General features: G+C 58.5%; 60 protein-coding genes, 1 tRNA gene and 4 pseudogenes (1 of these 65 cut by a window edge). 22 read left to right on the top strand and 43 right to left on the bottom strand.

The window, feature by feature from the left end:
- The 4 genes from J1N02_RS21680 to J1N02_RS21665 all read left to right on the top strand — a co-directional run.
- A protein-coding gene (locus J1N02_RS21680; protein ID WP_421147731.1) for a 5-guanidino-2-oxopentanoate decarboxylase crosses the window boundary here: on the top strand, positions 1-902 show its 3' portion. Its footprint begins 724 nt before the window's first position; only the last 902 of its 1,626 coding nucleotides appear in the window; its start codon lies beyond the left edge, outside the window; it ends in the stop codon at positions 900-902.
- Positions 899-2,341: an aldehyde dehydrogenase family protein gene (locus J1N02_RS21675; RefSeq protein ID WP_421147730.1), complete on the top strand. Its 1,443-nt coding sequence runs from the start codon at positions 899-901 to the stop codon at positions 2,339-2,341. Before J1N02_RS21680 ends, J1N02_RS21675 begins: the two co-directional genes overlap by 4 nt.
- Before the next feature lie 212 nt (positions 2,342-2,553).
- Positions 2,554-3,741, top strand: coding sequence for a cyanate transporter (locus J1N02_RS21670; RefSeq protein ID WP_421147729.1), 1,188 nt, complete (start codon positions 2,554-2,556; stop codon positions 3,739-3,741).
- Positions 3,742-3,878: 137 nt separating this feature from the next.
- On the top strand, positions 3,879-4,814 hold the full coding sequence (locus J1N02_RS21665) for a LysR family transcriptional regulator (protein ID WP_027604292.1): 936 nt from the start codon (positions 3,879-3,881) through the stop codon (positions 4,812-4,814).
- A gap of 15 nt (positions 4,815-4,829) precedes the next feature.
- On the opposite strand, the pseudogene J1N02_RS21660 reads toward J1N02_RS21665, so the two are convergent.
- Positions 4,830-5,191, bottom strand: a pseudogene (locus J1N02_RS21660) (5-carboxymethyl-2-hydroxymuconate Delta-isomerase).
- A gap of 55 nt (positions 5,192-5,246) precedes the next feature.
- Complete coding sequence (locus J1N02_RS21655; protein ID WP_092356590.1) at positions 5,247-6,170, bottom strand: LysR substrate-binding domain-containing protein; 924 nt, start codon at positions 6,168-6,170, stop codon at positions 5,247-5,249.
- A 127-nt stretch (positions 6,171-6,297) separates the two neighbouring features.
- Between J1N02_RS21655 and J1N02_RS21650 the strand changes: the two genes are divergently transcribed.
- Together J1N02_RS21650 and J1N02_RS21645 are read left to right on the top strand one after the other, a co-directional pair.
- Positions 6,298-6,477: a hypothetical protein gene (locus tag J1N02_RS21650; RefSeq protein ID WP_027604295.1), complete on the top strand. Its 180-nt coding sequence runs from the start codon at positions 6,298-6,300 to the stop codon at positions 6,475-6,477.
- 84 nt (positions 6,478-6,561) lie between these two features.
- Entirely contained in the window at positions 6,562-7,059 is a 498-nt protein-coding gene (locus J1N02_RS21645; RefSeq protein WP_051429319.1) for a hypothetical protein, read from the top strand.
- Here the strand turns inward: J1N02_RS21645 and J1N02_RS21640 are convergent, their stop codons facing one another.
- Positions 7,060-7,203 carry a hypothetical protein gene (locus tag J1N02_RS21640; RefSeq protein ID WP_162844254.1) on the bottom strand — a complete coding sequence of 48 codons (144 nt, stop codon included), beginning with the start codon at positions 7,201-7,203 and terminating at the stop codon, positions 7,060-7,062.
- 196 nt (positions 7,204-7,399) lie between these two features.
- On the opposite strand from J1N02_RS21640, the gene J1N02_RS21635 reads away from it, so the two are divergent.
- Positions 7,400-8,704 (top strand): MFS transporter, encoded by a 1,305-nt coding sequence (locus J1N02_RS21635; protein WP_108573995.1) that lies wholly within the window; start codon positions 7,400-7,402, stop codon positions 8,702-8,704.
- Complete coding sequence (locus J1N02_RS21630; RefSeq protein WP_421147728.1) at positions 8,704-9,462, top strand: substrate-binding domain-containing protein; 759 nt, start codon at positions 8,704-8,706, stop codon at positions 9,460-9,462. Before J1N02_RS21635 ends, J1N02_RS21630 begins: the two co-directional genes overlap by 1 nt.
- On the opposite strand, the pseudogene J1N02_RS21625 reads toward J1N02_RS21630, so the two are convergent.
- Positions 9,460-9,654, bottom strand: a pseudogene (locus J1N02_RS21625) (LysR family transcriptional regulator); the annotation flags it as partial. The gene J1N02_RS21630 and the pseudogene J1N02_RS21625 sit on opposite strands and share 3 nt — an antisense overlap.
- A 120-nt stretch (positions 9,655-9,774) precedes the next feature.
- Between J1N02_RS21625 and J1N02_RS21620 the strand changes: the two are divergent.
- From J1N02_RS21620 to J1N02_RS21585, 8 genes are all read left to right on the top strand, one after another.
- Positions 9,775-10,626: an STAS domain-containing protein gene (locus J1N02_RS21620; RefSeq protein ID WP_027604298.1), complete on the top strand. Its 852-nt coding sequence runs from the start codon at positions 9,775-9,777 to the stop codon at positions 10,624-10,626.
- Between the two features lie 2 nt (positions 10,627-10,628).
- Entirely contained in the window at positions 10,629-10,991 is a 363-nt protein-coding gene (locus tag J1N02_RS21615) for an STAS domain-containing protein (RefSeq protein WP_065938902.1), read from the top strand.
- Positions 10,988-11,392, top strand: a complete 405-nt coding sequence (locus J1N02_RS21610; protein WP_027604300.1) for an ATP-binding protein — start codon at positions 10,988-10,990, stop codon at positions 11,390-11,392. Before J1N02_RS21615 ends, J1N02_RS21610 begins: the two co-directional genes overlap by 4 nt.
- On the top strand, positions 11,383-12,390 hold the full coding sequence (locus tag J1N02_RS21605; protein ID WP_081744396.1) for an ATP-binding protein: 1,008 nt from the start codon (positions 11,383-11,385) through the stop codon (positions 12,388-12,390). The genes J1N02_RS21610 and J1N02_RS21605 overlap by 10 nt, the downstream gene beginning before the upstream one ends.
- Positions 12,383-13,246 carry a sensor histidine kinase gene (locus J1N02_RS21600; protein ID WP_027604302.1) on the top strand — a complete coding sequence of 288 codons (864 nt, stop codon included), beginning with the start codon at positions 12,383-12,385 and terminating at the stop codon, positions 13,244-13,246. Before J1N02_RS21605 ends, J1N02_RS21600 begins: the two co-directional genes overlap by 8 nt.
- Positions 13,236-15,170 carry a response regulator gene (locus tag J1N02_RS21595; protein WP_027604303.1) on the top strand — a complete coding sequence of 645 codons (1,935 nt, stop codon included), beginning with the start codon at positions 13,236-13,238 and terminating at the stop codon, positions 15,168-15,170. The genes J1N02_RS21600 and J1N02_RS21595 overlap by 11 nt, the downstream gene beginning before the upstream one ends.
- A 248-nt stretch (positions 15,171-15,418) precedes the next feature.
- Complete coding sequence (locus J1N02_RS21590; RefSeq protein WP_027604304.1) at positions 15,419-15,631, top strand: cold-shock protein; 213 nt, start codon at positions 15,419-15,421, stop codon at positions 15,629-15,631.
- Positions 15,632-15,698: 67 nt separating this feature from the next.
- Positions 15,699-15,911 (top strand): cold-shock protein, encoded by a 213-nt coding sequence (locus tag J1N02_RS21585; RefSeq protein WP_027604305.1) that lies wholly within the window; start codon positions 15,699-15,701, stop codon positions 15,909-15,911.
- Between the two features lie 13 nt (positions 15,912-15,924).
- Here the strand turns inward: J1N02_RS21585 and J1N02_RS21580 are convergent, their stop codons facing one another.
- Both J1N02_RS21580 and J1N02_RS21575 read right to left on the bottom strand, forming a co-directional pair.
- Positions 15,925-16,734 (bottom strand): methyl-accepting chemotaxis protein, encoded by an 810-nt coding sequence (locus J1N02_RS21580; protein ID WP_371914500.1) that lies wholly within the window; start codon positions 16,732-16,734, stop codon positions 15,925-15,927.
- 48 nt (positions 16,735-16,782) lie between these two features.
- A pseudogene (locus J1N02_RS21575) lies at positions 16,783-17,550 on the bottom strand (MCP four helix bundle domain-containing protein); the annotation flags it as partial.
- A 568-nt stretch (positions 17,551-18,118) separates the two neighbouring features.
- Here J1N02_RS21575 and J1N02_RS21570 point away from each other — a divergent pair.
- Positions 18,119-18,421, top strand: coding sequence for a type II toxin-antitoxin system HigB family toxin (locus J1N02_RS21570; protein WP_027604307.1), 303 nt, complete (start codon positions 18,119-18,121; stop codon positions 18,419-18,421).
- Positions 18,422-18,424: 3 nt separating this feature from the next.
- Complete coding sequence (locus tag J1N02_RS21565) at positions 18,425-18,796, top strand: helix-turn-helix domain-containing protein (RefSeq protein ID WP_027604308.1); 372 nt, start codon at positions 18,425-18,427, stop codon at positions 18,794-18,796.
- 354 nt (positions 18,797-19,150) lie between these two features.
- Here the strand turns inward: J1N02_RS21565 and J1N02_RS21560 are convergent, their stop codons facing one another.
- Positions 19,151-19,375 (bottom strand): hypothetical protein, encoded by a 225-nt coding sequence (locus J1N02_RS21560; protein ID WP_421147727.1) that lies wholly within the window; start codon positions 19,373-19,375, stop codon positions 19,151-19,153.
- Positions 19,376-19,516: 141 nt separating this feature from the next.
- On the opposite strand from J1N02_RS21560, the gene J1N02_RS21555 reads away from it, so the two are divergent.
- A tRNA-OTHER gene (locus J1N02_RS21555) sits at positions 19,517-19,613 on the top strand.
- A gap of 357 nt (positions 19,614-19,970) precedes the next feature.
- Here the strand turns inward: J1N02_RS21555 and J1N02_RS21550 are convergent.
- Both J1N02_RS21550 and J1N02_RS21545 read right to left on the bottom strand, forming a co-directional pair.
- Positions 19,971-20,810 (bottom strand): methyl-accepting chemotaxis protein, encoded by an 840-nt coding sequence (locus J1N02_RS21550; protein ID WP_421147768.1) that lies wholly within the window; start codon positions 20,808-20,810, stop codon positions 19,971-19,973.
- Positions 20,811-20,828: 18 nt separating this feature from the next.
- Positions 20,829-21,953 (bottom strand): annotated as a pseudogene (locus J1N02_RS21545) (cache domain-containing protein); the annotation flags it as partial.
- 474 nt (positions 21,954-22,427) lie between these two features.
- Between J1N02_RS21545 and J1N02_RS21540 the strand changes: the two are divergent.
- Positions 22,428-22,634 (top strand): DUF6555 family protein, encoded by a 207-nt coding sequence (locus J1N02_RS21540; RefSeq protein WP_421147726.1) that lies wholly within the window; start codon positions 22,428-22,430, stop codon positions 22,632-22,634.
- Here J1N02_RS21540 and J1N02_RS21535 read toward each other — a convergent pair.
- Positions 22,621-23,601: a helix-turn-helix transcriptional regulator gene (locus J1N02_RS21535; protein ID WP_421147725.1), complete on the bottom strand. Its 981-nt coding sequence runs from the start codon at positions 23,599-23,601 to the stop codon at positions 22,621-22,623. The two genes, J1N02_RS21540 and J1N02_RS21535, sit on opposite strands and share 14 nt — an antisense overlap.
- A 220-nt stretch (positions 23,602-23,821) precedes the next feature.
- Here J1N02_RS21535 and J1N02_RS21530 point away from each other — a divergent pair, with 220 nt between their 5' ends.
- Positions 23,822-24,259: a hypothetical protein gene (locus J1N02_RS21530; protein ID WP_421147724.1), complete on the top strand. Its 438-nt coding sequence runs from the start codon at positions 23,822-23,824 to the stop codon at positions 24,257-24,259.
- 12 nt (positions 24,260-24,271) lie between these two features.
- On the opposite strand, the gene J1N02_RS21525 is transcribed toward J1N02_RS21530, so the two are convergent.
- The 3 genes from J1N02_RS21525 to J1N02_RS21515 all read right to left on the bottom strand — a co-directional run bounded on the left by J1N02_RS21525 (position 24,272) and on the right by J1N02_RS21515 (position 26,580).
- Positions 24,272-24,715 (bottom strand): hypothetical protein, encoded by a 444-nt coding sequence (locus J1N02_RS21525; RefSeq protein ID WP_421147723.1) that lies wholly within the window; start codon positions 24,713-24,715, stop codon positions 24,272-24,274.
- Positions 24,716-24,875: 160 nt separating this feature from the next.
- Entirely contained in the window at positions 24,876-26,162 is a 1,287-nt protein-coding gene (locus J1N02_RS21520) for a Y-family DNA polymerase (RefSeq protein ID WP_421147722.1), read from the bottom strand.
- Complete coding sequence (locus J1N02_RS21515) at positions 26,143-26,580, bottom strand: LexA family protein (RefSeq protein WP_421147721.1); 438 nt, start codon at positions 26,578-26,580, stop codon at positions 26,143-26,145. Before J1N02_RS21515 ends, J1N02_RS21520 begins: the two co-directional genes overlap by 20 nt.
- A gap of 99 nt (positions 26,581-26,679) precedes the next feature.
- On the opposite strand from J1N02_RS21515, the gene J1N02_RS21510 reads away from it, so the two are divergent.
- Positions 26,680-27,399 carry an SOS response-associated peptidase gene (locus tag J1N02_RS21510; protein WP_421147720.1) on the top strand — a complete coding sequence of 240 codons (720 nt, stop codon included), beginning with the start codon at positions 26,680-26,682 and terminating at the stop codon, positions 27,397-27,399.
- Between the two features lie 158 nt (positions 27,400-27,557).
- Here the strand turns inward: J1N02_RS21510 and J1N02_RS21505 are convergent, their stop codons facing one another.
- The 30 genes from J1N02_RS21505 to J1N02_RS21360 all read right to left on the bottom strand — a co-directional run bounded on the left by J1N02_RS21505 (position 27,558) and on the right by J1N02_RS21360 (position 54,435).
- Positions 27,558-28,352, bottom strand: a complete 795-nt coding sequence (locus J1N02_RS21505) for a DNA adenine methylase (protein WP_421147719.1) — start codon at positions 28,350-28,352, stop codon at positions 27,558-27,560.
- Positions 28,353-28,499: 147 nt separating this feature from the next.
- Positions 28,500-29,012 (bottom strand): lysis protein, encoded by a 513-nt coding sequence (locus tag J1N02_RS21500; protein ID WP_421147767.1) that lies wholly within the window; start codon positions 29,010-29,012, stop codon positions 28,500-28,502.
- A gap of 2 nt (positions 29,013-29,014) precedes the next feature.
- The gene (locus tag J1N02_RS21495; protein ID WP_421147718.1) at positions 29,015-29,323 is read right to left on the bottom strand and encodes a DUF6527 family protein; all 309 of its coding nucleotides are present in this window, start codon (positions 29,321-29,323) and stop codon (positions 29,015-29,017) included.
- Complete coding sequence (locus tag J1N02_RS21490) at positions 29,320-29,829, bottom strand: glycoside hydrolase family 104 protein (RefSeq protein WP_421147717.1); 510 nt, start codon at positions 29,827-29,829, stop codon at positions 29,320-29,322. The genes J1N02_RS21495 and J1N02_RS21490 overlap by 4 nt, the downstream gene beginning before the upstream one ends.
- A gap of 62 nt (positions 29,830-29,891) precedes the next feature.
- Entirely contained in the window at positions 29,892-30,731 is an 840-nt protein-coding gene (locus J1N02_RS21485; protein ID WP_146476241.1) for a hypothetical protein, read from the bottom strand.
- Positions 30,731-32,602, bottom strand: coding sequence for a hypothetical protein (locus J1N02_RS21480; protein WP_421147716.1), 1,872 nt, complete (start codon positions 32,600-32,602; stop codon positions 30,731-30,733). Before J1N02_RS21480 ends, J1N02_RS21485 begins: the two co-directional genes overlap by 1 nt.
- Positions 32,603-32,614: 12 nt before the next feature.
- Complete coding sequence (locus J1N02_RS21475; protein WP_421147715.1) at positions 32,615-35,125, bottom strand: phage tail protein; 2,511 nt, start codon at positions 35,123-35,125, stop codon at positions 32,615-32,617.
- A complete protein-coding gene (locus tag J1N02_RS21470; protein ID WP_421147714.1) occupies positions 35,109-35,567 on the bottom strand; it encodes a hypothetical protein in 459 nt (152 codons plus the stop codon). The genes J1N02_RS21475 and J1N02_RS21470 overlap by 17 nt, the downstream gene beginning before the upstream one ends.
- Complete coding sequence (locus J1N02_RS21465; protein ID WP_421147713.1) at positions 35,564-36,424, bottom strand: DUF2163 domain-containing protein; 861 nt, start codon at positions 36,422-36,424, stop codon at positions 35,564-35,566. The genes J1N02_RS21470 and J1N02_RS21465 overlap by 4 nt, the downstream gene beginning before the upstream one ends.
- Entirely contained in the window at positions 36,421-37,071 is a 651-nt protein-coding gene (locus J1N02_RS21460) for a DUF2460 domain-containing protein (RefSeq protein ID WP_421147712.1), read from the bottom strand. The genes J1N02_RS21465 and J1N02_RS21460 overlap by 4 nt, the downstream gene beginning before the upstream one ends.
- Positions 37,072-37,080: 9 nt before the next feature.
- Positions 37,081-39,852: a hypothetical protein gene (locus J1N02_RS21455; protein ID WP_421147711.1), complete on the bottom strand. Its 2,772-nt coding sequence runs from the start codon at positions 39,850-39,852 to the stop codon at positions 37,081-37,083.
- Positions 39,853-39,885: 33 nt separating this feature from the next.
- Positions 39,886-40,077, bottom strand: coding sequence for a hypothetical protein (locus J1N02_RS21450; RefSeq protein WP_421147710.1), 192 nt, complete (start codon positions 40,075-40,077; stop codon positions 39,886-39,888).
- Positions 40,078-40,142: 65 nt separating this feature from the next.
- Positions 40,143-40,490, bottom strand: coding sequence for a hypothetical protein (locus J1N02_RS21445; protein ID WP_421147709.1), 348 nt, complete (start codon positions 40,488-40,490; stop codon positions 40,143-40,145).
- Positions 40,487-41,242 carry a hypothetical protein gene (locus J1N02_RS21440; protein WP_421147708.1) on the bottom strand — a complete coding sequence of 252 codons (756 nt, stop codon included), beginning with the start codon at positions 41,240-41,242 and terminating at the stop codon, positions 40,487-40,489. The genes J1N02_RS21445 and J1N02_RS21440 overlap by 4 nt, the downstream gene beginning before the upstream one ends.
- Positions 41,243-41,252: 10 nt before the next feature.
- Positions 41,253-41,705 carry a hypothetical protein gene (locus tag J1N02_RS21435; protein ID WP_421147707.1) on the bottom strand — a complete coding sequence of 151 codons (453 nt, stop codon included), beginning with the start codon at positions 41,703-41,705 and terminating at the stop codon, positions 41,253-41,255.
- A 5-nt stretch (positions 41,706-41,710) separates the two neighbouring features.
- Positions 41,711-41,998 (bottom strand): hypothetical protein, encoded by a 288-nt coding sequence (locus J1N02_RS21430; protein ID WP_092484750.1) that lies wholly within the window; start codon positions 41,996-41,998, stop codon positions 41,711-41,713.
- Positions 41,991-42,200: a hypothetical protein gene (locus tag J1N02_RS21425; RefSeq protein WP_421147706.1), complete on the bottom strand. Its 210-nt coding sequence runs from the start codon at positions 42,198-42,200 to the stop codon at positions 41,991-41,993. Before J1N02_RS21425 ends, J1N02_RS21430 begins: the two co-directional genes overlap by 8 nt.
- Complete coding sequence (locus tag J1N02_RS21420) at positions 42,190-42,438, bottom strand: hypothetical protein (protein WP_092484756.1); 249 nt, start codon at positions 42,436-42,438, stop codon at positions 42,190-42,192. The genes J1N02_RS21425 and J1N02_RS21420 overlap by 11 nt, the downstream gene beginning before the upstream one ends.
- Before the next feature lie 35 nt (positions 42,439-42,473).
- A complete protein-coding gene (locus J1N02_RS21415; protein WP_065927361.1) occupies positions 42,474-43,421 on the bottom strand; it encodes a Mu-like prophage major head subunit gpT family protein in 948 nt (315 codons plus the stop codon).
- 63 nt (positions 43,422-43,484) lie between these two features.
- Complete coding sequence (locus J1N02_RS21410) at positions 43,485-43,901, bottom strand: hypothetical protein (protein WP_421147705.1); 417 nt, start codon at positions 43,899-43,901, stop codon at positions 43,485-43,487.
- A 42-nt stretch (positions 43,902-43,943) separates the two neighbouring features.
- Entirely contained in the window at positions 43,944-45,308 is a 1,365-nt protein-coding gene (locus J1N02_RS21405; protein WP_421147704.1) for a S49 family peptidase, read from the bottom strand.
- A gap of 2 nt (positions 45,309-45,310) precedes the next feature.
- Entirely contained in the window at positions 45,311-46,921 is a 1,611-nt protein-coding gene (locus J1N02_RS21400) for a phage portal protein (RefSeq protein WP_421147703.1), read from the bottom strand.
- Positions 46,918-47,139, bottom strand: a complete 222-nt coding sequence (locus J1N02_RS21395) for a DUF6148 family protein (protein ID WP_065899722.1) — start codon at positions 47,137-47,139, stop codon at positions 46,918-46,920. The genes J1N02_RS21400 and J1N02_RS21395 overlap by 4 nt, the downstream gene beginning before the upstream one ends.
- Before the next feature lie 3 nt (positions 47,140-47,142).
- Complete coding sequence (locus J1N02_RS21390; protein WP_421147702.1) at positions 47,143-49,212, bottom strand: phage terminase large subunit family protein; 2,070 nt, start codon at positions 49,210-49,212, stop codon at positions 47,143-47,145.
- The gene (locus tag J1N02_RS21385) at positions 49,187-49,669 is read right to left on the bottom strand and encodes a hypothetical protein (RefSeq protein WP_421147701.1); all 483 of its coding nucleotides are present in this window, start codon (positions 49,667-49,669) and stop codon (positions 49,187-49,189) included. Before J1N02_RS21385 ends, J1N02_RS21390 begins: the two co-directional genes overlap by 26 nt.
- Before the next feature lie 209 nt (positions 49,670-49,878).
- Positions 49,879-50,562 (bottom strand): hypothetical protein, encoded by a 684-nt coding sequence (locus tag J1N02_RS21380; RefSeq protein WP_421147700.1) that lies wholly within the window; start codon positions 50,560-50,562, stop codon positions 49,879-49,881.
- A gap of 67 nt (positions 50,563-50,629) precedes the next feature.
- Complete coding sequence (locus J1N02_RS21375; protein ID WP_065927355.1) at positions 50,630-50,974, bottom strand: phage holin family protein; 345 nt, start codon at positions 50,972-50,974, stop codon at positions 50,630-50,632.
- A 57-nt stretch (positions 50,975-51,031) separates the two neighbouring features.
- Entirely contained in the window at positions 51,032-51,331 is a 300-nt protein-coding gene (locus J1N02_RS21370; RefSeq protein WP_092484772.1) for a hypothetical protein, read from the bottom strand.
- A 525-nt stretch (positions 51,332-51,856) separates the two neighbouring features.
- Positions 51,857-52,216, bottom strand: a complete 360-nt coding sequence (locus J1N02_RS21365; RefSeq protein WP_308583616.1) for a hypothetical protein — start codon at positions 52,214-52,216, stop codon at positions 51,857-51,859.
- Positions 52,213-54,435, bottom strand: coding sequence for a VapE domain-containing protein (locus tag J1N02_RS21360; RefSeq protein WP_421147699.1), 2,223 nt, complete (start codon positions 54,433-54,435; stop codon positions 52,213-52,215). The genes J1N02_RS21365 and J1N02_RS21360 overlap by 4 nt, the downstream gene beginning before the upstream one ends.
- Between the last annotated feature and the right edge of the window lie 161 nt (positions 54,436-54,596).

Raw genomic sequence — 54,596 nt, 5'->3', positions numbered from 1 at the left:
CCGAGCATCCGCTGCTGATCGGCTCCACCCAGTCCCTGGTCGCTACCCGCGCGCTGGTGGCCGAGGCCGATGTGGTGCTGGCCATCGGCACCGAGCTGGCCGAGACCGACTACGACGTGACCTTCGCCGGTGGCTTCGAGATACCCGGCGCGCTGCTGCGCATCGATATCGACCCCGACCAGACCGTGCGCAATTACCCGCCGCACCTCGCACTGGTGGCCGATGCGCAGATCGCCGCCGATGCCTTGCTGACCGACTTGAACCGCACGCCGCTGGGCCCCCGCCACACCGACTGGGGCGCTCAGCGCGTCGCCCGGTTGTGGGCCGAACTGGTCCCCACCTGGGACGCCGCCACCCGCGCGCAAACCCTGTTCCTCAATACGGTGCTGGAAGCACTGCCGGGCGCCGTGCTGGTGGGCGACTCGACCCAACCGGTGTACAGCGGCAACCTGACCCTGAACCTCGACCACCCGCGCCGCTGGTTCAACTCCTCCACCGGCTACGGCACCCTGGGCTACGCCCTGCCGGCCGCCATCGGCGCCTGGTTGGGCCGTGGCGATGGGCAACCGGTGGTGTGTTTGATCGGTGACGGCGGGCTGCAATTCACCCTGCCGGAACTGGCCAGCGCAGTGGAAGCGCGCACGCCGATCATCGTGCTGCTGTGGAATAACCAGGGTTATGAAGAGATCAAGAAATACATGCTCAACCGCGCCATCGAACCGGTCGGCGTAGACATCTACACCCCGGATTTTATCGGCGTGGCCAAGGCCCTCGGCAGTGCTGCCGACAGCGCTCACAGCGTTGCACAGCTGCGCAACGCCTTGCGCGCCGCCGCCGATCGCCCAGGGCCGACGCTGATTGAGATCGACCAGGACCTATGGATGAAGGAGACATCGGTATGAGCGCAGTAGTGAACGGTGTGTATATCGACGGCGCATGGCGGGCCGGCCATGACGTGCTGGAGGTGATCAACCCGGCCACCGAGGCGACCCTGGCCCGCGTCAGCGTCGGCGATGGGCAGGCCGTGACCCAGGCCGTGGATGCAGCCAGCGCGGCCTTTATCGACTGGTCGAAAAGTAGCGGCCGTGATCGCGCCAGCCTGCTGCGCAAAATCGCCCAAGGCGTCAGCGCGCAGCGCGAACAGTTGATGCACCTGCAATCGAGCAACAACGGCAAGCCGCTGTTTGAAGCCGGCATCGATGTGGACGATGTGATCGCCACGTTCGAGTACTACGCCGGTATCGCCGACGACATGGACGCCGGCCAGGACCGCTCGGTGGCGCTGCCCAGCGACGACTTCAGCGCGCGCCTGCGCCGTGAGCCGTGCGGCGTGGTGGGGTTGATCGTGCCGTGGAATTTCCCGATGGTCACCACCGCCTGGAAACTCGCCCCGGCCCTTGCCGCCGGTTGCTGCGTAGTGCTCAAGCCCTCGGAAGTAACGCCATTGGCGGAGTTGCAGTTGGCGCAAATCATCGCTGACGCAGGCTGCCCGGCGGGGGTGTTCAACCTGGTCTGCGGCACCGGCTTGGCCGTTGGCGCACCGTTGGCCGCAGACCGTCGCGTGGCGAAGATTTCCTTCACCGGCAGCAACGCCGTGGGCGTGCAGGTGATGCAACGCGCAGCGGAAACCATCAAGGGCGTAAGCCTGGAATTGGGTGGTAAATCTTCGCTGCTGGTACTGGCGGATGCCGACCTCGACCTGGCGGTGGAACTGGCGTGTGGCGGTGGCTTTTTCAACGCCGGGCAAATGTGTTCCGCCACCAGCCGCGTGCTGGTGGCCGACAGCATGGCGGATGAATTCCTGCAACGCTTGCAGGCACGGGCTGAAGCAATTCGCGTCGCCGACCCATTTGCCGACGACGTGGAAATGGGCGCGCTGATCAACCGCGTGCAGTATCAGCGGGTGCTGGGGCATATCCAACGGGGCGTCGAGGCTGGCGCGCGATTGGTGTGTGGCGGCGAACGCCCGGCGAATCTGGCGAAGGGCTACTTCATTCGCCCGACGGTGTTTACCGACGTGCCACTGGACAGTGCATTGTGGAACGAAGAAATCTTCGGCCCGGTGCTGTGTGTACGAGCTTTTGCCACTGAGGAAGAGGCCATTGCCCTGGCCAACGACAGCGATTTCGGCCTGGTGGCCAGCGTGGTCAGCCGTAGCGTCGAGACCACCGAGCGCGTGGCGAATGCCTTGCAGGCCGGGCTGGTGTGGATCAACTCACCGCAGGTGATCTTCCCGCAGGCCGCATGGGGCGGTTACAAGCAGAGCAGTATCGGCCGTGAGCTGGGCCCGTGGGGGCTGGCGGCGTTTCAGGAGATCAAGCATGTGATCCGGTCTATCTGACGACGCAGAACAAATATGGGAGGGAGCTTGCACCTAATGCCAGTCAGTTAAGGAGGAACACTGTAACTGTGGTGAGCGGGCTTGCCCGCTCTCACACTTTGACTTGCGGTGTTTCAGTTAACCGCAATTTTTAGATAGTCCCTGCGACTTTCTCATTTGCCCCCCTCCCCCCTGCGTGGCCTGATTCACCCTTGTTCACTCAAGGCAGGCCCATGGAAAACGTTCAGGCAAAACCCACCACCGCCGTATGGCTGATGATCAGCGTCGTGCTGGTCGCCCTTAACCTGCGGCCGTCGATGGCCGCCGTGGGGCCGTTGTTGTCGTCGATTCGCGGCGACGTGCCGTTGAGTTTCAGCAGCGCGGCGTTGCTGACCATGTTGCCGGTCATGGCCATGGGCCTGGCGATGTTCTTTGGCATGGGCCTGGCCAAGCGCGTTGGCGAGCACCGCAGCATTGTGCTGTCACTGCTGGTGATTGGCGTGGCGACGTTGTCGCGGCTGTTCCTGGATTCGGCCCTGGAATTGATCGTCAGCGCCATTGCCGCCGGTGTGGGCATCGCCATGATCCAGGCGTTGATGCCGGCCCTGATCAAGTCGCGGTTCAGCGACAACGTTTCGCTGTTCATGGGCCTCTACGTCACCGCCATCATGGGCGGCGCGGCGCTGGCGGCAGCGTTCTCCCCCTTCGTGCAGGTGCAGACCGGCAGTTGGCGCATCGGCCTGGCGATCTGGGGGTTTCTGGCGTTGCTGGCCCTGGTGTTCTGGTACGCCCAGCGCTCGGTGTTGCCACCGTTGCCCCAAGCCACCGCCGGTCCTCAGGAATCGTTTTTCGGCAACGGCCGCGCCTGGTTGCTGGCGATCTTTTTCGGCCTCGGTACGGCGTCCTACACCTGCGTGCTGGCGTGGCTGGCGCCGTACTACGTGGAGCAAGGCTGGAGCGAACAGAATGCCGGGTTGTTGCTGGGATTCCTGACCGCGATGGAGGTGGTGTCCGGCCTGGTGACGCCGGCCATCGCCAACCGCCGCCGGGATAAACGCGGGGTGGTGGCGGTGTTGCTGGGGCTGATCATCCTCGGGTTCTGCGGCCTGATCCTCAGCCCGCAACACCTCAGTCTGCTGTGGCCGTGCCTGCTGGGCCTGGGTATCGGCGGGTTGTTCCCGATGAGCCTGATCCTGTCCCTCGACCACCTCGACAACCCGCGCCGCGCAGGGGGCCTTACCGCATTCGTGCAGGGCATCGGCTACCTGATTGCCGGCCTGTCGCCGCTGATCGCCGGGATGATCCGCGACCAGCTGGGCAGCTTCGAATGGGCCTGGTGGTCGTTGACGGCGGTGGTCGTGGTGATGCTGCTGATCGTCACGCGCTTCAACCCAAGGCATTACGCAGAACACATTCGCTGACGTCGTGTTGTAAACAGTATTTGTCTCACGACAAACATAGAAACGCCCTACAGAGCTTTCTATTGGTACGGCCGTTCCGTTAAGCTTTCGCGCTGTCTTGTACTGACTTCGGTACATGGGGTTTACGGACGAAACCGATGTTAAACAGTAACTTGCTCAGAAAACTCGATATGCAGGACTTGATGGTGTTTATCGCCGTCTATGACCAGAGCAGCGTTACCGACGTGTCAGAAACGCTGTTCGTCAGCCAGTCCACCGTGAGCTACAGCCTGAAGAAACTGCGGACCAGTTTTGAAGACGAACTGTTTATCAACACCCGGGCGGGCATGCGGCCTACGTACAAGGCCACTACCATGTACGCCCATGTGCAGAAGATCCTCGAAAGCATCAACCTGTGCCACGCCGGTGGCCAGGCCTTCGACCCGACCCAGAAGGCCGTGACCTTCAATGTCTGCGCGCCGGAGTACTTCGAACAACTGATCCTGCCGCGCCTGTTGAAGCATTTCGACCGCGCCGACCTGCCGGTGATCGTCAATGTGCAGAAACTGGAAGCCGACATCCCCGCCGACGACCTGCGCGAGGGCCGCCTGGACCTGGTGATCTGCTTCGGACCGCACTTTCACCGCGCCCATAAAGACTTCAAGACCCAGATGCTGCTGGAGGACGATCTGGTGTGCGTCTTCGATAAACGCTCGGCACCGCGCGAGCCGGCATTCAGCCTGCAATCATTCGTCGAGCGGCGCCACGTGTTCCCTACGCCATGGACTTCCGACACCAACATGATCGACGGCTGGCTGGCGCGCCAGGCCCACAAGCGCCAGGTGATCGCCCGCGCCAACAGCTACAGCGCGGCGCTGAAGATGATCACCGGCACCGACTTCATCGTCACCCTGCCGCGCCGCGTGCAGAAACTGCTGGCACCGGCGACGGTGTTCGGCCACTGCGAGGCCCCCAACGGGTTGCCGGGGTTCACCCTGGATATGCAGTGGAATGAAAGCAGTGAACAGGACAGTGCCAATACCTGGTTTCGTGAACAGGTGGTGAAGGTGTGTGCGGATCAGGGATTACTCTGACTTCTGTGGTGAGGGTTAGCCGATCGCGACTTTGCTGTAGGAATCGCGATCCATGTCGACCAGTTGGACATTGTTTAAACCTGCAGATCCGCCGGCCAGTCGCCCAGATCCTGCAACGCTGCCAGCAGGCTTTGCGACAATTGCTGCTTGACCTGCGGCGACCGCCCGCTGAGCAGCGACAGCTTCACCGCGATGAAAGCGCGTGGGTTGAGGGAGGTGCCGACCTGAAAACTCTCGAGCTTCACGGCGCGGCTTTTGATATCGAACTCGGAACCGAACTGCCCGGACGCCATCAGCACATTGTTGAGCCGCAACAGGGTTTTCTCGACGGCCAGGTTTGTCAGGTTGGCGGTGTATTCCAAGTGCAGGTGTGGCATGGATGACTCCGAGTCATTCGTAGGAAAGTCTGTAGATATAGCACGGATAAAAGCCTCAGGCCTTGTTCGCCTGACCTCGATCGCTCATGAACGCTTCCAGCCGCGAACGCACCCAGCGTTCGGCCGGGTCGGTGTCCACATGACTGAGCCAGACCATGGACAAATCCAGGGTCGGCGTCTCGAACGGAAACGGCTCGCAGAACAGGTTGCCCGACACCGCCATGGCCTCGGCGGTGTAGTCCGGCAGGCTGGCGATCAGGTCGGTCCCGGCCAGCAGCGCGGGCAATGCGCTGTATTGCGGCACCGACAACACCACATGGCGCTTGCGGCCGATTTCCGCCAGCCACTCATCGGCAAACCCGGACACGTTGGCGGTGTGGGACACCAGCACATGGGGGCGCGAGCAATATTCATCGAGGGTCAGCGGGGTGTCCGAGGCATCGGCGCGCAGCAGTCGCGGACGAATGTGGCGCAGCAGCTTGCGCTTGGCATTCGCCGGCAGGCCACGGGTCTGGGTGATGCCGACGGTAATATCGCCGGACGCCAGCAGATCGGGAATCCGCCAATAGTCCACGTGCTGCACCACGAACACCACCTGCGGCGCTTCCTGGCGCAAGGCGCGCAACAACGGTGGCAACAGGCCGAACTCGACGTCGTCGGACAGGCCGATGCGAAAGGTCATGGTGCTGATGGATGGGTCGAAATCGTGGGTCAGGCTCAAGGCCGACGACAGTGAGTCCAGGGCGGGCGACAGGTGCTGGATGATTTCCTCGGCGCGCGCGGTAGGTTCCATGCGATGGCCGACGCGAATGAACAGCGGGTCGTTGAACAGGGTGCGCAGACGGTTGAGGGCCGAACTGATGGTCGGCTGGCCGAGAAACAGCTTCTCGGCCACCCGCGTCACATTGCGCTCGAGCATCAGTGCTTCGAAGACCACCATCAGGTTGATGTCGGCCTTGCGTAATTCATTGCGATTCATCGGCGCCTGCCCCTAGCCCAAGACAAGCCGCAGTTTAGAAAGCCGGGCCGGCCGCGTCTATGTGCACACTGTTCATCACGCGGCTTTGGGACTATAAACAGCGCTCGAACGTCGCAGGAACACTACCGTGCTGGTCATTTTTGGCCTGGCCATTCTGGTGGCCGGACTCTGCCTCTGGCTTATCCGCTTTGTCACCCGCCCCACCGCCCGCACCTTGTTGCGGGTGTTCGTCGGCCTGTGCCTGGCAGCAGTGGTGGCGTACCTGGTGCTGGCCTCGGGTTTTCCTGTTTCGTTGCTGGTTTCATAACGCCCCTTCTTTGAACTGGATGCTATTGCCTTGATAAACATCCGCAACATCGCACTACCGCTGTTACTGGCCGGATGTACCGCCATGACGCCCTACAAGGCACCGCTCGAAGGCCCGCGCGCGCAGCTCAAAAGTGAGTTGAGCACCCACGCCAGCTACAACGAATGGCTGTCTGTCAGCGTTTCGACGGATCATGAATGCCTGCAAGGCAGGGTGGGAACGCCGAGTAAGGAAACCGCACTGTTTGCGGTGCACAGCAGCACTTCGCGCCCCGACGGTTACGTGGACATCGCCGCCGACCAACCGCTGCACTTGATCGTGTCGGGCCTGGCGAGCGCCGGCCGGCGCTGTGTGATTGAGTTCAACACCCAGTTCGCCGCCCAGGGACGCTACCTGCTCAAAGGCGGGATTGCCGACGCCGACAGTGGGTGGTGTCGCGTTAAGGTGATCAATGCCGATACCGGCGCCGCGCTGGCGGAATTCGAAACCCCGACCCAGGTAACACCCGACCCCACGGAGAGCCCTTCGTGGAGGCAGTTCATGGCCCGTCAAGGGTGCTTTTTGGCTCCGGCCGAACATTGATCAGGGCTTGAGCGGACGCTCCTGATCCCGCTCGGACAGCTCAGTGCCGTCGTCCGGGTGCTTCCAGGTCTGGGGTTTTTCCTCTTCATGTCGCCGGGGTTGCTCATGCTCCGGCTCATCTTGGCGCTTCGGTTCATTGCCCATAGCCATCTCCCTTCCGTAAGAATGGGTCATACCTTCCAGCATAGAACAGAGCGGGATCTTTGACAGGCACGCAAATTCATAACCAACAGACATTAATCAATCCATATTTTTCACTTTTCATTTCTAAATGTGTCAGCCACTATCCTCGGTCTTACGCGAAACAAGCATTTAAAAAGAACGCTGGAGACACAAACCCATGACTAGCCCTTCCCGGCCCGATTCTGCCCGTTCGAAAGTAGGTGCGGTATTCCGCGTTACTTCGGGCAACTTCCTTGAACAATTCGACTTCTTTCTGTTCGGCTTCTACGCCACCTACATCGCTGCCGCGTTCTTCCCTGCCGCCAATGAATTTGCGTCATTAATGATGACCTTCGCCGTGTTCGGCGCGGGCTTCCTGATGCGCCCACTGGGCGCCATCATCCTCGGCGCTTATATCGATGACGTCGGTCGCCGCAAAGGGTTGATCGTGACCTTGTCGATCATGGCCAGCGGCACGCTGTTGATCGTGCTGGTGCCGGGCTATCACACCATTGGCCTGTGGGCCCCGCTGCTGGTGCTGGTGGGCCGCTTGCTGCAAGGCTTTTCGGCCGGTGCGGAGCTGGGCGGTGTGTCGGTGTACCTGTCTGAAATGGCCACCCCAGGCCGCAAGGGGTTCTACACCAGTTGGCAATCGGGCAGCCAACAGATCTCCATCGTGGTCGCCGCCGCCCTGGGCTATGGCTTGAACGTGTGGATGGAACCGGCGGTGGTTGCCGATTGGGGCTGGCGCATTCCGTTCGCCATCGGTTGCGTGATCATCCCCTTTATCTTTGTGTTGCGTCGCAACCTGCAGGAAACCGAAGAATTCGCCAACCGCAAGCATCGCCCGACCATGCGCGAGGTGCTGGCCACACTGGTGAAAAACTGGACCGTGGTCATCGGCGGCATGCTGATGGTGGCCATGACCACCACCGCGTTCTACCTGATCACCGTGTACGCGCCGACCTTCGGCAAGACCGTGCTGCAACTGAGCACCTCCGACGCCCTGCTGGTGACCTTGCTGGTGGCGGTGTCGAACTTTGTCTGGCTGCCGATCGGCGGCACCCTGAGCGACCGCTTCGGCCGCAAGCCGGTGCTGATCGCCATGACCGCGTTGACGGTGCTCACGGCTTATCCGGCGCTGTCCTACGTGGTGAATGCACCGAGCTTCGCCCATATGCTGGAGACGCTGCTGTGGTTCTCGTTCCTGTACGGCATGTACAACGGCGCGATGATCCCCGCCCTCACGGAAATCATGCCGGTGGAAGTGCGCGTGGCGGGCTTCTCCCTGGCCTACAGCCTGGCGACCGCGATCTTCGGTGGGTTTACCCCGGCGATCTCCACCTGGTTTATTCACATCACTGAAGACAAGGCCTCGCCGGCCTATTGGATGATGTTCGCTGCGGTGTGCGCGCTGTGTTCGACCCTGGCGCTGTATCGTCGCGCCAACGCACGCGGGCAGGTGATGCAGGGGGCGGCGTGATGAGGCCTTTGTTCAAGATCCTGGCGGCCCTGGCCCTCGGTGCCCTGGCGCTGACGGCCCAGGCCGAGGAACTCAAGGTGATGACCTCCGGTGGCTTCACCGCCGCCTATAAACTGCTGGGCCCGCAATACGCCCAGCACAGCGGCGACACCCTCGATACCGTCCTCGGCCCGTCCATGGGCAAGGCGCCGGAAGCGATTCCCAACCGCCTGGCCCGTGGTGAACATGCCGACGTGGTGATCATGGTCGGCTATGCCCTGGATGACTTGATCAAACAAGGCAAGGTCGACCCGGCGTCCCGCGTGGAACTGGCGGATTCGCGCATCGGCCTGGTGGTGAAGGCAGGTGCGACCAAACCCGCGATCGGCACCGATGCCGAACTCAAGGCCGTACTGAGCAAGGCCAAGTCCGTGGCGTATTCGGACAGCGCCAGCGGTGTGTATGTCGAGAAAGAGCTGTTCAAGAAGCTCGGCATGCCCGCCAAAGGCACCATGATCGAACGCCTCCCGGTGGCCGAACAGGTCGCCAAGGGCGATTACGAGGTGGGCTTGCAGCAGGTGGCGGAGTTATTGCCGGTGCCGGGTGTGACGTACGTCGGCAAGATCCCGGAAGACGTGCAATCGGTGACGCGCTTTGCGGCGGGCATTCCGGTCAATGCCGAACACCCTGCACAGGCCAAGGCCTTGTTGCAATTCCTCGCGTCGCCCCAGGCACAACCGGTGGTGCAATCCACCGGCCTGGACTCGGTGGCACACTGACCGAAACGGCATCTCGCGCACCAACCGCTCCAATTCCAGCGCCGCCGGCGGCCAGCTCCGTCCGCGGCGTTTGATCAAGCCCACATTACCCATCACCTGCGGTTCCACCCACCGCACACTCAGCCAAATGGGCTGCTCCGACGCCAGTATCGCGATCGACGGCAGCATGGCCCCCCATCCCGCCTCCACCAGTCTGAAGCGCCCGGTCCACAGGGCTTGAGGCAAATGAACGAAAACCTTCGAAACAATTCAAAGCACTTCAATTTAGTATAAATTGCATGCCACTCAACAAGGCATTCAAGGAGGTTTCCCGTGGCAACTCTGCAAGCTCACACCATCCAGGCACTGCACACCCATCGCCCGACCCTGCTGACCGAATGGGTTGCCAGCCTTGAAGCTTCGGGGGCCACGCGTAACGTCAAGGCCGAAGACACCCGGCAGCAGGCCAACGACTTCCTCAACCTGCTCATCGCGGCGCTGCAGCAAGGCGGTTCCCAGCCGGTCAACCATGAAAACTGGGCAGAAACCCGGGTATTCCTGGAAAAGCTCTCCCACAGCCGCGCCCTGGTCGGCCAGGACTCGCAACAGACCGCCAGCTTTATCTTTGCCCTCAAGGGCCCGCTGTTCGCCCTGCTGCAACGGGAGTACGCCGAACAACCGACGCAACTGGCCGAACAACTGTGGGAAATCTCCGAGCTGCTTGACGCGCTGGGCATGCACACCATCCGTACGTTCCAGAAATCCCGTGAGTCGGTGATCAAGCGCCAGCAGGAAGAATTGCTGGAACTGTCCACCCCGGTGGTCAAGCTGTGGGACGGCGTGCTGGCCCTGCCGATGATCGGCACCCTGGATTCGCAACGCACCCAGGTGGTCATGGAGTCCCTGCTGCAGCGCATCGTCGACACCGGCTCGGAAATCGCCATCATCGACATCACCGGCGTACCCACCGTGGACACCCTGGTAGCCCAGCACCTGTTGAAAACCGTTACGGCCATCCGCCTCATGGGGGCCGACTGCATCATCAGCGGCGTGCGTCCGCAGATCGCCCAGACCATCGTGCACCTGGGCCTCGACCTGCAAGGCGTGGTGACCAAGGCCAACCTGGCGGATGCCTTGGCGCTGGCCCTGAAACGCCTGGGCGTCACCATCAGCAAGGCTGTTTAAGCATGGAACGTATCCCTATTTTGCAGATGGGCGAATTCCTGCTCGTGACGATCCAGGTCGACATGCATGACCAGCTCGCGCTGACGCTGCAGGACGACCTGTCCGAGCGCATCAGCCGTACATCGGCCCGGGGCGTGCTGATCGACATTTCGGCGCTGGACATGGTCGACTCGTTTATCGGCCGCATGATCGGCACCATTTCCGGCCTGTCGCGCATCATGGATGCCCAGACCGTGCTGGTAGGCATGCAGCCGGCCGTGGCGATCACGCTGGTGGAACTGGGCATGACCCTGCCGGGCGTGGCCACCGCGTTGAACGTCGAGCGCGGCATGCAACTGTTGCGTGACCGGGTAGACCACTCATGACCCAGGCCAGCAGTGGCACTCACCCGGTGCTCATCGAACAGGACGTAGTGCTGGCCCGACAATTGGTGCGCAAGCTGGCCCAGGAATGCGGCATGCGCCTGATCGACCTGACCAAACTGGTCACCGCCGTCAGTGAGCTGGCGCGCAACACCGTGGTGTACGGCGGCGGCGGCCATATGGATTGGGCCGTGGTCGAAAAAGACCACCGCCCAGGCCTGCGCCTGACCTTTCGCGACGAAGGGCCGGGCATCCCCGACCTCAAGTTGGCGATGACCGACGGCTGGACCTCCGGCAGCGGCCTGGGCCTGGGCCTGACCGGCGCCAAGCGGTTGGTGGACGAGTTTGAACTGGACACCGCACCCGGCCAGGGCACCCGCGTGACGATTACCCGATGGGCCTGAATATTCCCAGTGCCCTGACCCAGGTGTTGTTGATCGAGGATGTCAGCCAGATCGGCCATGCCCGACGCACCGCGCAACAGTTGGCCGAACAATCGGGTTTCGACGAGACCGATGCCGGCCGCGTGGCACTGGTGGCCACCGAGCTGGCCAGCAATATCCTCAAGCATGCCGCCCATGGCCAATTGCATCTGCGCCTCACGGGTAACCAGGGCGTGGAGCTGATCGCCGTGGACCGTGGCCAGGGCTTTGACCTGGACAGTTGCCTGGTGGACGGCTTTTCCACCGGCGGCACCCAGGGCATCGGCATGGGCGCCATTTCGCGTGTGGCCCAGGTGTTCGACGTGTACGCCGATCAGCGCGGAACGGCGATGCTGGCGCGCCTGTATCCACGGGCATCGGCCAGCAAAGATATGCGCTACGGCGTCAGCCAGCATTCCCTGCACGACGACCCGGCCTGCGGCGATGCCTGGCACCTGGTGATCGAACCCGGCCGGTTCAGCGTGATGGTAGCCGACGGCCTGGGCCATGGCAGCGAAGCCGAACGCGCGGCGCAGGCCGGCGAAGCGGTGTTTGCCCAAGACGCCTTCTTCGACGCAGGCGAGCTGTTCAACGACCTGCATATCGGCATGAACGGCACCCGCGGCGCAGCCGTGGCCGTGGCGCAGTACGATGCCACGGCAGACAGCCTGCGCTTTACCGGGGTGGGCAATATCGGCGCCAGCCTGATCGGCCCCGGCAAGTCCCGCGGGCTGGCGTCCCATCCGGGGATCGTCGGCGTGCAGTTTCGCAAGGCGCAGCCCTTCGACTACGCTCAAGTGGGTGGCCAGATGCTGATCCTCTACAGCGACGGCCTGCAGTCACGCTGGAACCTGGCGGACTATCCCGGGCTTTCCCATCGCCACCCCGCCCTGATCGCCGCCGTCCTGCACCGTGATTTCTGTCGCGGCCGGGATGACGTTACCGTCTTTGTGATTGCCCTGGAGGCCATCGATGGCTGACACCACCGTTTCGCTTGAGGAGCAAGTGCGAACGCTTCGCCTGGAAGCCGATGCACTGCGCGCCGAACTGGACGAAACCAACCAGGGCGTATTGGCACTCTATGCCGAGCTGGATACCCAGGCCGACCAACTGCGCCAGGCGTCGGACCTGAAAAGCCGTTTCCTGTCGTACATGAGCCATGAATTCCGCACGCCCCTGGGCTCGATCCTGAGCATCACCAGTCTGTTGGCCGACGAACTCGACGGTCCCCTTAGCCCTGAGCAGCACACACAGGTCGGGTTTATCCGCAGCTCGGCACGCGAACTGCGCGAAATGGTCGACGACCTGCTGGACCTGGCCAAGATCGAGGCCGGGCGCATCACGATCTCGCCGGCCTGGTTCGACATGTTCGATCTGTTCTCGGCGTTGCGCGGGATGTTCCGCCCGATCGTCGATGCGACGTCGGTGGACTTGATCTTCGAAGAGCCGATCGGCTTGCCCAAGCTGTACACCGATGACAAGAAGCTCGCGCAGATCCTGCGCAACTTCATTTCCAACGCCCTGAAGTTCACGGTGCAAGGTGAAGTGCGAGTGTCGGCGCAAAGAGTGGGTGATCAGGAAATCCGCTTTGCCGTGCACGACACCGGCCTGGGCATTCCGGCCGAATTGCACAGCAACCTGTTCGAAGACTTTTCCCAGATCGATTCGCCGCTGCAAAAACGCCTGCGCGGCACCGGCCTGGGGCTGTCGCTGTGCAAACGCTTTGCCGAGTTGCTCGGCGGCCGCGTCGGCGTGGAAAGTACCCCAGGCGTGGGCTCGATGTTCTTCGTGATCATTCCTCTCTCTATTCCTGGCGGGCTTGTTGATGAACCGTGACATCCAACTGCTGATCGTCGACGACAACGCGGCGACCCGCTATGCCCTGCGCCGGCGCCTGGAGAACCATGACTACCGCGTGCTCGAGGCCGGCACCGGCCAGGAAGGGCTGGACCTGATCGCCAGCCAAAAGATCGACGGGCTGATCCTCGACGTCAACCTGCCGGACATGAGCGGCTTCGACATCGTACGCGGGCTGCGCGCCGATCCGGTCACGGCCTTGCTGCCGGTGGTGCACGTGTCGGCCGCCTCCATCGAGACCGGCGATATCATCACCGGCCTGGATGCCGGGGCCGATGCCTACCTGATCCACCCCATCGACCCCGATGTGCTGCTGGCGACCCTGCGGACCTTGCTGCGGGTGCGCGACACCGAATATGCGCTGCGCGAGAGCGAGGCACGCTTTCGCGAAATATTCTTCAATATCAGCGCACCGATTGCGGTCATGGATGCGCAGCTCAAGGTCCACGAATGTAACCACGCCTTCGCCCAATTGATTCACGACAACCTCAACCCCGACGCCCTGCTGGAGTGCTTCGCCGCCGATCAACTCGGCGTGCTCCAGGAACTGTGCCAGCGCCTGGCTGCCGGCGAGCGCTGGAAGGGCACCCTGCACATGAAGGTCGACGGTCAGTTGCGCGAGACCGAATGGCAGGTTTCGCCCTACCGCAGCGCCGAATTGAGCCTGGTGTTTGTCGAAGACGTCACCGAGCACCGCCACCGCGAGCGGCACCAACAGGCCGAGCTGGCCAACGCCGCCACCCAGTTGGCACGTACCGAGGCGCAACTGTTGCAGGCGCAGAAGATGGATGCCCTGGGCAAGCTCACCGGCGGCATTGCCCATGACTTCAACAACCTGCTGACCGGGATCATCACCAGCCTGGAGCTGATCAAGAAACGCATCGAGACCCAGCGCACCGACAAGGTCATGGCCTATGCCGATGCAGCGTTGAGCTCGGCCCTCAGCGCCGCCGGCCTGACCAACCGCCTGCTCGCCTTCGCCCGCCAGCAGCCGCTGGACACACGGCCGATCGATATCAACGCGCATATCCGCTCCCTGGAAGAACTGCTGGTACGCACCATCGGTGAACATATCGCGCTGAAGCTGGAGCTGACCCACAACCCTGCCGTGGCGATGGTCGATCCGATCCAGCTGGAAAGTGCGGTGCTGAACCTGGTGATCAACGCCCGCGACGCGCTGCCCAAGGGCGGCACTGTCTGGGTGACGACTTACCCGGCCTACTCCAGTGGCAACCTGAAACTGGAAAACGGCGCCTACATCGCCCTGTCGGTGCGGGACAACGGGGTGGGCATCGAACACAGCGTCATCGACAAAGTCTTCGACCCTTTCTTCACCACCAAGCCGCTGGGCCAGGGCACCGGGCTGGGCCTGTCGACCATCTACGGGTTTGCCCGCCAGTCCGGCGGCGATGCACAGATCCGCAGCGTGACCCGCCAGGGCACCGAAGTGACCATCATGCTTCCCGCCGCCAGCGGGCCTGCCAGCATCGTGACCAAGCCTCTGGCCGCACCCGGCCAGAGCCAGGGCGAACATGTGCTGGTCGTCGAAGACATGCCTTCGGTGCGCAGCTTTGTCGCCGAAATCCTGGCCGACGCCGGCTACCGTTGCAGCCTGGCCGCCAATGGTGACGAAGCGGTGGTCTGCCTGCGCAGCGACCCGAGCATCAACCTGTTGTTGACCGACGTCGGCCTGCCCTTTATGACCGGGCGCGAACTGGCAGACGTGGCACGCGAGATCCGCCACACCTTGCCGATCCTGTTCATGACCGGCTACGCGGAAAATGCCGCGAACCGGCAAAGTTTCCTCGGCGAAGGCATGGATCTGATTTCCAAGCCGTTTCACATCGATGAGTTGCTGGAAAAGATCCGCCGTGGGCTGGATGGGACGGCAGGCGAGCGTTAGAAGGGACAGGGGCACCACGCCAAAAGGCACCTGCCTGGTGCCCGAAGGCGGCGAAAACCGAATGCCCGCGCGGCGCGAAAACCCACGGTAAAACGAAGCAGTATCGCGCAACGGCACAGGCGGCGAACCTGTCAGGAATGACAGTACCGCTGGTCCCGTGGCGCGTTGACGAGCAGCGGCTTCGGGACTTTGCTTATGGTTACCGCGACGAATCTGCAGCGGGGCACACCGGTTCGAGGACAGGAAGAATGAGCGACAGACAGAACGGCACAGTGAAGTGGTTCAACGATGAAAAGGGTTACGGATTCATCACGCCGGAGAGCGGCCCCGACCTGTTCGTCCACTTCAGGGCAATCGAGGGCAACGGGTTCAAAACATTGAAGGAGGGCCAGAAGGTCACCTTTGAAGCCGTACAGGGCCAGAAAGGCATGCAGGCCGATAAAGTCCAAATCGTGTCCTGACCCGCTTGATGCCCGCAGACATACCTGCCCCGACGGGCCACCTATTGCACTGGAAAGGAGAACGGCCATGCCCAGGAAAACTCCACAGACTGCAATCTCCATCAGCAGCAAGACTGCCGCCTACGATGAGCAGGACATTTTCTTTCGCAGTGCCACCACCGCCCAGGGCGGACGGCGGCTGCGCGAGGGGCAGACGGTCACCTACGAATTGGTCAGGGGCCCGGGCGGCGACTGGCAGGCCGTCAATATCGAGATCGTGGACGAGTCGACACTGAACTAGCCCGCGCATGTCACTACAGCTGAAACCTTGCGACGGCTTCGTTCAGGGAAACGGCCAGCTGCGCCAGTTCTCGACTCGATCCATTGATCTGCCCGGCGCCGGAAGAGGATTGCGCAGACAGGTCGCGAATATTGACGATGTTGCGATCGACTTCCTTGGCCACCTGGGCCTGCTCCTCGGCGGCGCTGGCGATGACCAGGTTGCGCTGGTGGATCTGGTCGATGGAGTCGGTGATCTGGCTCAATGCGCCCCCCGCGCCCTCAGCCAAAGCCAGAGTGTCGGTGGCACGCTGGGTACTCGACTGCATCGAGCTCAACGCCTCGTTTGACCCCGTGCGCATCGCGGTCACCATCTGGTCGATTTCCAGGGTCGATTGCTGGGTACGGTGGGCCAGTGCACGGACTTCGTCAGCCACCACCGCAAAGCCACGCCCGGACTCACCGGCCCGCGCCGCCTCGATCGCAGCGTTGAGTGCCAGCAGGTTGGTCTGCTCGGCGATGGAGCGGATCACATCGAGCACCTTGCCGATATCCCGCGATTGCTCGGCGAGGTTCTGCACCAGGGTCGAGGTTTCGCCGATGTTGGTGCTCAGGGCTTGAATGGCGCTGACGGTTTCACCCACACGGTGCTGGCCTTCGCGCGCGGTTTCATTGGAAAGGCGAGTGGACTCGGAGGTGGACACCGCATTGCGCGCTACCTCATCCGCCGCCGAGGTCATCTCGTTGACGGCGGTGGCGGCCTGCTCGATTTCAGCGGTCTGCTTTTGCAGGCTGCGGCTGCTCTGGTCGGTGATGCCGTTGAGGTCGGTGGCCGATGACGCCATCTGCCCGGCCGACTGGCGAATCAGTTGCAAGGTCCCGCGCAGGTTGGCCTGCATGGTCTTGAGTGCCACGAGCAGGCGCGTCACTTCGTCGTCGCCGCTCACGTCCACCGTTTGGGTCAGGTCACCTTCGGCAACGTTCTCGGCAGCCCGTACGGCATGACTGAGCGGGCCGACAATGCTGCGCGTGAGCAACCAGGCCAGCAGCACGGTGCTCAACCCGGCCACGATCACAAAGCCGAACACCATGGTGCGCGAACGGCCGTACTGCGATTCGGCCGCCTGGCCTTGCTGGTTGATCTGGGCGTTGTAGTAGTCGGCCAGGGCATTGAGTTGGGCCCCGGAGCCATCCACCACGGTTTTCATATCCACCAGCAACAACTTGTTGAGCTCGGCGCCCTGCTGCTTGTCGGCAAGGATGAACGACTGCGCCAGCCCTTGCTGGTATTGGCGCAGCGAGACCTGGAACTGGTCATAGAGCGTGCGTACTTCGGGGGTGTCGATCACTGCATCGAGGTCGGCCAGCCGTTTGCTCAGGTCCTGGCTGCGGGTGTCCATCTGGCTACGGTATTGCGGGATGCTCGCCGGGTTCGGGTCCAGGGCCATGCGCAAAGAGATCGTACGAATGCGCAGCATGATTTCACGAATGTCCGCCACCAGCCGCATCTTCGGCACCAGCCCGCTTTCCACCTGCACCGCGCTGGCGCGGATGCTTGCCATGTTCGACAGTGCAAAAAAACCCAGCAGGGCCACGAGCAAAGCAATCAGGGCAAAACCCAGACCCGCACGGCGGGCGATGGACAGGCTGCGAAGGGACATTTAGGGGGACTCTCTTATTGGGGATACGATGTCGTACGAGAGTGTTTCGGCCGTGTGGGTAAAGACTTGAGGGGCGTACACCCAGGAAATGGGAAGTTATAAATATCAGTGAGTTATTTGCAGTATCGACGAGCACGGCGCCCACCAACGACAATACTGGGAACATCAAAGGATTACCCCACCAGCAGGTCTGACATGGAAAAAGCCGTCATTACTCTGGCACTGATTTCTTGCCTATACGGCTGCATCGGCGCACAACTTTCACTTCCTGAACAGAAAAACGTACGCACCACCCCTCAACAGAACCCGCCTGAACGAGCATGGTGCGGCGTGACGCTTTGGGCTGTAGTTCCAATACCCCTGAAGCTCCCCGTGTGCCGCTCACATCCCGCTCCCTCGCCCTTATATGCCTGTGGTCCTTTCATGTTCCTGGGACCGGTCATGCACGGTTACAAGGGGAATGCCTTATGTGGAGAAATGCCTTGAGAGCCCATGACACCCGTCTGGAAAACTGCTTGCTCCCATGTGCCCACTTGCAAAAGTCCCAAGGCGGGACTAGGATTTTCCCATGAGAATAGTCGCACTCAGTCAACTCAAAACCTTTTGGCACAAGCACCCGGATTCGGAGCAACCGTTCCTGGCCTGGATAGACGAAGTAAAAAACGCCGACTGGTCAAACCCGGCTGACATCAAGGAACACTTTCGCAGCGCTAGCATTCTCAAAAGCCGAAGGGTCGTCTTCAACATCAAAGGTAACGACTACAGGCTCGTGGTCGCCGTGGCCTATCGCTATGGCGCTGTCTACATCAAGTTTGTCGGTACACATAAGCAGTACGACGCAATTGACGCCGATACCGTCGAAACGGAGTAACCCATGAACATCCGACCTATCCACACCGAACAGGATTACAAGGACGCGCTCAAGTCTGTCTCTGCACTGTTCGACAACGAACCAGAACCCGGCACCCCGGAAGGTGATTACTTTGACGTAATGATCACGCTGATCGAGGCCTATGAAGCCAAACACTTTCCCATGGACCTGCCCAACCCAATCGATGCCATTCGCTTCAGAATGGAACAGTCTGGCCTGTCGGCGGCTGATCTTATTCCCGCCATTGGCCGCCAGAATCGTGTTTATGAAGTGCTGAATGGAAAACGAGCGCTGACCTTGCCAATGATTTGGAAGCTGCATGAGATGTTTGGAATTCCAGCAGAAAGCCTGATCAAGCCAGTAAGGCATGCTTGAAGATGGAATACGGTTGGTTGTGCCTGCTGGAAACAACCACTGCGGCCCTGTTTGCTGCTCGGAACGAGTAGCTCTGCCCCAAACTCTCAGAAACGAAAAAGCCCCGTAGCTTATTCAGCTACGGGGCTTTTTCTATGTAATGGCGGAGAGATAGGGATTCGAACCCGCTCCAATTACCGCGTAGCCCGCTCAGGGCCATAAAAAACAGGGGGCCGAGGCAACCTTGCCGGGGCCTAGCGGCCTATGGCGGCCCTGAATTTGCCCTATTTTTGCCCTAATCTTGTTGCTGAGATTCATCCATGAAATTGTCTGTCAGACACCCAGCCAATCCCTGAAGCGTCCTGATCCCAAGCTCTAAAGCACGTTCGAATCTCCAGGCTCTAAGATGTACCCCAAACACACGCCTAACTGGTATACCGCACCGGCTGCATAGGTCTTGTTTCCAGCCAGAGCTCGCTCATCTAACAGTTCCGAGGCGGCCAGTTTGCCCAGAAGTTCGACGTCTATCCCCATGGATGCCGCCGTACTAAGCACGGCGATCAAAGCTTCTCTAAGTTCGCTAGCCTGGATGTCATTCATGACAGCATTTCCCGGTTTTCTATAACCATAGCTGTGTATCGCGAGGGAGAATGACGATTCGAAATTGAAACTATAACGATAATCGCGAAACGGAATTGATTATTCCAAATCTCCTGCAGAAGCAAAATCGACTTCTGAATTGCCCAGATTGGCATCTCTTGACCATACGCGGATCCATAGGGGACTTAAAATCCCTCGTCCTTTGGACGTGCCGGTTCGATCCCAGCTCGGGGCACCATTTAAAATCACGGGTTTACGCAGATTTCTGTCGTAGGCTCTTGTTGTTTCTGCTCCGCAATTCAGCGGGTTGCTCCGCAATTCTCCATTTCAACCCTACCTATGATGGACTGGACCTACTCTTCGCTCAGACTTTGATTTACGTGGTCTGCACCAAATGGGTATTCTCCGTACCACTTTCGTACCACCAAACGCGTATCCTTACCCGTCTCTCATGTCGAATCGGCCCGAAGAGAGCCGATGTATGCAATTTCCGAAACCCTAATTTTTTCATTTAAAAAACAGGTAGATACGAAATTTATCTTTCACGATCCGCAGCATTTGCAGTTCCCTGCACACAGAACCCTCCTGCCTTGCTCTAAAGTTTGAACCGACGCACTACCTCAATCAGCTTTCCATTAGAAGCTGCCAACGCTGCAGTGCTACGCTCACTGTCCATGCCGCCCGAGGCCAATTCGGTAACTATCTGCCGCACTGCGATCATATTGCGGTTAATTTCGTCCGCGACAGAGCTCTGCTCTTCGGCCGCTGTAGCAATGTGAGTACTTAGGTCGTTAATCGTCGCTACCGAATCGGCCATATTGTCTAGCCCTTCAGTTACCTTGGATGTTTTGACCACTGTCGCCTGGCAACGTGCTTTAGTGCTTTCCATCGCCAAAACTGCTGCCCCCACACCTTGCTGCAGTCTGGTCAGCATTTCATTTATCTCAGAGGTACTGTCCTGAGTACGTCCTGCGAGAGCTCTTACCTCATCAGCTACTACCGCAAAGCCACGTCCCTGCTCGCCAGCCCTAGCAGCTTCAATGGCAGCATTGAGTGCCAGTAAGTTCGTCTGCCCGGCAATTTTACCAATCACGACAAGAACCGAGTTGATCCTTTGAGCATCTAACTCCATGGCTCTAACTTTGTTCGTGGCCTGCTCTACTTCAACAATCAGATCGCGTACGCTCTCTGAAGCATCCTCTACTACCACTTTTGAAACCCGGGCATTTTCATTGGCGACATGCGTGAGGCTTGCAGTGCGAGCGGCGTTCCGAGCGACATCTTCAGCTGTAGAGCTCATTTCTGTAATAGCTGTGACAGCCTGATCGGTTTCGTTGACGTGTCGACCTAACACATGATTTGTATGGCGAGAATGATCACGGAGCTGCTCTACTCCAGAAGCAATCACTGAAGAAGAATCGGACACCTCAAGCATTAATTTTTGTAAATACGCGACAAATTTATTTACGGAGTGGCCTACAGCATCGACCTCATCGTTTGATTTTATGTCCACTCGCTTTGTCAGATCAGCATCCCCAGCGGAGAGAGTATCAATATTCATTTTAAGGAGGGCGAGGCGGTTCATTAAATGGCGTAGTGCCGCCACGACCAATATCAGCATCAACACCAAAACAGGGATCTGAAGCATTGCCAACGTTGTCAGAACTTTGTGGCTCTGCGCATTCAGCACGCTGGTTGACTGAGCAACCCCAAGAAACCAAGGCGTCCCCTGAATGGGTTGCACATATAAAGCAAACTCTTGACCATCCCTGCCGGTGTAAGTGGTATGAGTGGCATTCTGCTCCCTCAACGCACCCCTTAGCGCACCAGCAAATGGGTACTGGCTGGCCAAATCGTCCAAGTTTTTCAACACAATGTCGCCAGGTATTTCAGGCTGATTGCTGAGTATTTTGCCATCTCGCTCCACAATCATCAGCTCCGCCCTAATTTCTCGCTCTTTACTGGAAACGAGCTCATTGAAGAAGCCTAAAGTCACGTCAATCGTGGCTACCCCGTATGCAGCCCCGTCTTTTTTGATAACCATTGCACAATTAGTCCGAGGCTCCGGGCTGGCCTCATCACGGTACGCGGCCGCCCAATTGCATCTGCCGGGAGGACTTTCCAATCCACCTAAGTACCATGACTGCTCAAAGTAATTTTTTGATTCGGGAGCATTCCAATGAGTATTAACAACCAACTTTCCACTTTGATCACGGTGATAAAAAGTACTGTACTTATCTCGACCTACACCTCGTTTATTCGGCAGCGGCCAAATACCACCACCGAAAATCTTCTGCTCGCCCTGCTGATTCACCATACTAGGCAAGAGCCGGTCAATGTCATCGCTGTCGAGCATAGCCACGACCTCAGTGATGACTCGTTGTTGTGCTTGAACACGAGCTAGTTCAGTTTTTATAGATTCGCCTATTTCGGCGGCATCATTAATTAATTGATGCTCGTCAGTCCTCGTTAAACTGGGCGCCACTAAAAGATCGATACCCACTACAGTGAGCACTGCAATTAGTAAAGCGAACCCACAAAAAGCGGCAGTGTAGCGGGCCCTAATCGTGTTCAGCATATGAATACCCGTAATTCCAAAAGGAAGTTATTTTTACGACCATGTACAAAGCTACTTTCATGACCTATTGACGAATCGCACGTACCAAAAAATCAAACTCCCATATTTAATACAGGACTTTAAAACAAGCATTCCAGCAACTGAACAAGCATACGTCTCAAGGCGGAAAATAATAACCTAACCATAAAAACATACAGCAACCATCACCTGACGAGTGGTTACTCCATGCCGCTATGGTTTTTAGCGCACTGCCCACGCTCGACCTATCTAAACCTCCTCATTAAAGTCACCAAACAAGGAAATCTAGGATTCGCCCACAACCATAAGCTAGCTCTTTAACAACGCCCATGCAAAGGAAATACAATCTAACAGGTATAAAAATTTCGCTTTTAACATATAAAATTGCGTTAAATCACTGGAATTATGTCACGCCCACCAAGCTAAAATAACCCACCATTCCAAACAGTGACCCTCATGCACTTTTCTATCAGCTACAAACTTAATGGCCAACCTAAAGAGTTCAGAATTAGACTTGACCACATGGATGATCAAATAGCACTATTTTGGGCCTGCTGCGACGCAGGAATCGAGAGGATCCCCAAAAGCTTCAGAGTGAAGAGCAGGCCCATAAGCATTCACACAGCTGCGCGCAATGGCCTCACCGAAGTCACGTGGTCATAGCCCCTCCTTTACATCTGTAAACCGTCTTAAACGGGGTTTCATGATAAACTTGCTGATAATATCTCGTAAAAAGTTGCATATCTGAAAAACCCCATTGTGCAGCAACTGTTTGCCATGGAAGCAATACATCGTGAGAGATAAGATCTGATCTTACCCTCGCGAGTCGAATCATGCGCAGATACCTCATCGGCGTAGTTTCTTTATATTTCTTAAATCCTATCTGTAGATTCCTAATACTAGAATGTGCGTTGATAGAAATATCAGCTAAAAGTATAGGTTCCGCAGCATGCGCGTACATATAATCAATAGCCCTTGATATATGCCGAGGAAGATTATTTTTAGTATTACATTCAATTATTGACCCTTGATTACTGGGAACAGTTTCAAGAACCGAAGTGAGTAAAGCCTGTTTGAGATATGAGCCTGAGAGCGGGGAGCAATCTCCACCTATAAAATTAAACCCAGACTTTATCGCACCTGCTATGCAGTTAATATAATTCCACGCCTGAGAGTTTTTTGGCAACACAGGCTCGAAATCAATCCTTTTCAGCACAGGATAACCACGTAGTGCGGAAAACTCTTTGTGAATCAATTTAGCATCAATAACTATCGTATCAGTTGACGTACCTGGATTAAATTGCCCTTGTACTAACCGAGAACTGTCAATAATACACATTTGTTGCAGAGCTTTGACCCTCCCTAACTTATTCATCTCCCAAGCTGAGAGCCCTGCATAGGTGAATGAAATAAAATAAACATCAGTCGCAACCTGCTTTTCGAATCCCCAACCTGAAATGCTACTGGTAGTACATAGCTGCACATCCCCAAGCGAGTAGGTTGTTTTTTTGTAGTCAAACTTTCTAGCGCTTTCGAAAGTTAACGCCGGGGCCAGCCCGCAATTATTATAATAATCTTGAAGACTTTTCTCGTCTTTTATATGAACTGAAGAAATCAAGTTTTTAACCATAAAACCCTCTACCCCACTGCTTTCACTGCCCCCCTTGGCCTCTGTTGTTTAATCCTTTTTAAGATGTGGAGCATAGCCTAAAACCACACTCTCCACGTGCCTATAAGCTATGAAACGCCGAAACACATCACAAAAACGAAAAAAAGATGGACCCCACTTGCACTCACCAAATAAAAAAATACAATCCTGATCAAACTAAACAACCATTGGATAACTATCAATGACTTACAACGCCTACCTTACCAACGTCGACCTTTGCATTCGCGAATTGAAATTGTTATTACACGCGATCAACACGCATTTAGCAGCGCTCGAGAACCATATAAAAAGTCAGGATCAAAAAATTGCTAAAATAATGAAAACCTCCAAAAAAAAGTACAACGGCTCAGCCATACAAAAAATCATCACACGATTCGAAGTGGCAGAGGCAATGGATTTTCACAACCTAAGCGTATTTCATACAAAACAGATGATTTTGAAGATACTCGAGGAAATGCTGCTTTTAATCATTACACTAGAGTCCACCTACCAAGATCACGAAACAAAACTCCTTCTACGTAAAAAATCTAAAAACCACTATCCATCTTCATCACATGAAATATTAAAAATTAAGCGCCTAGTTCGACAAAAAATCATTCAATGTCGATCCATTAAATAACATGCATTTAAACTACTTCTCAACGTTAACGGACACAAAAGAACTTTCAACGTATCTTTGCAGACGTTTTAATTCTAAAACACACCCACTCATCGTAGTGATAAAATAATCTATGCCTGCCTCATCTTGCACCGGTTTGTAGTCTCTAAGCGTTCGCTTACCACTCTCCAGACTATCAACTGCATGTAAAATAAGGATTTGCAAGTTGCGCTTAAGTGCATCGTGCAAATGCCCCACTGCCCCCGTCAAATCGCCAGCATCTCTACGGGCGATTCGTTCGACTAAATTGCTGACATCCTCATGACAACCGCCCCCCTTTCTCATCGCATTTTCAGATATCAAAATCGAACTATCGCTTATTTGAACAGAAGCTCTTACAATCGCATAAACCTCTCTCGTCAAATTCAAAATAGTCTCTTCAAAAACCTTAACAACTTCTAAGTACTCTTCTCTCATCACTCATACCTAATTAAAATTAGCGAACAATTAGGCATCACAATAAACCTGCCAGAAAAATTGTCTATGGAGACTCAAAAAAGGTTTCGCTTTTCACCTAATATTTCGTTTTTTTATGATCAAGATGTTCCCAGAGTCACTACTCACTTTAGGTATCCGCTCAGTTACACTTTACCGTCCAAAGCTGATGAAAATTGGTTGTAAAGCTCTTACTCATCATTTCCCTACGCATTCCCCAATCAGGATCAGAAGGCACGTTCGCGGTGCGAAGTGTGCCACTCCCCCACCTCTGATTGATTTCGTCCAAGACACCCATCACTTTTTCAGCCACTTGTGGCTGGCAGGGTGCAAAAAGGTCATCGGTATACTCGCCAGGCTGCCGCAAATCCATCAGCAGAACTTCGGCCTTGCTGTAGTTGAAGCCAGGTCGGAATATCCGGTTAACTGCCTCAGTGGCTGCTCTCGTCATCAGGCGCACGTCGTTCGTTGGGTAGGGCAACTCAACCAATGCGCCATTGGCATACTTCTCTTCATCGGGGTTGAACATGCCGGTGCGAATGCTGATGCGAATCTTCTTACACAACGAGTTCTGCGCCCGCAGCTTCTCGGCTGCGCGCTGTACATAGGTAGCCACTGCCTCTTTTATAGGCTCGATGGTTGTTAGGCGCTTGCCAAACATCCGGCTGGAGCAGATCTCCTGCTTCGGCGGCTCCTCTTCGCCCAGCTTTAGGCAACTGATTCCGGATAGCTCACGGACGGTCTTCTCAATGACCACACTGAATTTCTTGCCGAGCATGGTAGGGTCGGCCTTGGCCAAGTCCATCGCCGTTAGGATATTCATTGCTTCCAGATGAGCTTTCATCTTGCGGCCGACACCCCAAACATCTGATACGGCCGTGTTGCGCAGCACCCAGTCACGCTTGAACGGGTCACAGATATCCACCACCCCACCTGTATTGGCCTGCAACCGCTTGGCTGTGTGGTTGGCCAGCTTTGCCAAGGTTTTGGTGGGGCCTATGCCTACGCCGACCGGAATGCCAGTTGATTGATGCACCGCAGCACGGATCGTTCGACCAAACGCTGTAAGGTCGCCGGGCATGCCGGAGAGATCAGCAAATGCTTCGTCGATGCTGTACACCTCAACGGCAGGCACCATCGATTCAATGACCGTCATGACCCTTTCACTCATGTCGCCATAAAGCGCGTAGTTGCTGCTGAATGCTTGGACGCCGTGCTGGCGTAGCAGGTCCTTTATCTGAAAATAAGGAGCGCCCATCTTCACGAACGGCTTGGCGTCGTAACTGCGGGCAATGACGCAACCATCATTGTTGCTCAGCACGACAATGGGCGTCTTCGCCAAGTCCGGCCTGAACACCCGCTCGCAGCTTGCGTAAAAGCTGTTGCAGTCGATAAGCGCAAAAACCCGCTTATGCTGGGAGGAGGTCATGATCGCGCACGCTGTTTGTGACGACACCCCAGATGGCCAGCTCGTCGCCTTCCAGTATGTAGCGCGGCGGATAGCTCTTGTTTTCGGACATAAGAATGATGTCGTTACCCGACTTATGCAGCCGCTTGCACACCGGCTCACCGTTCACCGCCGCGACGACAATGTGGCCATGCCTGGCATTTTTTGAGCGGTCCACCACAATCAAGTCGCCACAGAACATCCCCGCACCCTGCATGCTGTCACCCTCAATCCGCGCCAGGTAAACGTGCGGCGCACGGACGTTGCACATCTCGTCCAGCGACAGGTGTTTTTCAATGTGATCCGCAGCCGGAGACGGGAACCCGGCCGGGATTTTGAATGAATAAAGGGGGAGCTTGATGCCGCCCCCCATCAGCGGGCCGAGGATTATGACATTCATGACGCGAGCCTTCGGGTGATTAACTGTATGAATATACAGTTAACGATTTCGTCCACGCGCGGTCAATCTCATATGTAGGACATTTCGACGGGTGACATCATGTGCGGACGCTACTCGATCTACGAACCCATGGGCCACTACCTGAAGGAACTGGGCTCAAAGCAGATCGTAATCAATGGCTACGACGAGTGGCCCCTTGAGCGCTACAACGTCGCGCCGAGCACTCGTGTTGAGGTCATTCGGGGTTTGGAAGAAGGTCTGAGCGTGGACAAGGTCCGCTGGGGATGGTCGCCATTCTGGGCAAAGGGGAAAAGGCCTGACCCGATCAATGCAAGAGTCGAGACAGTAACGACCGGAAAATTCTTCAAACAGCTTTGGCCGAACGGCCGCGTGCTTGTGCCAGCAAATGGATGGTTTGAGTGGGTCAAGGATCCTGACGACCCGAAGAAGAAGCAGCCCTACTTCATCAGGCTCAAAAGCAAAGCACCGATGTTCTACGGCGGACTGGCTCAGGTGACGCCCGGAGTGGAGCCGCGCGAGGGGGATGGCTTTGTGATCATCACTGCCGCCAGCGATCAGGGCATGGTCGACATTCACGACCGGCGACCGCTTGTGCTGACCCCGGAGCATGCCAACGAGTGGCTTGACCCCACCATAACTCCGTCGCGAGCGGAGGAAATTGCAAAGGAGTTGTGCCAACCCACGGAAGAGTTTGAATGGTTTCCCGTAGGTAAGGCAGTGGGAAACGTCAGAAATCAGGGGCCAGAACTGATCGAGCCGGCCCCATCAACTGAGGTACCACATGACAAAGGCGACTGAGGAGATCCACACGAGGGTAAGCAGAAATGAAAGACCTGCGAGTTGCTTATCCATTCGTTACCCAATGTGAGATTGAAAGACTGCAATACAAGCTAAAGGGCAACTTTAGTTCAATGAGGACAACGCGCTACCGCTCAACACGGCGGCACGTGCTCCTATTAGAACAGGCTGCCCAATGCTGCCGGCTCCCAATTCATGATGACCAACTCTCCGCTGACTTCCGCTTTCCCCTGCCGCTGATTGGCGGTGCTATATCGAATATCAATCATCTCGAAGTGAAACCCATCAAAGACGCTCCGGATCTCAGGATGATCGTTGATGCTGACCATCACCTTGCCCTTACAACGGCGCATAAAATCGGCCATCCGCTCGTAGTTCTCAAAGGGAAAGTCCACGCCATAGCCAGCCGTCTGCCAGTAAGGCGGATCCATGTAGTGGAAAGTGTGGTCACGGTCGTAGCGCTCTGCGCACTCTAGCCAACCCAGGTTTTCGACATAGGTGCCGGAAAGGCGCTGCCAAGCTGCAGATAGATTTTCCTCGATCCGCAACAGATTGATGGCCGGGCCTGTTGTCGCAGTACCAAACGTCTGCCCCGTCACTTTGCCAGCAAAGGCATGGTGCTGCAGGTAGAAAAACCGAGCCGCGCGCTGTATGTCAGTGAGGGTTTCAGGGCGGGTCATCTTCTGCCACTCGAACACCTGGCGCGAACTGAGCGCCCACTTGAACTGGCGAACAAATTCTTCCAGGTGGTTCTGCACCACGCGGTACAGCGTCACCAGGTCACCGTTGATGTCGTTGAGGACTTCAACCGGCGCGGCCTGGGGACGCATGAAGTAGAGCGCGGCACCGCCGGCGAAGACTTCAACGTAACATTCGTGGGGTGGGAAGAGCGGGATAAGGCGATCGGCCAGGCGGCGCTTGCCGCCCATCCAAGGGATTATGGGGGTGGACATAAAAGCAAGACCTTTGCTGTATGAATAAACAGTGCTAGGCTCATTTCGCTTTGTGCACAAAGCAGGAGCCTTGGCTGGACTTGCAGGGGAACTCTGCGGGAAAGGTGGCCGTGCTGGATGTTGACGCATCTTACCCGGCCGCTCCTTTTACTTCGATTTAGAAACTTCTTTTGCGTAGGCCTGGCAGGCCTGCAGGGCGATCAATCCTCGGTCGCCGGCATCGGTGATGCCGATAATTCGTTGAGCATGCGCTGGGTCAAGTTGGGCTCGACGGGCTGCATGAACCACGCCGACGGTGCCGGGGGTGGCAGACACGTTGCAACCACTGGCTGGGTCCTTGGCGTCGAGAAGGACTGACAGCCGTACATCAGCAGTAGCAAGACGGTCACGCAATAGAGCCTGATTACGTTTGGCATCGGACAGTTCTCGGGTGCGCAGTTGATCGGAGACGGCGAGTTGTTGCTCTGTGGCCAGGCGCTTGTCCTGCTCGGTCTGCTGCTGGCGCAGTGCGGCCTGAGTCAGATTGTTTAGATCGTCAGCCTGCAGCGCGGCCTGGCTCGCAAGCTTTCCCGTGTAACGCCACGCTTGCACCTGCCAGGCCGCGCCGAACGCAATGATCATCGCGATCAGCAAGACTGCCAGTTTCTGTGGTGTGGTCAGCATTACTCATCCTCCCAATCGGGTAGGTCGACGGTCTGCCCCGCCAGATGGTGAGTGCAGTCCTCAAGAAACTGAATGCGCCCACCGGTCACGAACGAATGGCAAACCCTCGGGCCGTCCGACCAGGTGTATCGGACCAGAATGCTCGGCGTGAACGTCGGCGCCTCTACATTGCCATTCCACCCCCAACGTGGCCCGGGGCCATTTCCATGCGATACACCATGGGCGATGTCACAGCCAGGGCACGAGAAATACAGACGATCCTCCTCGGCTTGGGCCAGGCAGCGGGACACTTTCCGTAATGCCGTCATGACCGCACTCCACCCGCCAAGCGGTATTGCTGGATCAAGTCGTCAAGCCGATGTTCACGCTGGCCATACCCCGCACCAGGCAGGCTTGCCCAAATATTCCGGCACTTTGCGATTGCGGTTTGGACCCGGCCGGCATGCACGTCCGGTAGCGCGCGGCATTCGCGGATGTGCTGCAGAGCTAGCAGGTCCTGGCTGATAGGGCTGAAGTCAGGCAGGGCCAACAGCGTTCGGTAATACGGCCAGTCCTTGAGCATCTGCTGGTAACGGCCCGAGGCATTTGAGGTCAGGCCCTTGCTGTTGATGACCTTCGAGCGGCGTCCCTTTGCGAAGGGGTGATCACTGAAATCCGTGAATATCTCAGGTTTCCTGTCGATGCCCGTCACGATGACGTCATAGCCATCCTGGGTAGTGGCCGGCGATGTGCTGGTCCCCTCGGACCAAGCGAGCATGTCGAGGAAGGCCAACGCATTGCGGCTGCCCGCTTGGATAGCTGTAAGTCGTGCCATTGTCTTTTCTCCAGGCGAAAAAAAGCCCGCATAGCGGCGGGCATGGAGGTGTTCGACTCAATTTATGGAAAGGTCGACGGCGCCGTGAAAGTGTCACCAGCAAACCGGCCACCTGCCGCGAAAGCGGCATCCCATAACGCCTTGTCGAGGGCGTCGACGTCAGCGTAGGTTCGCCCTGACACGGTCAGATCCTCGCAGTAGCCGCGATAGAAAATGTCCGAGGGGCATTGATTGGTCAGCGCGGAACCAGATCCGCCGTTTCCGAAAATAATACTCCCGGCCGCTGCCGCCACCGTATCACCGCTACCAGCGGACGCTCGCATCGAGGAGTACCGATTGGCCACGGCGTTGGCACCGCCGACGACGTTGTAAAGCCCGGAAGCCTTGCCTGTGTTTCCGGCGCCACTCATGTACCCCAGGAAGTTACCGCCGCTACCGATCTCCATGTAACGATGCCCCGTAGAGAGCGCAGCGCGTGTGCGATGAGCCCATACCGAGAAATAGAACAGGTGGGTCTTGTTAGCGATGATGTAGTCGCGAATCGCAGCTGCGACATTGATCTGTGAGCCATGACCGCTCACCGTGTTGTTAACCTGGCTGTAAATGGCGTGCAGGCCCTTCTTGGGCGTCCGCTCGAACAGAGCGTCAGCTGCGACCGCATTACTGCTGAACACCCCCGCCAAGCTGCTCTCAGTACCCGCGCCGAGCACCGCTGCCGCTTCGGCGTAAGCGATGTTGGGAATGGAGGCTCCAGCTGCCGGCACTCCGCTCACACCACCCAAGCTATGCCCCAAGTCGAACAAATACAGCGACCCTGCACTCAGCAACGCATCGGAGCGCAGAATGGGCAACGTCGTATCGGTGAAGGTGATGCCATCCAGTACGGTTTTTTGTCCGGCCATTACCAGGACCTCCGGTTAATTTCGTAGGCGATGCGACGAGCGATATGCCCGTTGCTGATCGTGGTGTTGTGAATGATGTCCAGCCGAAGCGAACGCGGAACCACGCCCTTAGCAACGTCGTCGAGATCGTCGGCGCTGCCGTCGTTGAACTGCATCAACCACTCGCGGATCTTGATCACGCGATCGCCGTACTCGGTGGTGGCCCAATCTTCCAGCGCGACACAGTTGTTGTAGGTAGCGGTACCAATACCCTCCCCCGTCGACGTGCCCGGTGTCGGGTTGCCGCCAAGCGGCGGCGTGATGATCAGGTAGCGCTTTTCAACAGTTTTCTGCATACCGACCATGGCTCGAATGTCGGCCTTGATCTGCTCGATGTTGTCGAGGTTGTTTCGACCCATCCAGATAATCTCTGTGTAGAACCCGTCACCGGGCACGTCGGGTACAAACGGCGACTTGGGCGCGCTGTATCGGGCGTCTCCGGCGGTATCCCGAGCAAACGTGTAAACGTCAGACGAGTCCCCTGTCTCACTGTGCGTGCACGTCAGCGTTCCATGGATGCCGCCCAAGGTACCTGGCAACGTGTAGGTGCCGGAATTGGTCGCGGGCGTGGACAGCAATAAGGTGCTCAACGCCGTGACCGTCACCGAACCCGAGGCCGGGATCTGGTTGTCCGTGACGGTCACTAGTGCGGTACCAGCGCCGAAACGTGCGGCGATCTGGCGAGACGTCTGCCCGCCAATACCGCCATTCACAATGGTCCGCGCACTGATCAGTGGCGCCAGTTGCTCGCGCCAGGTGACCTGACTGCTGTTGGCTGTCAGGGAATCTCCCACACAGAGCAGATCGTGCACCGGCTTGAGGTATTCAATCCCTGTCACATCGGGAATATGAATATCAAAATTACCCACCGTTTTGCCGGCTGTGGTGATGCCCAGCGCAATGCGGCCAACCGCATCAACAACGGCCCAGACATAGCCGGACTCTGGGCTCAGTTGAACGGCAATGAAGCCCGACAGATCGGCCCCCAGCGCTTTGCGAGGTACGGCACCGGTGCCGAGCAAGAATTTCCCGGTAACGGTACCGTCCACTCGAAGAGCCAGACCAATCCGGCCCAAGGTATCGATCACTGCCCACGCGTATCCCGACTGAGGGTCCAACGCCTTGGCGATGAATCCGTCGAGGTCGAGCTTCAGCGTGCTGCGATCGACGGTGCCGTCGCGCAGCATGAACTTACCCACGAGTGAACCATCCACCCGGCACCCCAACGCCATGCGTCCAACCGAGTCGACCAGCGCCCAGGTGTAACCGGACTCTACGGCCAGTCGAACAAACCGTAGCTCCAAGCCGTTAAACGTGCCGCTCTCAACTGCCGAGGTGCGCACGTCTATCTCTGCGATGTAACCCACAGACGGGTCATCGGAGACGTGCCTGGCCTCCGTGGCACTGACCCGCACATACAGACTGCGCGATATATCTGGCGAGGTGGGTTCGACGTAAAAAGACTGGCCGTCGACCGTCGCCAGAAGACCTGCAGCGACAGTGGCATGCACTTTTCCATCGACCATATCGCGGTTGAGACGATCAATTTCCGCATTGATCATATCCACCGGATCACTGGTACCGATGCCCTGCAGCAGCGGCGCTCGGTACCCCGCGTAGCCGATCTGAATATCGATGCGGGCCGCCGTGGTGTAGAAGAACACCCGTGCACTGGCATCGGCATGCATGGGGTTGGCCAGGACAACGGCCGCCGCTGCATCGGAAAACAGCGGCGCCAACGTCTCACTCCCAGAGACAAGCACACTCACCGTTGCTCCAGGCAATAGCACGCCGTCTTCAGCCCTTGCGGCAAAGAATTGAATAGGTTGCATGATGAGTCTCTATCAGGTGTTGAAGGTGATCGCCGGGGCGAAGTTGAGTTGACTGCGTACACTGCTCCAGGTGTCGTACGCTGCAGCGCAGAGGTAATACGTGGTGTCTGGCGTCAGTCCCGTGATCTGCCCGGTGCGTGATACGCCTTGATAGCCGACCGTTCCTGCAGTTGCCGGATCAAAGTCCTCCTCTGTCGAATACACAAACACATAGCCCGCCGTGTCTGCAGCTGCACTGGCCGCGCAACTGACATCCGCGGTGGTGGTGCCAGTGACCGAGGCGGCGGTTCCCGTAACGGGCGCCGGCGCCGTATTGGTGACCAACAACGACACCAACTGTGCCTGGCCTGCAGCGTTGCGCTCGATGACCTCCACCCGATAGCTGCGAATGAGCGCACCATCCACCAGCGCATCTTCACGTTGGTACGTGAATGCCGTGCTGGTGGTCGCCACCTCTCGCAGGAGGGCATTACTGCCCGCGTGACGAACACGTACCAAGCGATCCTCGGCACGAGCTCCGGCCACCCAGCTGACGGTGAAGTACGGCGCCTCGAAGGCACCCACCAGGGCGAGGTTTTGCGCGGTATCAGGCGCTACACGAGCCGGCGACAACGTGACGCTGTAGGCAGTGACATCCGCCAGATCCTCAAGCGCTCGACCAAACACGTTAAATGAGCGGAACTTGACCCAGACAGTCTTGCCGACTTGGTCGGACGTGTAGCTGTACTTCCAGACCGCATCATCCAACCGCACAAAGGGTGAACCGGCCGAGTGACTGGAGATGGCCGTGCTCAGACGTCCGCGTCTCAGATAACTCAGCTCATAGCCTCCGACGCCCGTGAGCACCGCGTCTCGGTAACTCAGCAGCTCACCGGCCACCCAACACAGCGTGGCGCCACTGTCCGCCTCTGCAGTAGTGGCGGCAGCCAGCTCCGTCGCCGCTGCCAGTTGCACTGACAAGGTGTTGACCGTATCGGGGTCGCTTCCAGCGGCCAGAGTCGTTGTCAGTTGCCCCATGCGCGCCCTGCCGTAAATCGTCTCCGCTAACCGGTAGCTGTCACCATCAGCGCTGATCCAGATCTCACAACCTCCCCAGGCTTCACCCACACCGGCAACACCGCCCCAGATCTGCAATGTGCCGGCGGGCAGCAGGCTCTCGGGCGGGTTGAACATGATGGGCGCCAGGACAGGACCAGGCGCGACGTTCTGATTGCCCTGATAACCGTTCTTACTCTGTACTGGATAATTCGGGGCACTGCCGACACCCAGCAACGCATCCTCGGCCACGATCGCCAACTTACCCAGCTCGTCCTCCTCGACCGAAATCAACCGGACCAGGCGTTGATGCAGGTTCAAGCCAGGCTCAGTGATCGTCACCAGGTCCATGGGTTCGAGGAGCACATGCTGCCAGCCGAGGGAGAACTCGTATTCATTGCGCACATACAGCTTGCGCTGCACCAACAACTGCGCCGCATGGGCGCCGATGGCGATATTGCAGATCTCGTACGCTTTGATGGTGTCCATCGGCTTGGAGCCAAACTGCTCAATGGCAGCCTGATCAGGCGCACGCACCACGTCCGTGTTGTACTCATGGTCGCGGTCGAGGATCTCCAGCGACACTTCGTTGTAGCTGTCGGCCTGGCTCTTGATCTTGAGCGAGACCGGAGGCTCACCATCCTCAGAAAGAAAATCGTCATCGGTCAGATCCGCCACTGGCGTGATGTTCGGAAACCACGTCACGCCGTTACCGGTGACGGCCTGGTCGCCGTAGGGGATCACCTTGAGTTGACCAGCAGACCACACCATCTCGCTGTTGGTCAGTTGCAACCAGCGCGCGATCGCTTCATTCGCCGGCGACTGCTCGTCGAGCACTGGGCTCAGCAGTAAGTTTTCCGCCAAGCAATAGTTGCGGTAGTTCGACATATCCGCTACCCATGCCGGGGTAAAACCGATACCGTCCAATGGATCGAGCAAAAGCCCGGGCAGGAAATCGCCCGGGTTGGCATCCGGCAGCCCGGGCACCTGATAACGCCCGTCCACCTCGAAGGTATGATTCTGGACGCCGGCATTATCGTTGAGCAGGTACCTGCTGGAAAACACGTAGGCCGTATCGGAATAGGCAATGGCCTCAGCCGGGTGACGAGTCTGAAGAAAACCCCACACGGTCTGATCATGAGTGCCATTGGCATAGTTCAAGCCAATCTGCGCCAGTGACGAAAACACCTCTTTGTCACGAAATACGCGGTGAATCGCACCCAGCGGCCCACGCCCGACGGCCAAAATGATGGCCGCGTAGTAGGTGTAGGTTGTGTCTTTTTGGGTGGCCCCGCCGCCGCCTTTACCCCCCGACTTTTTCGTCGTGGTTTTTGCGACCGCTTCAAAGTCACTGTAATAAATGAGGTTAGGGCTGATGCGATTGCGGCCGGCGATCCAGGCGATCGGCTTGCCACTCGCACTGCTCTGGATCTGCAGAGCGTTGATGCGCGTTGCACTGTTGGAAATAGTACTACTGCTGCCCCCCATCGCTGACTCCATATCGGTTAAGTGTGTAATAACGCACGGTGTGGCTGGAGAGCCGCTCCTCACGCCTATCTGCAAACTCGACGCCGATGTCCCGATAGGCATGAATGATGCGATGCTCATCGACCACCACCGCGCCGTGGCTGAAGGTCCGGCCGAATTTCCAGACCGCGACATCGCCACGCTGTGGGACGTCGATATGCCGGCCGTACAACTCCAGCCAACCCAGGTAGCGTTCCTCGCTGCGGTGCAGGTGCCAGTCCTGGGCATACGCCCCGGGATCGATCGAGGGAATCAACCCGGCGGCGTGATACACCTCAATCAGCAACCAGGCGCAATCGACGCCGACGCCGAGCAGGTGCTGCCGGTGCTGGTACGGCGTGCGCAACCAGAGCTCAGCCTGCGCGACCACGGCATCACGCTGCAGCACTTCGAACGGGCTCATACCGATGTCTCCGCGACGGGGATGAACGGCATCCCCCGGTACCGCGCTCGGTTGCCAAACTTGTTGGTGCAGGCATCCAGCGTCCGTGGGCAACCCGGGTAAATCAGAAACTGATCACCTGCCACTGGCACGCCTGGCAGCCCCAGGATCATCGTCACGGCGCCATCGGCAGTGAATCGGCGTACGGTTCTTGTCACACCTGCATTGGCACCGTTCACAAAACGAATCACGCCCTGGTCGAACCAGCCCTGGGTGGCGGGCACATTGGAGTTCACACGCAGGGCCGTGCTGCCGCCCTGGACCACACCCACGGTTTCAAATAGGGCACGGTTCACCCCGCAATCGGCGCTGTACACCGTGCGCAGGCACGAGGGCTGATAAACGCCCCGGGGCACCTTGGTATCCAGCAGCTCGATCGGCGACTTTACTGTCACCGTCGCCTGCTCGCGATCGGCAGGATCCACCTCGGCGACACGCCCGATAAAACGTGTGACCGTGCCCACCACGGGCGACCGCCAGTCCGCCATAAACGCTCGGACAAGATTCAAAGTGGCCCCGTCAAAACCGCCGCCGGCAATGAATGGCAGCAGTGGCTCACCGAACACGGTGTCGTCCATGCCGGCGGTAAAGGTCACGTTCAACGTGTCGACCTCAATCCCGCGCACCGCACGTACGCCGGTGCGCTTGATCAGAGGCCCGCTGGCCGAGTAGTTCTGTCCGGCGTAGAAGATCTGCAAACCCGCATCGGTGTAACGCAGCACCTGGCCGCTGGCCAGGGCAATCGTGTACAGATCCGCCATGACGAAACTGCGCGCCGTGGCCAGAAAGGCTTTCAGTTCAGGTGTGGCATCAATCATGGTTTGATACTCGTGAACGCGATGTTTTTGAGCTCCCAGATCGCGCGATAAGGCTGAGCCCCGTCGAGCGAATCGGCCTCGAAAGCACAGCGAAAATAAAACGCCCCACTCCACACCAGCGCCGCGTCAATCGGAGGGGCCACCGTAAAGGTGATGCGCCCCAGCTGATCCACAGTGAAGGCTGAAGTAGGGGCACCACTGACAGTGACGACGTCCACATTGACGACCCCGTACACCGGCTCCACCCAGTGACCGATCTCCCGGGAAAGCTGGAATGTTCGCGTGGTGCCGTCCCCGGTGCCGAAGCGCTGAAGCGTTACCAGGTGATCACTGCGGTCAAAGAACAGAAACTCGCCGAATTGCCCTTTGCGCTGATTAAAGAACTCAATCAGCCTCGACCACTCATCCAACCCAGGGCGCTTGCGCACGGCGTTGTAACTCAGCTGGAAAGACCACAGCGGCGCCGGGTAGTACGCCGTTGTCCGGCGTCGACCACTGGCAGCTTTCTGCACTCCGGTACTCCACTCAGGTGCTTTTTTTGAAAGCAGGGTTTGCCCGGGCAGACGCGGCAGAACTCCTTCCGCCGCCGCGCCCATATCGGGGTAACTGGCGATCCAGCGCGCCGGCCAAAAAGGTCCTAACGACATCTCGCCCCCCTAAGTTTTGATGGCGCCGTTGCGCCGCATTTTTTGCATTTCCTCAGCCAACACCCGGGCACCACGGCGAATATCAGCGGGCGACATCCGGCCGCTGCTGTCGTGGTAGTGATAGCTGTTGCCAGAACCGCCTAACTGCCCTTCCCCATTAGCTGCCTGGCGAATGACATTGGCGTATTGCTTAGGCAGCACCATTTCCTGCTCGTGGAGTTGTGTCATGGGGTTGGTACCGGCAGGGATGTCATAGCCGCCCTCAGCCGAAGCAACGTTTTTCACCAGGCCAAATACGAACGCACCGGCGGCGACTGCCGCCGCCGCGCCCAGGACAGGGCCAATGATCGGAATGGCCGACATGGCTGCAAAGGCACCGGCCATGGCCTGCCAGGCGCTGGCAATGATGTTTTTGATCGTGGCTGCGCCCCAGATCGCTACGGACATGGCCGCACCGCCTGCCTCTGCAGCCGTTCGAGCGCCTACACCCACTACCGTCGCGCCGGTTTTAGCCGTCTCACCGAACATCCAGGCCATCAACGGCTTGGTGACCATGTTCTCAACGAACGCGGTGCCGATGCTGGTGAAGATCCCGCGCAACAGGCCCTGGGTGCTCATGGTGCCGCTGATGATGCCGGTAAGCCCGCTCGACCAACTGGTACGCAAACTGTCGACCATGCCCGTCCAGTTGCTTTGCGACTCGAATGTTTGCTGCCTGCCAATCACCGCCATGCTGTTGCGGTGCGTTTGCTCCAGCGCCAGGATCTGCTGCTGGACCTGCTGCAGCGCGACCGGGTTGCGGTCAGGATCCTGCTCCAGCAGCGCCTTACGCTCGGCCAATGCCTGAGCTTCGATCGCATACCGCTGCTTTTCGAACTCGGCCTGGGCCTGCAGCAACTGGCCTTGGGTGATCAGGTTGGCTTGCAGATCCAGCTGGGCCATCTGCTCGGCATGTGCAACATCGGTAAGCCGCGCCTGCTGATCGGCAGCCAGCTGCTGCTGTTTCATGTTGGTGATTTGCTGCTGCTTTTCGCGCTCGACAGCGACCACCTCTGCCGCAGCCTTGCGGTATTCCTGGCTGTCCTGGCCGTAGAGTTGCCGGCTGCGCTCTAATGTCTGCTGAGCGATCTGCAGACGCGCGTCCATATTGTTGCGGTACTGCTGCGCCTGGGCCTGCAGATCGGCAAAGGCTTGGCCTTCGTCCTGCCGGCGCAACGCATTCAGTGACGCCAGGTAATTGCGCTGAACGCTCAAACGTTCGGCCGCGCTCAAATCCGTGCGCTTGAGAATGCCCTGCCAGTACTGCATTTCCTGCTGCTGGGAGAACTGCAGGAAGGTGCCCTGTTCGGCCTGCTGCTGTGCGTGAGCGACCTTCTGCGCGTCCAATGCTTCTGCCCACTCACTGACCCGTGACGTGGCCTTCGTCGGCGCACTTACCGGGTCATCCGCTTTTTTAGGGGAAGTTGTGGACTCAACTATTTTTTTCCGATGCTCGACGGCTGCAGCGTATGCCTGCTCTAGCTTGGTCAACCGGGCGACTTCAACGCCGTAAGCGGTCGGACTTGTCCTGCCCTGCTGTGGTGCTTTGGTCAGGGCTGTATCGCCGGTCGCGGCCATCTCCGCCACTTTTCGTCGCTGCTCTTCAATGCGAGCGGAACGGGACCGCATACCCGCGTCGACTTCTTCCAGCTTATTGGAAACCAACTGCATGTTTTCCAGCAGCAGGCGCTCTTCGACCAGCGTGGCTTCCAGTTGGGCCTTGCCACCCCCACCGCGCGGTCCGGCAATGACGGTCCCTAACATCGCTTCGTAGCGCGCGACGTTCGCCGCCACCTCATCAACGGTAAGGCCTACACCGGTCATACCTTTCAATAGGTTGTTGAACCAACTGGCGGTTTCAGACAGACGCTTATTCAGGCTGATGAAGACAGGCTCAAGAATGGTACCGATGGTGACCTGCAGCTGGTTACTTTTGGAGTCGAGCTCGGCCTGGCTGCCGGTCAATCCATCGGCCGCTTTGGCGGCGTTGCCGACCTGAGCCTCTGTCTCTTTCATGATGCCGTTGTATTCGGCCGTGATCTTTTGCGAGTCCGACAACTTGTCACGACTGCTGCCGATGCTCTTGGCGTACTCGTCCCACATTTTGGCGACGTTTTTCGTAACACCGGCGTTATCCACCAGCACCGAGTTTTCGTTTTTCAAGCCCTCGGTGGCCGACACCACAGCTTCCGACATGCTGAGATTGGCCTGCCGATTGAACGCTGCAGCGTCTTTTAGACGGTTGATCACCGCCACCGCCTGGTCAACGTTGTAGCCACGGCTGAGCAGGTTTTGCAGTGCTTTGGCTGCGTCACCGACGCTGAGCAAGCCGTCAGAGGCGAGCTTGTTGGCCTCATCCATGGCCCGGCCAATACCGACACCGGCGTGATTGGCAACCGCTTCCAGGCCACGATAAGCAGCCTCCTGTTGGATCGCCGCGTCCTTGCTATCGCTAACGATCTGGCCCAGCTTGAAAGCGCCCAGGCCAAACACACCCGCGATGCCAGCCGCCACACCACCGAGGCCCGAACGCATGATGGTGCTGACGCCGGAGAACGCCTCATTCACCGCCGGACCAAAACGAGCGAGACGGGTTTGACTACCCACCATCTCGGTATTGATCGCCCTCAGCTCGCGACTAAATGTCGTCCGGGCATCACGCATGTTCCGTTCAATGCTTTCAACTGCACGGTCGAACCCCTGGGTTCCGGCCGTGAACTGATATGCGATATTTCTATCCATGGCGGAACCTCAATTGCATAGAATAAAAAACACCTAAGCAGTCCCGACAAATGCATCCAGGCCACTGCGCAAATGCTCTGGTAAATCGTCCCGAAGATCTGCGGCCATCGCTGCCAGATCGCGCGCCAGATCGGGAGCATCAGTGACGTCCTGAGGCGCCTTGTAACCCATATAACCCGCAACTAGGACATGAACAGGCGGATGGTTACGCCAGTAGTCGGTCATATGGCCGACCATGACCATGTCCCAATCACGCCGAAGCGTGACCGGGCTTTGGCCGGTGCTAGCGATCAGGTGAGCGTAGAGTTGGCCCCAGTCGAAGGGGCCAGTGCTTCCCCCGGCGCCGACTCTGTGACCTCCAGGCCCGAGGCACTCATAACAGCATCCAACGCATCACGCATGTTGCGAAGATCCAGCAGCGAGGCCACTTCTGCGCGCTCGATGTCGGGGTAGTTACGACGCAATGCCGCATGCGTGGCATCGATCACCGTTGCGATACTGTCCCGGTCCATGTTGCCGGCCATCACCGCGTTGATCCGCTCCAGCAGTTGCTCCAGATCCCCCAGCGCCAAGGGTGGAATCACGAGTGTTCGACCAGGAAACGGGAACGAAACACCGGGAACATTCACGACCGTCATTCGTTGGCACTCCAGTAGCACACCTCACCGAACTCATCCGCATAGCCGGTGAATTCAAAGTCAGGGATGGTGTAATCGTCCTGCTTGGTAGCGATCCCCAGCTTATTGCTGACAAAGTTCGGCACGCGCACGTACACAGTCTTGCCCTTGTATTTCAGGACAAGCTCGCCCTGGAATACCGGCATGTCACCCATGGGCAGGTTTTTCACCGACAGGCTTTTACCCGTCGTAACGGTGTAGCGGTAATCAATGAACACCGACTTGGCGACGTCTGCAGCGGCAAATGCATATTCCCCCGTTGCAGCATCAAAGGTGTACTGCCCCGCGATCGGCGCGCTCAGTACCCGTACGTAAGGGATCGCACCGGCGCCCCGTACCCCAAGATCACCCGAGAGCGTCCCGCCCGCTGGAGGCTCCACGGTGATGGTGGCCCCTGCCGGCACCACTGTGGGCTCCGTGGAGTGATGAACTAACACCTGACCGGTGGTCAGGGTCTGCCCGAAAACCAATTGATTCCACTGCAGCAGGCTGATCTGGGCGGACTTGGCCTTGCCCGTCAGCTTGCCCTGGCCCCGTGCCGCGTCGACAGCAAACTGCTCGCTGCCGAACAATTCCTTGGAATCAAACGACAGGTCCACCGATGCTTCTTGCATGATGCCCAGCAGGATGGGGGTCGGCGCGGAAATGGCATTGCCATAGGCGTCCATCAGCGGAGTCGCGTAAAACAACCCGCTGCCGAATGCGATTTGCATAATGTGTTCCTCAGTAAAAGGTAGGTCCGGCCGTCAGGTCGCCGGTGTTGCACAGGTAGGTGAAGCGGTAACGCACCATGCAGTTGCCGGCGGTGTTGTCGCCTTCGTCCTCGATCCAGTCGATATAGAAGCGCTGCACCCGATCGGCTTCCTCAAAGGCGTCCTCTGCCATCAGGACCGCATGCACGGCAACCTTGACCACGTCAGCCACCTGATCCCAGGCAGCACCTGTGACCGTGTCCTCTCGGGCGATGATTTCCACCGTCAGCTCGAACTGGTTGCGATCCAATGCAGCGCTTTCGCGCTCACAGGTTTCAAGGTCAGGGCGCAGCACGATCGCCGGCGTCATGTCCCGTCTGATCGCCTCAGTGCGACTCCGATACACCCGGTCTGCCGCCAACGTACCGGCGGCCAGAATCAGCGCCTGCGCCTTTGCGACGATGCGTTCTTGAATCGAGGGCATGAGGGTTAAACCTTGGTGAGGGAGGCCAGGCTAAAGGCGCCGTCATCGATCATCCGGCGGTCACGGACGCGAAAGTTCACGCCGCCGACGGTGATCAGTTTGGGATTGTCGATGCCCAAGCGCTCGGCCTCGGCGGTGATGACCAGGATCTCGTAACCGGTCGACTGGCTGTTGGTGCCGCCCATGCCGTGGATTTCGTCCGGCATATCCCGCGCGGCCAGAAACGGCTGACCATCTACCATCCCGCCAACGTCGAAGTCCTCAAGGAAGCCCCTGAGATCTTCATCAAGCATCAGGGCTCACCTTGACGGGCTTGCGTCCGCCCTCAGCTGCAGCGGAAGGTGCCGGCACAGGCTCGACCACCAGCACTTCCAACTGGTGGCGAAAGCGTTGGGCCACGTCATCAGGCAACTCGATCACGCCCCCTGCCCCGGTCAGTTTGTCATCTGGCCCGCGAAATGAGCCGGATAGCACCGTGTAGGATTTATTCGGCATTACGCTCTCCTGCGACCTTGTCCAGTTTCGTCAACCGCTGCCCCAACGCCTTGTCCGGCTCGCCGGGGATCACAATCACTTCCCCGGCTTTGAACTGAACGGGCGACACGATGGTGTAGCGACCCTTCTTGTTTTCGACCGGCTCCAGGTTATGCGCACGCGCACTGGCCTGGGCCGCATTCAGGATCAGTTCCCCCCCATAAAGGGTGATCGTCTGTTCCACGCGGTATTTCGGCATATCAATGCCCTCAGTGAGGTGTTAGGCCGAAAGGCTTACGCCACCAGTTGGTTAAGAACGGCGTACTGCCAGCGCCCAAAACCCACGTTGCGCCAGGTGTCGACGCCGTATTGATGGGCATCGTTGTCGAACTCAAATTCCGAGCCTTCGGCCTTGGCTTTCATGGCCACGTCGGTTTCCTGCTGACGGATGAACGCTTTCAAACGACCGTCTGTGCGGAAGGTCACGAACTTGTCGACCCAGGCGTTGAGGCGCACGTTACCCACCACGCGGACAACCACGTTGTCCGGCATGACGATCTCGCTGATGTTGGTACCGCGCGGCACGCTGAGCGCAGTCTGCGCAACGCTCAGCAGGTTGAACGGCACCATCACCAGAAACTCACGTGCCAGTTCGTTGATGGGTTCGCCCTGGTCATCCTTGAAGCTGGTCAACTGGGTGACGGATCGAGCAACAGCCTGCTGAAACTCCTCAACGCTCGGCCGACTGGGCGTCCCGTGAAGTGTCGCTGGCAGTTCGGAAATGTCGGTGGTGATCTTGTTGGACTGCACGCCGCTCTGGCCTTCTTCGTGGTCGGTATCGAAGAAGTACTGGCCGTCGTAGCAGGTCTGGCTTTCACCGTTGAGCAGCAGCACCGATAGCAGTCGTGCCCAGTGCGCGTTGGTGCGGTCGGCCAGTTCGCCCAGGCGGATGCGCAACTGTCCGGTTTTATCGCGGCGCAGCTCAGTGACCAGCACTTCGAGGGTGGCCTCAAAGTGCAGGTTTTCGATTTCGAGATCAGCGCTGATAAAGCCCTTGGCGTGGCGACCGCCAATCCACTCACGCAAGGTCGGCACCATGCCGATCCACGGATAGGTTTCTTTGGCCTGGTCGGAGTCGAACAGGTTGGACACGGCGTCGATCCAGTTCGACCCCACATTCTGCTCGAGCAGTTCGTAAAACATGCCGATGATGGCACGGCTGGAAAGTACTTCAGCACCCATGGGTGATTCTCCTGAAGAAGGATACGGTCAAAAAAACAGTCTGAAAACGGGTTGAGTGTTGCGTTAGGCCGCTACGGGGATGGCCTGGGCGGTGAACTTGACGATGCCGATGCCGGTACGCACGAACCGGTGAACATGCCCGATCAGGCTGTTACCGGCGGCGGTGAGCAGAAACGTGCCGCTGTCGCTGGCATACACCGGCTTACCGATGTCGGTGATAGCCAGCGCAGTGACAGGCAATTCAACTTTGCCCTTTTCGCGAAGACGCACGCGCACTGCTGCAGCGGCGCCAGTTCGATTGTCGACGCCGCGATCGGCGAAGCCCACGAACAGGTCCCCTGCCGCCAGGGGACGTGCGAGTCCGTTGGCCGCAACAATGCCAACCGCCGAGCCTTCGAAAATCTGCACGCCGGCCGCAACCGACAAATCGTTAATGTCCCCGATCTCGTAAGCGCGGGGGGTATCGAGTGTAAGAGGCATAGGATTCTCCAAAGCCATGGGTGGAAAGGGGTTACCCGGTACTTACTTTTTCAGGACCTTGACCAGACCTCGCTCCGTGGCCTTGCGATAGCCGTGATAGGCCTCGAAGGTGCCAAACTCGGCGCGCAGCTCCTTGTCGCTGTCCCAAGTCGCCTTGGCACGCTCCTCCAGCGGCGCCTCTGGATCCTCCTTCACAGCCTCAGGGGCTGCCGGTGGCGTCAGTGCATTGGGCACCGGCGCAGGCGCCTGGGCACGAATGTCGGCCAGGGCACCGGCACGTTTGGTTTTTTCGGCGCCGATAACCTGCGCTGCCGCTTCGGCACCGCTGGTTTTGCCGTCGAACTTGAGCGTGGCAATCAGCTCTTCGTGTCCGGGCAGTGCGGCGGCTTCCACCGCCTGGATGCGTTCGCACTCAGCGCGAGCACCGGCAGCGACACCAGCGGCATGCGCGTCATGTTCCAGGCTGGCCAGCAGCTCGGCATGATTCGCCGCCAGGTATTCGCGGTTGATAACGGGTTTTTCTGCAGTTGGAGCGGGTGCGTTACTGTTGCTAGTAGTGGACATAGGTCTTTCTCCAGAAGAACTGCTGTTGAACTCAGCGATGAGTTGTTCAAGGGTGGATTCACGGTCTGCCATGCCCAATGCCACGGCATCGGAGCCAATCCGCATATCGCCCTGGCCGAAGTCGGCCAAAACGGTTTCAACACTGAGGCCACGGTAATTGGCGACGTCCTCGACAAAGATGTCAGTCAGCCGGTCGACATGAGCCTGGGCCACAGCACGTCCTGATTCAGTGCTGAAGTCAGGGCGTTTTTTCGGGCTCTGGCTGCTGACGATCTCAAAACTGCCGTCGTCGTCGCTTTTGCGCACCGTCAGCACCGTGCCGATGGAGCCCACGGCGCCAGTGCGGCTCATGACGATTTCATGGGCTGCTGCAGCCATCCAGTAGCCAGCGCTGGCCGCGTTACCGGACACATACGCAACCACCCGCTTGGGCGAGGCGCGGATCATCTGGCCGAATTCAGCGATGCCACTGGCAATACCACCGGGGGTGTCCATCACCAGAATGATGGTGTCGGTGCGCGGATCGTCGACGGCGGTAGTGAACTCCCTGGCCAGCACATCCAGCGACGTCGCACCGGACAGCGCCGTAAACAAGTTGGCGTAGCGGAACACCGGGCCGGTGACGGGCAGCAATGCCACATTGCCGCGCTGGGTCACCGCGCGGCTGTTCTGCAAGGGTTTGCCCTGCCTGGCCTCCAAGGCTTCCGGGCCTTCATGCTCCCGGCGGGCGATGGCGGTGATGGTCTGCAGCATGTCCGGGGTAATGGCCCAGGGCTCGCGTGATACCAGGTCGAACGCCGTCACCCGGTGCACGGGAGGTGCATCGGTTGGGTTGTCGCTCATAGTTAGGTCCGTTCAGGAAGATCAGGATTGGCCGCAGGCTCATCCTCGGGGCGAGCCGTTGGTGAGGCAGATAGGCCGTCATCGCGCCTACGCTTCACTTCAAGCGCACGCTGTTCGTGGTTCTCTTCCCAGTCGCTGCCGTCGTAAAGCATGGATTCCTTGGCGAGCGTGCTGACGCCAATATCGATGCGCTTTTCGGCGGCATTGATGTCTTTGAGCGGATCAACGGTGCCAGGACCATCACCCACCCATAGCGACCCGCTGTACGCATAACGCAGCAACGGGTGGTCGAAATACCCGGGAGCGTCGATGTCTCCCTGTGCCACAGCCTCTTCAAGCCAATGCTCGTAAACGGGCTGGCAGAAATGCTGGCCCAGGAAGTCACGGCAACCGCGAACGAATTGCCAAGCCTCCATCACCGCAGCACGCGCGGCGGTGTAACTGGCGGTAAAGTGCTTGATCAGCACCTCATAGGGCAGCTCCAGGGCCATGCCGATCTGCCGGAGCATGGCGAGCACGAACGGGTCGAATGCCATGTTCGGGCGACCGGGTGATGCGGTATCGATCGACGCACCGTCGTCCAGCTCGGCGACAATGCCGCCACTGAGTGAGCCATCCCAACCGCCCTGGTCCCGGCCGGCGGGTTTATCGCCACCTACCGGTGTGTTGCCAGTAACGGCCGATGCCAGAGGGCTCAGATTGCCGCTCTGCCCTGGCTTGATGAACACGGCGAAGAACGCAGACACCACCGCCGCTTCCAGCTCGGCATCGGTGTAGCGATCCAACTGTTTGAGCTTCTCAATCACCGGCGCCAAGTACGGCACACCGCGTGGTTGGCCCACCCGACGACGCCGGTACACATGCAGCAGCACGCGGCCGCCACGCTCATTGAAGAACGGACGGTCATCCCAAACGCGCTCTTTGACGCCGAGTGCCCCGGGGTGACTGCGCAAAATGTGAGCCTTGATCGGTGCACCATCGGCGTCACGCTCAATGCCGGCCGTGAGCGCTTCCGTGTCGGCCTTGTTGCTAGGGTTACAAACCCGGTCGGCCTCAATCAGTTGGATGCACGCCGAGTAGTGCTGACCCGGTTGTTCTTTGTGCGTGAGCAACGTAAAGACGTCACCGCTGCTCAGCACAGATCGCCAGGTCAGATCCTGCAGACCATAGAAATTCTGCTCGCGGGTGATGTCGCAGCTGGTGGTTTCCGCCCAGGACTTAAAGAGCGACTCCGTTTTCCGCTGCCACTCCCTGGCCTGGTCTTCGTCCCAGCCTAAAATCGAGCGATTGACCACCGACTTAAGCGCCAGGCCGGTGCCGACCGTTTTCGTCGTCACCGTATTGATCGCACCACCACCGATGGGGTTGTTGCGTTCAAGGTCTCGGCAGCGTTCGCGAAGCGTGGGCAAGTCGGGCAGCAGATCTGCTGCCGCACTGCCTGCCGTCGGGGTCCAGGCGCTCAACGTGCGCTTGGACTTCGACGCGCCGCTGTAACCACCCAAGGCGGTCATGGTCAACCGGGCGTGCATGCGCTTGGCGCCGCGCTCGGGGCTGAGCCAGGTGATGGCCTTATCCAGCAGCGTCGGCTCTGGCACTTTCGGCGCGCGGCTCATCGCGGCGTAATCCCACGCAGGACGATCCCCCGAGGGCGACCGCTCTCCAGGCGATCAACTTGCTGTTGCCAGTAGTCGATCGTCTTGGTGATTTCGGCAAGGTCAGCGTATTCCAATTGCCGGGTGCCGATACGGTAGCTCTGCTTTTGGCTTACCTTCATGCTCGCATCGAGCCAGGCTTGCAGCTGGCCCTGCGCTTGTTCCAGGGTGATAGCCATGAATTAATTCCTGCGTTGGGAGAGCACGCGCATTGCACTACGGCGCCCAGAAACAACTCTCCCGCCAGAGGGCGGGAGATTGGGTGGTTCGACTGGTGTCGGTTCCGGGCTATCCCCATCCGTTTCGAGAACGGGTTCAGCCTCGGATTGATCCGGCTCGGGTGGGTCAAACAACGCACCCTGACGGATCTGTGCATCGAGCCCTGCCCAGTCTTGCTCCCGCATCAAATGCGTTTTCAGGGAACGGGCCGCGTGCAACGCATACGTCTCGCAGTCGGTACCTTCGTTCGGTTGGCCGGCCTTTTTCTGCCAGACCTTACGGTAGTGGTGTCGCCGGCTGGGCGCCTTCACTTCGGCGGTGATTTGCCGGAAATAATCCGGGCGCACCGTTTTGTAAAAGTGCATCCGACCAGGGCCATCACCGGTCAATGGCAGCCGGCCCTCAATCCACAGATCCTTGGCCCGCGAGGTACCGACAATGTAAGGGCGCAGACCGTACTTCGAGGCCTTTTGCTCTTTGTCAGTGTCGACGCCTTGCCGAGGCGCGCTGAAGATTTCCCGGCGCTCATCGTCGCGGGTGTTGCCACGTTCGCTCGCGCCTTTGATCGCCATCACGCCGTTGCGCTGATGCTTACGGCAAAACGCATACGCCGCGTCCTGGGTGATGGTGCCGTCCGAGGTATCCAGCGAAGTTGCCAGCACCCTCAGCTTGGCGCCGCAGGCGTGTGGGATCGGCGCAAACAGCAACTTTTCCAGATCCAGCCAGACGCCTTGGTCAGGCAGCACCACCTCGCCGTAGATCTCGCCCCAGTAGATCAGCCAGGATTCCTCGCCTCGGCCCCAGGCCCGCATCACCACCGCCAGGCGATCGTGCTGCACGTCGACACCGGCGGTGATCACCAGGCCCCCCATGGGCACAAACATTTCCGGGTAGTCCTCCGCTCGCTCAGCCAGTTTATCGGCCTCGGGCAGATCGGATTTGTACTCGTAGGCACGGCCCTGTTTCTGGTTGACGAACTTGATCAACAACGACAGGTTGCCAATCGACGCCTGGTGTTCGGCGTTGAGTTTCTCCCGCACGATGTCGGCCAGGCTGGTACCGGGGAGGCATGCGTACAGTTCGTTCAGCTCAATAAACCCGGCACGCCCAGCAAATGGCTTTGTTGCCACCCAGCCGCAATAAGGGTCGCCCGCGTCAATCGCATTGAACACCGTGTTGCGGATGTTCTCTTTGCGCTGGTAGTCGTCCCAAATCTCGCCACAGTGCGGGCAACCGTAGCCGGCGGTCTCTGGATCCGCACGGCCGTAGATCTCGTGTGGCTGGGCGTCCTCTTCAATGTCGAGCCACTTGATATGGGCAAAGTCCAACACATGCGACTGGCCGCACGCATGGCAGATGATCGGCAACACCCGGCAATCGGTCTGGGCCAGGCGCGCTTCGGTCTTGCTCGCGCCCTTGATCGCCGGCGTACCGCCCACCAGCATTTTAGAGCCGGGGTAGCGCTTGCCGCGCTCTTCCAGCAGGGCAATCGCATCACCCTGCCCCTTCACGTCGTCGCTGGTGTCGTCCGGTTCTTCCACCACCGACAAGCCCACCGAGGACGTGGACTTGACGTTGCCGGGAGAGTTCGACGCCACCAGCTTGAGGAACCCGCCCGGGAAGGTCTTATGGTCCCAACGGTTGCCCGAGGTGCGGCTGACGTCGACCGGCATTAGCTTGGCCACCTCAGTGTTCGCCGTCACACCGAACTTGAGCTTTTCGTCATGAAAGTTTTTGCCGTCCTTTTCCTTGGCGAACAGGATCATGATCGGGCGCGGTAGGTTATGGATGAACTTGAACAGATAGCCGATCAAGAACCACGTCCATCCGATCTGCGCCGCTTTCATCAGGTCGACCTCGCTCACCCGTGGATCGTCCAGAGCGGCGGCAACGCCAAGGAAGTAAGGCGTGTATTGGAAATCGTAGAGGCCATGAAGCACGCCGCTTTCAGCGGGCAGGTAAAACTCGGTGCTCAGGTAGTGCGCGGTCGGGATGTCACGCGGCGGGTTAAATTTCCCCGCTGCTGCCGACAAGCTCCGCGCCAAGTTTTCTCGCGTAGCCTGCAATTCGCTCGGTCGTAGGTCCAGCAACTTTGGCCACCACTGTTCGATCAACCGTGAGTTTCTGCACGTTCTCGATTTCCTGAATGATGCGTTCAAGGCCGCCCAGGTATTCCCGGTTTGCGAAACTGGCCCAGTCAGACAGCGCACGCTCTGCCTCGCCGGAGGGAATCAATGAGCGCAGTTTTTCGTAATACACCAACCGTCCGTTGGCTGACTTCTGCTGCAGGTCATCGATCCGCGCTCTGTTGAGCTCCTCAAGCTGGCTGCCCCCGCGCCCAGCGGCTTTCGCGCGCAAATCGCGGATGTAGGCGGTTCGGATCTCGTCCATGCTTGCCGTTTGCCAATCCAGAGTCAGCCCCTTGAGCACGTCGCGGGCATTACGCTCGCTCATGTCCAGATGCTCGGCGATTTCATGTTGGGTTGGCATGATCTGGTCCTGTTGCTGGGAGGGAAGCGGAACCCCCCATGTCGGGTTGAATCTGCAAAAAAGTCGGGGTTCGAATTACCCCGATGGCCCCGCTGCCTGGAAGGACCCATTGATTTTAAATCGCAGGTCGACCTGTCAAGCCAAAACCCAGACAAATCATTGAAAAATCAAGGTTTTTATTAGAAAAAATGCTTTGAACCCACAAGAGGTCAGCCTCGCTCCATCTCCCGTGCCAGGGCACGTCGGAACAGCGGCTCGAACTCGGCTTCCGCTACGCGATTGGCTACCCCGTAGAAGTCAAAGCGCCGCCGATACGTCGGACGCTTGACGAAGATCAAGATGGGCCGTGCCCCGTTGCCGATCCGTTGCCAGATACCCAAAGGGCCGGTGCCGTTGCCAGGCCGACCCACGAAATAGTCCGGTGCGTTGCGGTTGCGGCGTCGGCTGCGCTTAGTGCGGTTTGCCATGAAGCCCGACACCCGCTCGGCTGCTCCGAGTGCGGACAGGATCTGCACGATCTGGCCGCGACTGATGTTGCCGTTGCCATCCATCCTGGCGCGCCGACCAGGGACGGCGTACATGTCCGCTGGCATCAAGCCGTAGTGGATCAGCGCTTTCTCAAATCGCTTATGTGGTCGGTTGCCACCGTCAATGTGCACCGGCAGGTACTTGGACGCGGGTACGCCTGAGCTGGCTTCGTCCTTGATCCACACACGGGCAAACAGGCGACTAGTCGTGGCACTGCGCTTGAAGACCGAGTTGAGCGTCCACCGTGTGGGCCGATCAAATACCCGCTCCAGCTCGGCCTTCTCTGCCGCCTGTACGCGTTCAGCGGTGAAGGTCAGCGCTTTGGCAGCGGCTATTGGCACCTTCGACTTGCTGAGCCCACGCATCTCCCTAACGATCTTGTCGATGTTGTCACGCATCTCAAGTCGCATCATGGTCATTGCCCCTGGATTCTTATGGTCCAGCTTCACCGTTGGCTTGCGCTTCACGCAGACCAAGGCGCTTGGCCGCCCAGCGCTCGTACAGCCCGATCGCTACGTCTGCCCCTGCCATCGCCGTGAGGCATCCCAGCGCACCGGACGTCCAGATCGACATGCCTGCCGCATACAGCAGCATGATCGCCGATACCCCGCACACCACGCAGGCGCCGGACCGAAGGGCCAATCGTCGGATCAATGCCCAACCACGCGTCCCTTCCTTGTCCGCTCGCCACATCTCGCCCGACACACCGCCCACCAGGGCCAGGACGATCACTAACCAGATCGGCATTTCTGCCAGCGCTTGCTGTTCGTTCGTCATTGGCCTACTCCGTAAACGAAAAGCCCTGCACTAGGCAGGGCTCTTAAACGTTGTTGTCTAGTGGATGGGTAGTTCACTGCTACGCGAACTCAACCTTCTACTTCTGTCGAGATAGTTATATCCCGCATTGGTGACGCGCTGGATACGTATATCCGGAGCGTCCCCTTCAACATTGATACAACCCAAATCTACAAGCAGCTCGATATGGCCATCCACGACTACACCGGACCAATGGACACACTCGGCGCTGGAGAATTTGCTGCGAATATCCTTCGCCGATAAATTGAGCTTCCAGTCATCGGAGTCCTTGATGCAGACGTCTAAGATTTTCACCAACAGCTTCTGATCTCGTTCCATTTCTCAGTTCCAAAAGAAAAATTGGCTGTACGAAGTAGTACGTCTGAGGAGAAATGAAAAACCCGGCGCAAAGGCCGGGTTTTTGGTGAGATCGCTGTTTGCGTACCTCTTTGAACATGACTGATTTATACCCCTCCAGTCCGGTGGCAGCAAGAGCTCAGCGCTGCCACCCTGCAATCAACGGTAATCAACGGCAATACACCGGCAATCAACGGACATATAACGTTACTGGCTCTAGCGCCGCAGGCATGGACCCTCTTGTCCCACTGTTTTCAAGAGAGGCGCGACGTCTGAAACACCGATGAATCAAAGCGGCGCCCCTCCGTCCTACTATTTATTACTTTTTCCATGTAAAGGGAGAATTAATAAACGCTGCGCGTACGCGCGCGCGTATGTGGGTGTGTGCGTCACATGCGGGAAAGATGCAAAAAAGGTGGGACGGTGGGCCATCATCAATTAACACGCGGCGCGCAGATGACCCACCCGACAAAACACTAGCAGGCCGTACAGGGACGCGCCGCACCATCAAGCTACGCGCTCCAGCAGCATGCCTGCGATCTCCAGATGTGCCGAATGCAAGCGCGCATAAAACTGCGTCCGACCACATCCGCAGTGCGCCCATTTCTGGCGTTCCACGCTTTCACGGTTCAGGTAATGCTCCTGCACCACTTGGGCCAGATGCCAGGACAGATGCTTGTTTACGATCACCTCAATGTCTGCACTCCATGGCAGCAGCATCTTTGAACCGCCGCGCGAGCCACGAATCAATTCACCCTGGCAATCGATCAACTGACCCAACATGCTGCTGGCAGATCCGTCAGGGCCGCCGCCACCGTGCATATCGAGCGCCCACAGCTTCAACATCTCATCCATTTCAGGGATCAAAATGCAGTCTCCTGTCTGGGTACCGCCGACCCTCGCTTCCACTCCGGCGGTTTCACATACTCATAGCTGCGCACACCACGCACACAGTTACCCTTGCGCCGCCGGGGCCAATTCATCCGATGCATAATCTTGCCAATGCGCATTTGCTCGGGTCTACCCCAGTGGCTTGGATCGATGTTAAGCGCATGCTCAAGCAGGTGAGCGCCTGTCACGGTATCGCCAATATGCTTGTCGGCCAGGTAGCCGACCACCAGGTCTTCCCACATATCTGCCTGATAACGCTGATCCTGTTCAGCCGCGAAAACATCAGCCTCATCGCGCTCCACCCACCAGATGTCACCTGCGCGAAAACAGGCTAACGCTTCGGCCCAGAGTTGATCACGGTCGGCTCGCAGTCCCTCTAGATCTACTTTGGTACACATTACCGGCCAGTAACGGCGGTTGCCCGTATCGTCCTTCAGGTACTCATCCTGGTTGGTCGTGCCGATAAAAACGCTCTGCCGGGGAACATCCAGCATCCGCCGGCCATAGCTCTCGCGGTAGGTATCGATGGGCGATGAGACGAATTGCTTGGCCTTGGTCGACTCTGCCTTGTTCAGTGAGTCCAGCTCGGCCATCTCCACAATCCACTTACCCCGGATCGCCTGATAGGCGTCTTTGCTGCTCAGATCAAATGACGTATCCATGAACCACTCGCCGCCCAATACCCGAGCAGCCGTGGATTTCCCCTCGCCCTGCAAACCTTCCAAAATCAACATTGAGTCAGCCTTGCAGCCTGGCCGACACACACGTGCCACCGCAGAAATCAGCCATCGTTTGCCCACCTTGCGAGTGTACGAACTATCCATAACACCCAGCCGATCCTGCAACCAACGCTCAAGGCGTCGCACGCCATCCCACTCAAGGCTTTCTAGATACTCACGTACCGGGTGGTAGGCGTTGTCATTCGCCACCGCACTTACAGCCTCAACAACGTGGGCAGTTTTCACCCGTAGCCCGTAAACATCAGCAAGCCACAGTGCTACCCGGATGTCGTCAAGATCGGTCCAGTCCCCCTTCCCCCCGCCATACGGAGGCGTGCGCAACTTGCGCGTCTTTGAACTGAACGAATCCCAGGCGATTACGCCGGACCAGCGTTTATCGTTACCCAGAATCAATGCCACGTTGAATGGGTGTACGATCAATCCTCCTTTTTCAGAGTACTGCAGCTTCTCACGCCACCCCTCATCGGTAGAGGGGCGAACCACCGCCAACACCTGGCGGCGCACCGTGTCCATGCCCTCAGCACAGTGCAAGTCGTTAAAATCCGTCCAGCCGTCTTCCCGGTCGTTGTCGAATACCGGCATAACCACCTGCCCACCGACCACAACCGACGCATTGCCAGCCTTGATTACCCCCGCGTTATACGGGTGCCCATTCACTACAGTCTTCCAATCATCATCTGCGCAAAACACCAACTGCCGGCCGGGATACTTTGTGCGCATGGCTTGTGCCACCGGCAGCAGGTTGCCTGCATCAAAGCAAATGCACACCGTCAGTGAGGTCGCCATGTGCAGGCTGGCGCCTGTCGCGTATCCCTCTGCGATCAAAATCACGTCGCCCGGCTCTGGCTCGGGGCCGATCAGATGAAACGCGCCTTCTTTAGCCAAACCGTACGGCCAGTAGGTTTTGTTCCTGCCCGTAGCAGCCTGCTTTTCCGGGTACAGCACTTGTAGCCCGACAATATCGCCCTTCACATTGCGCATCGGCACGAAAGCCGTACCGCTCTTTGCCTTGTAACGCAGACCGATGCCGACTACCCGCTTGGCATCCAAGTAACGCGAACCGCCCTTTTCAGATAGGTGCTTCCACATACCAGCAGCGCGCCGGGCGGCAGTGCGGTGCTTTCGGTCCTCAGCCAGGGCGGCCTTGCGCTGGCCTTCCTCGGCCCTGGCGCGCATCACCGCTCGATCTTCAGCGCTCAGCCGCCCGCCCTTTGGCTTGATCTTCTGCCAACTGCCCTTTTCACCCTGACGCCAGTCGCCAAAAGCGCCGCAATACAGTGTTTTGCCGTCACCGGTCAGATGCTCATAGATCACATACCAACCCGTTTTCTCCGGGGCCTTATCACCGTCGCACTCGCAACGCGTTCGCTTACCAATCACCAATGGGGTTTCTGGTTTAAGCCCGTAGTCCTGCAACTGAGCCAACACATCATCGAGTAGTTCGTGATTGGTCATGCCCGTACCCCACGCCGGTCTGCCAGCTCCTGGCAGTCAGTGCAGCGCGTACAGCCGCGATCAAGCATTGCCAATCGCCGAGCCTCTAGGATGACATCCCCACAATCCACGCACTCGAGCGTACATTGGCCTGGATTGGCAGTAGGTCGCGCGGCCATCGC

Source organism: Pseudomonas sp. NFX5, assembly GCF_049132125.1.
Lineage (GTDB): Bacteria > Pseudomonadota > Gammaproteobacteria > Pseudomonadales > Pseudomonadaceae > Aquipseudomonas > Aquipseudomonas marginalis.
Note: the sequence above shows the minus strand (reverse complement) of the source record. Positions and strands in the feature narration are given on the sequence as shown.

What these genes read in the sequence shown, in the direction of transcription:
- J1N02_RS21675 (WP_421147730.1), top strand. Translation starts at nt 899, where the DNA reads ATGAGCGCAGTAGTGAACGGTGTGTATATCGACGGCGCATGGCGGGCC.
- J1N02_RS21670 (WP_421147729.1), top strand. Translation starts at nt 2,554, where the DNA reads ATGGAAAACGTTCAGGCAAAACCCACCACCGCCGTATGGCTGATGATC.
- J1N02_RS21665 (WP_027604292.1), top strand. Translation starts at nt 3,879, where the DNA reads ATGTTAAACAGTAACTTGCTCAGAAAACTCGATATGCAGGACTTGATG.
- J1N02_RS21655 (WP_092356590.1), bottom strand. Translation starts at nt 6,170, where the DNA reads ATGAATCGCAATGAATTACGCAAGGCCGACATCAACCTGATGGTGGTC.
- J1N02_RS21645 (WP_051429319.1), top strand. Translation starts at nt 6,562, where the DNA reads ATGACGCCCTACAAGGCACCGCTCGAAGGCCCGCGCGCGCAGCTCAAA.
- J1N02_RS21640 (WP_162844254.1), bottom strand. Translation starts at nt 7,203, where the DNA reads ATGGGCAATGAACCGAAGCGCCAAGATGAGCCGGAGCATGAGCAACCC.
- J1N02_RS21635 (WP_108573995.1), top strand. Translation starts at nt 7,400, where the DNA reads ATGACTAGCCCTTCCCGGCCCGATTCTGCCCGTTCGAAAGTAGGTGCG.
- J1N02_RS21630 (WP_421147728.1), top strand. Translation starts at nt 8,704, where the DNA reads ATGAGGCCTTTGTTCAAGATCCTGGCGGCCCTGGCCCTCGGTGCCCTG.
- J1N02_RS21615 (WP_065938902.1), top strand. Translation starts at nt 10,629, where the DNA reads ATGGAACGTATCCCTATTTTGCAGATGGGCGAATTCCTGCTCGTGACG.
- J1N02_RS21610 (WP_027604300.1), top strand. Translation starts at nt 10,988, where the DNA reads ATGACCCAGGCCAGCAGTGGCACTCACCCGGTGCTCATCGAACAGGAC.
- J1N02_RS21605 (WP_081744396.1), top strand. Translation starts at nt 11,383, where the DNA reads ATGGGCCTGAATATTCCCAGTGCCCTGACCCAGGTGTTGTTGATCGAG.
- J1N02_RS21600 (WP_027604302.1), top strand. Translation starts at nt 12,383, where the DNA reads ATGGCTGACACCACCGTTTCGCTTGAGGAGCAAGTGCGAACGCTTCGC.
- J1N02_RS21595 (WP_027604303.1), top strand. Translation starts at nt 13,236, where the DNA reads ATGAACCGTGACATCCAACTGCTGATCGTCGACGACAACGCGGCGACC.
- J1N02_RS21590 (WP_027604304.1), top strand. Translation starts at nt 15,419, where the DNA reads ATGAGCGACAGACAGAACGGCACAGTGAAGTGGTTCAACGATGAAAAG.
- J1N02_RS21585 (WP_027604305.1), top strand. Translation starts at nt 15,699, where the DNA reads ATGCCCAGGAAAACTCCACAGACTGCAATCTCCATCAGCAGCAAGACT.
- J1N02_RS21580 (WP_371914500.1), bottom strand. Translation starts at nt 16,734, where the DNA reads ATGGCGTCATCGGCCACCGACCTCAACGGCATCACCGACCAGAGCAGC.
- J1N02_RS21570 (WP_027604307.1), top strand. Translation starts at nt 18,119, where the DNA reads ATGAGAATAGTCGCACTCAGTCAACTCAAAACCTTTTGGCACAAGCAC.
- J1N02_RS21565 (WP_027604308.1), top strand. Translation starts at nt 18,425, where the DNA reads ATGAACATCCGACCTATCCACACCGAACAGGATTACAAGGACGCGCTC.
- J1N02_RS21560 (WP_421147727.1), bottom strand. Translation starts at nt 19,375, where the DNA reads ATGAATGACATCCAGGCTAGCGAACTTAGAGAAGCTTTGATCGCCGTG.
- J1N02_RS21550 (WP_421147768.1), bottom strand. Translation starts at nt 20,810, where the DNA reads ATGCTTGAGGTGTCCGATTCTTCTTCAGTGATTGCTTCTGGAGTAGAG.
- J1N02_RS21540 (WP_421147726.1), top strand. Translation starts at nt 22,428, where the DNA reads ATGCACTTTTCTATCAGCTACAAACTTAATGGCCAACCTAAAGAGTTC.
- J1N02_RS21535 (WP_421147725.1), bottom strand. Translation starts at nt 23,601, where the DNA reads ATGGTTAAAAACTTGATTTCTTCAGTTCATATAAAAGACGAGAAAAGT.
- J1N02_RS21530 (WP_421147724.1), top strand. Translation starts at nt 23,822, where the DNA reads ATGACTTACAACGCCTACCTTACCAACGTCGACCTTTGCATTCGCGAA.
- J1N02_RS21525 (WP_421147723.1), bottom strand. Translation starts at nt 24,715, where the DNA reads ATGAGAGAAGAGTACTTAGAAGTTGTTAAGGTTTTTGAAGAGACTATT.
- J1N02_RS21520 (WP_421147722.1), bottom strand. Translation starts at nt 26,162, where the DNA reads ATGACCTCCTCCCAGCATAAGCGGGTTTTTGCGCTTATCGACTGCAAC.
- J1N02_RS21515 (WP_421147721.1), bottom strand. Translation starts at nt 26,580, where the DNA reads ATGAATGTCATAATCCTCGGCCCGCTGATGGGGGGCGGCATCAAGCTC.
- J1N02_RS21510 (WP_421147720.1), top strand. Translation starts at nt 26,680, where the DNA reads ATGTGCGGACGCTACTCGATCTACGAACCCATGGGCCACTACCTGAAG.
- J1N02_RS21505 (WP_421147719.1), bottom strand. Translation starts at nt 28,352, where the DNA reads ATGTCCACCCCCATAATCCCTTGGATGGGCGGCAAGCGCCGCCTGGCC.
- J1N02_RS21495 (WP_421147718.1), bottom strand. Translation starts at nt 29,323, where the DNA reads ATGACGGCATTACGGAAAGTGTCCCGCTGCCTGGCCCAAGCCGAGGAG.
- J1N02_RS21490 (WP_421147717.1), bottom strand. Translation starts at nt 29,829, where the DNA reads ATGGCACGACTTACAGCTATCCAAGCGGGCAGCCGCAATGCGTTGGCC.
- J1N02_RS21485 (WP_146476241.1), bottom strand. Translation starts at nt 30,731, where the DNA reads ATGGCCGGACAAAAAACCGTACTGGATGGCATCACCTTCACCGATACG.
- J1N02_RS21480 (WP_421147716.1), bottom strand. Translation starts at nt 32,602, where the DNA reads ATGCAACCTATTCAATTCTTTGCCGCAAGGGCTGAAGACGGCGTGCTA.
- J1N02_RS21475 (WP_421147715.1), bottom strand. Translation starts at nt 35,125, where the DNA reads ATGGGGGGCAGCAGTAGTACTATTTCCAACAGTGCAACGCGCATCAAC.
- J1N02_RS21470 (WP_421147714.1), bottom strand. Translation starts at nt 35,567, where the DNA reads ATGAGCCCGTTCGAAGTGCTGCAGCGTGATGCCGTGGTCGCGCAGGCT.
- J1N02_RS21465 (WP_421147713.1), bottom strand. Translation starts at nt 36,424, where the DNA reads ATGATTGATGCCACACCTGAACTGAAAGCCTTTCTGGCCACGGCGCGC.
- J1N02_RS21460 (WP_421147712.1), bottom strand. Translation starts at nt 37,071, where the DNA reads ATGTCGTTAGGACCTTTTTGGCCGGCGCGCTGGATCGCCAGTTACCCC.
- J1N02_RS21455 (WP_421147711.1), bottom strand. Translation starts at nt 39,852, where the DNA reads ATGGATAGAAATATCGCATATCAGTTCACGGCCGGAACCCAGGGGTTC.
- J1N02_RS21450 (WP_421147710.1), bottom strand. Translation starts at nt 40,077, where the DNA reads ATGACCGACTACTGGCGTAACCATCCGCCTGTTCATGTCCTAGTTGCG.
- J1N02_RS21445 (WP_421147709.1), bottom strand. Translation starts at nt 40,490, where the DNA reads ATGACGGTCGTGAATGTTCCCGGTGTTTCGTTCCCGTTTCCTGGTCGA.
- J1N02_RS21440 (WP_421147708.1), bottom strand. Translation starts at nt 41,242, where the DNA reads ATGCAAATCGCATTCGGCAGCGGGTTGTTTTACGCGACTCCGCTGATG.
- J1N02_RS21435 (WP_421147707.1), bottom strand. Translation starts at nt 41,705, where the DNA reads ATGCCCTCGATTCAAGAACGCATCGTCGCAAAGGCGCAGGCGCTGATT.
- J1N02_RS21430 (WP_092484750.1), bottom strand. Translation starts at nt 41,998, where the DNA reads ATGCTTGATGAAGATCTCAGGGGCTTCCTTGAGGACTTCGACGTTGGC.
- J1N02_RS21425 (WP_421147706.1), bottom strand. Translation starts at nt 42,200, where the DNA reads ATGCCGAATAAATCCTACACGGTGCTATCCGGCTCATTTCGCGGGCCA.
- J1N02_RS21420 (WP_092484756.1), bottom strand. Translation starts at nt 42,438, where the DNA reads ATGCCGAAATACCGCGTGGAACAGACGATCACCCTTTATGGGGGGGAA.
- J1N02_RS21415 (WP_065927361.1), bottom strand. Translation starts at nt 43,421, where the DNA reads ATGGGTGCTGAAGTACTTTCCAGCCGTGCCATCATCGGCATGTTTTAC.
- J1N02_RS21410 (WP_421147705.1), bottom strand. Translation starts at nt 43,901, where the DNA reads ATGCCTCTTACACTCGATACCCCCCGCGCTTACGAGATCGGGGACATT.
- J1N02_RS21405 (WP_421147704.1), bottom strand. Translation starts at nt 45,308, where the DNA reads ATGAGCGACAACCCAACCGATGCACCTCCCGTGCACCGGGTGACGGCG.
- J1N02_RS21400 (WP_421147703.1), bottom strand. Translation starts at nt 46,921, where the DNA reads ATGAGCCGCGCGCCGAAAGTGCCAGAGCCGACGCTGCTGGATAAGGCC.
- J1N02_RS21395 (WP_065899722.1), bottom strand. Translation starts at nt 47,139, where the DNA reads ATGGCTATCACCCTGGAACAAGCGCAGGGCCAGCTGCAAGCCTGGCTC.
- J1N02_RS21385 (WP_421147701.1), bottom strand. Translation starts at nt 49,669, where the DNA reads ATGCCAACCCAACATGAAATCGCCGAGCATCTGGACATGAGCGAGCGT.
- J1N02_RS21380 (WP_421147700.1), bottom strand. Translation starts at nt 50,562, where the DNA reads ATGCGTGGGCTCAGCAAGTCGAAGGTGCCAATAGCCGCTGCCAAAGCG.
- J1N02_RS21375 (WP_065927355.1), bottom strand. Translation starts at nt 50,974, where the DNA reads ATGACGAACGAACAGCAAGCGCTGGCAGAAATGCCGATCTGGTTAGTG.
- J1N02_RS21370 (WP_092484772.1), bottom strand. Translation starts at nt 51,331, where the DNA reads ATGGAACGAGATCAGAAGCTGTTGGTGAAAATCTTAGACGTCTGCATC.
- J1N02_RS21360 (WP_421147699.1), bottom strand. Translation starts at nt 54,435, where the DNA reads ATGACCAATCACGAACTACTCGATGATGTGTTGGCTCAGTTGCAGGAC.